A 57,671-nucleotide genomic window follows, 5' to 3' on the forward strand; every position below is an offset into this window, starting at 1 on the left:
ATGGTGTTTGTGTCCTGCCAGTTTTATCTGGCATTGTTTACTGTTAATTCGGGTAGCTTCTTCGTCTTTCGACTAAGTTGCTTGTTCTTGAATTTCTCTGAAAATCTTGGAATTTTCAGGGTTGCATTACTGTTTATTTGTCAAAGATCAAAACCTCTTGCTCCGCAAGAGCTGTGTTGCTTTGCTGTTGTTCTTAGCGGCAACTCTGATATCTTATCATAACCGCTTTCGTTTGTCAACAACTTTTTTCGATTTTTTCAAATCTTTTTCTCGACCGGAAAACTTTCATTTTCGCGGTGGAGTTTCATACTACCACATTGCTCCGTGCTTTGTCAACAACTTTTTACATTTATTTTTCAAAGCATTTACACAATGGTGGAAATGGCGCAAAAAAAGAAATCTCAATCTCTTAAGATTCTTCTTTTACTTCCTATTGGTAGTAAACGGAGAAAGAGGGATTTGAACCCTCGCGCCGGTTGCCCGACCTACACCCTTAGCAGGGGCGCCTCTTCAGCCTCTTGAGTATTTCTCCATGAACCGAACATCGTCTCTACCAATATGTTATTGGCGTCATTTCGTGACGCAAAATTTATTATACATAAGCTCTATGCTTTTGTCAATTGCTTTTTTTATTATTTTCCTAATTGTAGATATTGTTTATGAATATTGCCGAATAGCTTCTTCAATCTTCGTTTTTACAATGTCCGCAATCTCCGGTGTTTTCAACTGTTTATACTCTTCATAACAGATTGGCGGTAAATAGATCAGCTTTACCGTAACCGGAGCTATGGACTTCTCATCAAACGGTTTGTAAGAATCAATCAGAGCACATGGTACAATGGGGCACTTTGCTCTGACTGCGCTTTTGAATGTTCCTCCCTTAAATGGAAGCAGTTGATTTCCCATACGGCTTCTGGTTCCTTCCGGGAAGATCAGAAAGTTTCTGCCCTGCTTTACTTCTTCTGTCATCTGATTGATCACCTGAAGCGATTGCTTAATGTCTTCTCTGTCTATGGCAATCGCGTGCAATGCCCGAAATACTTGTTTTAACAGGATTACATTGCTTACTTCTTTCTTATAAACTACAGAGAAAGGAACCGGGCAGGACTCCAGAAACACAAGTGCATCAAACATTCCCTGATGATTTGGGAAAAAGATAAACCCGTTTTCTTTCGGAATATTTTCCACACCATAGCTCTCTATGGTTACTCTTCCGGCACGGTTTGCCGCTTTTGTTACCTTTTTGATAAATGCATAGTTCTTTTCCAGGTCAAAATTCTTTCTGGTTCCCAGCCACCATATCCGAATCAGATAATACGGCACCTTATAGAACAGTCTTACCACCATCAGTATGATTCTATACATAGTCCGCCCCAGTCTACTCTTCGTTATATTCTTTTACCGCCGTTTCATACAGGTTATTACCTTCTGCGTCAATTACTACAATCGCAGGAAAGTCCTTTACGGTCAGTTTACGGATAGCTTCTGTTCCAAGATCATCATATGCAATGACCTCAGAAGAAGTAATTGCGCGGGACAAAAGTGCTCCTGCACCACCTACGGCTGCAAAGTATACCGCTCCGTTTCTTACAATGGCATCCCGGACTTCCTGTGACCTTTTTCCTTTTCCGATCATCCCCTTCAGTCCCAGATCCAATAATCCCGGTGCATATTTATCCATTCTGCTGGCTGTTGTCGGGCCTGCAGACCCTATAGGACGGCCTTCTCTCGCCGGAGACGGTCCCATATAGTAGATTACGTTATTTTTCATTCCTATAGGAAGTGCTTCTCCCCTGTCCAGAGCTTCCTGCATTCTCTTGTGCGCCGCATCCCGGGCTGTATAGATGGTCCCTGTCAGATATACATAATCTCCTGATTTCAGAGAGCGGGCATCTTCATCGCTGAGAGGTACTTTTACATATTTATCCATGTCGCTTACACTCCAATTATTATAATATCCGGACATCTTTACTTCAGATCTCTCTAACTGCATGCCTATTGACATGGCAACAGATGTTTACAGCTACCGGCAATCCCGCTATATGTGTGGGATATGTATTAATATTGACCGCCAGTGCTGTGGTTGATCCGCCCAGTCCTCCCGGTCCGATGCCTGTTTTATTAATCTTCTCCAGCAGCTCTTCTTCCAGTTCCCTCACATAGGGTATCTCCGAATGTTCATCCACCGGACGTGTCAATGCTTTCTTCGCCATCAATGCACATTTTTCAAAAGTACCGCCAATGCCCACTCCGACCACCATAGGAGGGCACGCATTCGGTCCTGCATCCTTGACCGCCGTCAGGATTGCGTTCTTCACGCCTTCTATTCCGTCTGCTGGCTTGAGCATAAATACTCTGCTCATATTCTCACTGCCAAATCCCTTCGGTGCCACGGTTATCCTGACACGATCCCCCGGAACAATACTATAATGAATGATCGCGGGTGTATTATCCTTCGTATTCTCCCGGTAAATGGGATCCTTCACCACAGATTTTCGCAGATAACCGTCCACATATCCCTGTCTGACACCTTCGTTGACGGCATCTTCCACATTGCCCCCTGTCAGATGCACATCCTGACCCACTTCCAGAAATACAACCGCCATTCCGGTATCCTGACAGATGGGAATCATGTCCTTGCCTGCAATATCCATATTCTGCTGCAACTGTTGCAGGATCTGCTTCCCCAAAGGTGCTTTTTCCTGCTGTTCCGCTTTTGTAAATGCCGTCTTCATGTCCTCAGATAAGAAATGATTGGCCTCTATGCACATTTCTTTGATATTTTGCGTTAAAGTAGCTACATCTGCTGTTCTCATGGTTTCTCCCTGTTATTCGGTAATGGTTTTGCGAATCTCTTCCAGTTCTTCCGGTGTACTTTCCCCGGGATTCCATAAAATATGCTGTCCATCATTCTCATAACGGGGAATCAAATGCATATGAAAATGGCGAACGGTCTGTCCGGCAGCCTCTCCATTATTCTGTACGATATTGAGACCATCGCAATGTAATTTCTCTGTCATCTTTGTTGCCATCTTTTTTGCAAGAACAAATACTTTTGCCGCTGTATCCTCCGGCAGTTCATAGAGATTATCCGCATGCTCCCTGGGCAGGATCAGCGCATGTCCTCTGGTAGCCGGTCCCAGATCCAAGATTACTCTGAAATCCCCGTCTTCGTATAATGTCTTGGAAGGGATCTCTCCGTTTGCAATTTTACAGAAAATACAATCTTCCTTTTTCATCGTTTTGCTCCTATCTGTTATTTTCTTCAAAGGGAAACATCTGATCCAGTGTTCTGAGAATTCGGAAATCTCCCTTCATTCGCTTCATAATGCCTGACATAAACGCCCTCTGGAAGGTCATTCGTCCGTTCACAATATCTTCCATGGCAGCACGATTCATCTGCATCTCCACATCCGGCTTCTCCGTCTCACCGTATCCGCATTCCAGTGCGCCACTGCCAATAGCGATCCACAGAGGATTCTTCTTTTCTTCTATATTAATAACATATCTTGCTTCAAAACCAGGCTGCGGTACAAAAACTTTTCGGAACTCTTCCAGATATTCCTGTTCATTATCCGTTCCGCTGTTATCCAACATATCCCGGAACATGGAAGTCAATTCCTGAATATCTTCCTTCTGTCGCTGTACAAACGTATCATCCGATACATATTCCGACAACTGTTCTGTCTCCTGCGGTGTCAGGTTGATTGCCTTGGGGATCGTTACTTTCTGACGCATCACTTTATTGCTGGCCGGGAAACTGGCAATCTTCTGGTTGATAGTACGGTACATGTTCTCAGCCTTTTTCTCAATGATCTGGCCGTACTGTCCGTTCATCTCCAACGTTACTGTATTCTCTATATATCCGCATATGCCGCTGCAAGGCAATCCTCCCAGAATCTCCCAGGCCGCCGCAAGACTGAGCTTGCCTTCTCTCTCTCCGTAGGTGGTAGACATCACGACCGGACACATATAAATTCCCGCGATCGTCTCTTTATCCCCATACAGCCAGCAGGCATCCAGAAACTGCTGCATATAGCCACCGATACCGTACCACTCCACTGTCGTTGCCAGAATAATTCCGTCTGCCTCTTTCAGCGTCTGTGGCAATGTCGTAATATTGGTCTTTCCATCATAAAGATTGTATCTCTCCACATGCACCCGCAACTCTTCCAGCACTTCCTGCATCTTATTGATCACATAGATCGTAGGATCATCAATGATTCCTCGTCCGCCATAGTAAATGTTGATATTCAAGTCCACACCTCTTTCGTTTTCTTCTGTCTTCTGTGTTTCCTGAGCGCACAAAACAAAAGTCCCGCCAGGAATCCGGTCACCAGTCCGCCCACATGTGCCGCATTGTCAATATTTTGTGCAGTAAAACCACTGTACAGAGATAATGCTATCATCAGAATCACCCGTTTGGGTGTCACATCCGGCATAGATTGCCGATCCAGCAAAATCCAGGCAAGCAGTACTCCGTCCAGTCCAAAGATGGCTCCGCTGGCACCTACAGATGCCGAATAATCCATCTGCAGAAGCTTTACCAGCAGTGAGCATAAATTCCCTCCGATTCCGGACAGAAAATAAAGCACCAGAAACGTGACATGACCTGTCACCTTCTCAATCATGGCCCCCAGAAAAAACAGGAGGACCATATTATTAAAAATATGCTCTATGCCCGCGTGCAAAAACATTGCCCACAAAAGCCTGCCGTACTGTTTACCGGCCAATACACTGACTACATCCAGTTCGCCTTTATTATATAACACATTTCCCGAAAAAGTACACATCAGGAACACAATTACATTGATCACCACAAGCATTCCGCTTACCCAGGGTACATTACGAAGCCTTTTCACCTTCATTGCTCCTCTCAATGTTCTCTCCATCCGGTATTGTATTTCAAATGTACCACTGTTTATATCACTCCGTCAACAAAAAGGGGGCTGCACACTGCCTACCGGTAGATTACCGTGATCTTACCCAATGTAATCTCATCTCCTTCTTCCAACTTTCGCCTCTCATAAGGCTGCAGTTGTAATCCGTTCTTAAATGTACCGTTTGTGGAATTCATATCTTCAAGATAATACCCATCTGTTTCCTTTATGATCCTTGCATGCAGACGACTGATCGACTGATCATTCAATACCAGATCCGTTTCTCCCCGTTTTTTTCCGATCGTGTAGATTGGTTGTTCTAATGTTGCAAGCAGCTTCCCTTCTTCCGACAACAGGCGGTGTGTACTCTCTCTGGGGGCCGGTCTTTCCTCCATATACACAGTCCTTCCCATATCTTCTTCCTCATAAGCGGTCTCCTCCGCCACCGCATATCCCGTCATGGTCAGTTGCAGACTCCGGGTATAATTATCCCGTTCCTGCTTCTCTTTCTTTTTCCGGTTTTCCCACAGATTAAACAGGCCTTTCTTTTCCTTTATTACTGTAACTTCTCCCACCGGCATTTCCTTCTCTTCTTCCCTTATCGCATCCTTCTCCTGATCTTGTCCCACGACAACAGTTGTTTCCTCCTCTACGGCATCCATTTTTTCAGGGATTCTCAGGCACTCTGCATCCTCAAAAATTTTGGCCTGCAAATAGACCTCTCCTGCCGATTCATATTGCTCGTAGGCTTTATAGACATATTCCACCAGGCTTTCATCCTGATAATCCACATGTTCCACCAGGTATTCCATCAGCTCATCAAATCCTGTATTTTCCGTGCAATACGGGACATATATAAAATAAAATTCTTTCTTCTCCAGATCCTGATAGACATGTTGCGGAAACCACACGATGTTACTCTCTTCCAAAAGGAAACGGGACATTTCCTGCCGCACTCTGCGCATACTCCACAAAAAGTCCATGATCCATTGTCTTGTAATAGGCTTCTTCTCAAAAAGCTGTGCAATATTCTGTCTGGAAGTAATATCATAATAGAGATAGGCCTCTCCGTCTATGTATCTCAAACTGCAGGGCAGCAATCCTTTGATCCCTCCCCGGCTGATCATACAATACTGATATTTCTTTTCCTCCGGTTTCCGTTCTAATAATAGTCTCTCATAATTCGCATTTAAGCTTCTGATATATTCTGTATTTAGCAACTATTCTTCCATCCTTTCTCACTGTACCGCACCACTTGTATTTTCCTTGTTATCACTCTCTGTTGTTTCTTCCGTCTTCCCACGATACCTCTGACTGTTTCGCAGAATCTCCACCGGATTGTTCCTCTTCACCTGAAATGCGGCTTTTGCGCTCCAATACCTGGGTACTTCCGCTATTTCGGAAAACGGATAAGGCATTCTTCCCGTCTGTTCCACGGTTACCTGATTCTTTTCCAGTTTCCAGACCGGCAATTCACTCTCCCAGGCAATATATTTCTCCGTGTCAAAAAACATATCTTTCTCCTGCAGCTGTCGATTCAGTTCCTCTTTTTTCTGCATCCATCTACTGCCGCTTCTCACTGCCGCCCTTCCCATATCCTGTTCCAAAAGGCAGCGATCATATTGAAAAAACAGTAAATACGTCATCAACACTATCACTCCCAACACTATAGGATACAGAACTGCCGCCTCCACGGTAAAATACACTTTATAATTCTTTCGTTGCATACGATTGCTCCCTCCAATCATCCTGTCATCCATGCCGTTATATATGCTGCCAGTAAAAAGGGAAGATATGGGATCTGCAGGCTGCGATTCCGCTTTCTGCAAAACAGGAACATTGCATAAAGAAAGATATACAGAAGGCTTATGCCTAAGATAAGAAGAATATTTTTATCTCTGCTTATAAAACCGGTCAGCGCCAGTACGATACCATCCGCCTCACCGATTTCCTTTGTTGCCTTTGACAAAAGCAACAGCAGAATTCCGGGAAGTAGTGCGACAAGCCTGCTGCATTCAAAGCCTTTCCAGACAATAACCATAACAGCCAGTACTCCGCCCAGGAACAATACCCCCACCGGAACCGCTCTCTTCCGGATATCATACCAGCTGCCCCATAGCAGATAGCCGGTCAGTATCACATTTTCCCACAGCTCCATCTTCACCATTCTCCCGTTTTATATTCTTCCGCATCTACTGCATTCTCTGTACCCGTCCACATCTTTCCTGGCAATGCAATATACGGTTCTCTTAAGCCCGGGGCAGTCCCGCCTTCTGTGATAACATTCACCCTCCGAGCAAATATAGTAGCCATTCTCTTCCGGGGCAGCGGCATCTTTTTTCTGTACCATACACTTCTCACAGGGATGATAACCCTTAGGAATTTCCGCTGCTTCCACCCGTCGAACCGACAATCTCAGATGTGTACATTCTCTGCTTCTATGATATACTTCTGAATCTTCCGTTACATAGACATATTCTTCATCATTCTCAGTCCCCGGAATCGCATAGCCGTTCCACAAATGACCATAGTATCGGTTCGCCATACGGAATTTTCGAAATCCCAAAACCTCCGTGAGCGGACTGATCCCATAGGTGACTACAATCTCACAGATATCATTCTTTGTGCTGCTCTCCAGAAATTGCAGGCTGTCTGCCCCCTGTTCTAATGGCGACTGCTCCAGATATTCTTCTCCCAGCTGATTGCAGATCTGATTTTTAACATAGGTATAGGAAACAGCCACTGTTCCCAACCTGTCATCGTTATCCTCTTTCTCTCCGGCATCTCCTGCATTCAGTATTCCGCCATAGATTCCCACCTGTCTGCCGGCATCCCACAATGCTACTTCCAGGTTTCCATGCAAACGCATCATTTCTATAGCGCTTCCCATATGGATCATAAAAAAACAAAACAACGGCAAAACCAGTGCTGTTTCCACCGTCATACTTGCCTTCACCGGTGTTCGCGGGAGTATAAGCAGTGATATCCTCTTTATGAAGTTTGCTGTCTGTAGGAATTTTACGGGGAGTAAATCGTTACATGGGTTAAGAGTTTTTCTTAAAGTCGGAGTAGGACTTGAATCATTCTTGTTAATAGTTATAAAGCTGTACTTGCATAAAGAGGACATCGCTGCTCACCTCCCTTCCCGGCTCGTCTTCCTAATTACCAGTATTTTCTATTGCCTCTAAAGATCCTATATAAGATTTCTGTCTCTCGATCTCAAAAGAATAGCCATATTTGCTTTTTACTTTCACATTCATTGCAATTTCCACAATGCAGGTATCCAGTCGGAATGCTCTGTTTCCCGGAGTATTTCGAATATCCATTTCCACCACGTCCATAGCCCGGCAGGTAACAGACTTTTCCTCACAGAGCAGCAAAAATATTCTCAGATAATCTTCATATCCCATTCCCGGTGAATCGGAACCGGAGGCATCCTCTTCGGAAGTCCCGGGCAATTCTCCCTGTAATGCGGAAGAAAGTCCGTAATGCCAGGTAGCATCTGTTTTTAACAGGGGAATCTTTTCCCCGGCAAGAAGTTCCTTTACATCATAAACACTTTCTGCAAAAGCCCATCCCAGGATCAGTGTCGCCGCAAGCAACTCTCCAATCTCCGGAACCATCATTGCCGCTGCAAGTGCCTCTCCCAATAGCTCCGCTATTGCCCGTTTTTCCTCACTACCGGTCAGATACATGGTATTTGCAGCTTCTCTGATAACGAATATTCGGTTCACTATTCCCTTCAGATTGTCAGTATCATTATCCTTGCCCACAATGACATATTCTGTCTGATACCATAGGGGGCTGTCCTGTTTCTCCTGGCCATACCGCCCAAGATACCGCAACAGATACTCATGGAAAAAAACTTTTTGTTTTAACGCTTCCCATTCTTCATAATTTTCTGCGGTTCCCGGCACCATATTTCCGCGGTTTATTTCTCCTCGCTCCATCCGCGTCTCCAATAGGGACTCTGTTTCTATCCTGCGGGAGGAGATATTGTCTTCCTCTGTTACCAGCTTTAACAGACCTTTATTTCTTTTCTCTTCCAGGGCTGCGGTAGGATTCTCTATATGAACGGTTTTTCCTTCCGTGGTCTCCTTCCCGTCATATTCCTGAATCTGTGCATCGATCTGCTGTTTTTGTCCCGCAATATCCTGTTGCTCCAGTCCACGGGATTCTATGACCTGCAGCCAGTCCGTCAGTTGCTGTAAGAGTCCGATTCCCACCGTATCCTCTATGGCATCGACAGCAACCCGCCGAAAGACTTCTCCTTCGCCATCCGTCAGAAATGCCGCTTTCACAGCTTGTGCTTCTTCTGCCTGAACAGCAAAAAAATCCCGGTACAACAGTTTTTCGAGAAACACATCCTCCAGAGAAAAATTACGGTTCATATACTCCAGCAAATGACTCTCCGTCAGCTTTGTCGAAGCACTTTCTGTCCCGTAAGAGCAGTCTATGGCAAACAGATTGTACTGTTTCTGCAGTTCTCTATGATATTCAGCCAGGATACTATCCATTCCGATATCCATGACGCATTCTGTTTCCAGTGAGATTCCCCGATACCGACAGCCCTCGATCAAAGCAAGACACAGGGCCATGATCACTGTCACCGTCAGTGCCAGATATATCGTCATATAACCACCCGGGGTTACCTTTTTCACGGATGTCATAACGTATTTTCCTTATATCTTTTTGGTCTGATTTGTAATCTTTGTGAAAATGGAATTGACAACTTCCGTGATCTTCTCTTTAAAAATAATGACCAGCCCTACCAGTACCACAATGATTAGTATTACTTCCACTGTACCCATTCCGTCTTCTTCTGTCAGAAACTGTCGAAATGATTTTAATTTGTTGTTTCCCATAACCATACCTTCCTTTTCTTATATTCCCGCATTCGAAAATGCAGGCACCATGATCATTACCATTACTACCACCAGCAGCATCACCATAGGCAGGAGCAGTTTTGTCGTCGCTTCCTCACTGAGTTTTCTGGCATTCTGTATCCGCAGTTCTTCCGCCTGGACAGACTCTTCCTTTAATTGCTGTAAAAGCGTAGAACTGCCCTTTTTCAGATTTTGCGTCAGGAATGTGCTTAAACGGACATATTCCCTGACTCCTGTCCTTTTCCCAAAGTTCTCATATGCTGCCCCTTCCGGCACTCCCATATGTATCTCCCGGGTTGCTATCAGCATTTCCTCGTAAGCTTCCCGGCAACGTCCCCCTCGTTTTCTTTCCTTCTCGTAATCTTCTGCAACCCGGCAAAACGCAGACCGGACCGTCAATCCCGCTTCCAGATACAGTGTCAGCTTTTGCAGGATTTCCGGATAGCTTCTACGTTCCTCCCGCTTTTTCTTCTCCACCAGATCATGCAGGTCTTTGTCCTGGAAGAAAAAGACTGCCGCCGCCAACAACAGAGCCCCCGCCAGAATCTTCCATCCAGTCTCCGGAATATCTTCTTCCCAGGAAATTTTTCTGCCCTCAATTTCTGTGGGCAGCTGGATTTTTTCACTTTCCGGATCTTCCTCCTGCGCCCGCTGCAGTAATTCCGACAACTTGCTTTTCTCTCTTTCCTGTGGGGTCTCATTCCTTTTTACGACTGTTACCTTAACCGTTGTCTCTCTGACAAATTCCCCGTATTGTATCTCCGCTCTCAACAATACAGGCACATCCTCCTGCCCGGGATGTATCTGTCCATTCTCTTCAACAGCTTCCGTAGAATTGCTTTTCCAGTTCACCAGAAACGGGTATCCTTCATACGTTTCCGATAAATCCAGATTCTCTCTGATCTCATCGGGAGAATCATTTTTCTCCAGGATCAACTGAGGCAGTTCTCTCCCAAACTGCTCGTACAAATTCTCCAATTCGCTTTGGCTATACTTGCGAGGCATCACTTCCATCTGGAAAGAATATCTCTCGCCGTCCTCCACCTGTCCGGTGATGCTGTATTCCCGACTGCCCTCTTCCCCAGATCCCCGATACACCCATTGATTCTGCAGGACATGACTTTCCCGACTGCTGTAATGCATTGTAATGGCAAGCATTATCCCTGCGATCAATATGACTGCAGAAAGTGTCAGCTTTGTCACATAATAGTCTGTCACACACTCCTGCGGATTTTCTCCCGGGTGCATACGATTCAGATCCGCTTGCACCTTATCTCTTCCAGGTATCGGAATTCTCCACAAATGTAGCTTTTTATAGCAGACCATCGTCACCTTATAGAAAAAACGCAGGATGCCTTTCTTACCTATCATCTCTTTCTACAGTTCCTCCTCGATCCGATCCAGTATCTTCTCACCCAGCAGATATGCTCCTGCATAGACTGCAAGGCAGAGTGTCATCACTATGATACCCATTCCATTATGGTAGAGCGTTCCAAAATATCCCGGATAAGCGGCTGCGATATAGAGAGAAATTCCAAACGGCATGATCTCCATCACGTTCTGTTCCAGTCTTCTCCCCTGTAACATGGTCAGCATCTCCTGCATGGTTTCCACTTTATTACTGATCACCTCTGCTGTAGTCCGTATGATCTGCGTGACATTTCCACCGCCTCTCTTGGCAATGTTCAAAATAGCGGAAAATTGCTCAATTTCCTCAATGCCACTCCGGTCTGCCAGATCACTGATCAACTCTTCCAGCGTGATATTCAGTATCATTCCTCTGCGGATCAGTTCCAGTTCCCGGTACATGGCGGAATGTTCACCATACAACATTCGTATATCCTCCCGGCTTTCCAGAAAAGCATTTTCCAACGCATATCCGCTTCTCAGAGAATTTGCCACAGACAAGATGCATTCCTTGAATTGCATGGTCAGTTCCTGTCTGTTCTTCCGACACTGTCTGTTGACGCACCTGCGAAAATAGAGAATCCCCAGAGGGAACAATAGCGGAACCGCCCAGATAGAGCGATAGAAAAACCAGGCAAAAAATATAACTACCCCTGATGTCTGTGCCAGCAGCCGTATGCAATCTCCCCGCTTCTGAAAAACTTTATGATAATCCTGCTGCCTTAAGCTTTCCTTCATGAAGTAATTCTCCTTTTCTCCGCAGCCTGCCGACCACTTTTCCTTCACTGTTTTCCCCCAGCTCTTCAAACTGATACAAAGGATTCAGGCGTATTTCTCCATTCTCACAACCTACTACCTCCGTGATCTCCAGGACACGTCTACTCTTATCACGGATCCGCCCCAGATGTACAATAACATCCACTCCCGAGGCGATCTGGTTGCGAATAGCCGTCAGCGGAAGATCCATTCCCATCAGGACCATATTTTCCAGTCTTGCCAGCATATCCGTGGCACTGTTGGCATGCCCGGTGGACATACTCCCATCATGGCCGGTGTTCATGCATTGCAGCATATCGATAGCCTCCGGTCCCCGGACCTCTCCTACAATGATCCGGTCCGGCCGCATCCGCAGAGACGAACGGATCAGTTCCCGGATTCCGATTTCTCTGCATCCTTCGGTATTGCCGTTACGAGTCTCTAAACGAACCAGATTCGGAAGACCCTGCAGCTGTAGTTCCGCACTGTCTTCTATGGTGATCACCCGCTCTTCCGCCGAAATATAGCCGGACAGAACATTTAGGAATGTTGTCTTACCGCTTCCCGTTCCTCCACTGACAAAAATGTTGTAGCCCGCCTTCACCAGTGTCTCCAGGAACTGGGCTGCCTCCAGCGAAATGGTTTCCAGACCGATCAGCTTCTGCATGGTGACAGGCTTGTCCGGGAATCTCCGGATCGTGACGATCGGACCATTCAGAGCAATGGGATTCATGACAATATTTACTCTGGAACCATTATTCAACCGGGCATCTACGATGGGTGACGCTTCATTGACCACGCGATTACACCCCGCCACAATCTGCTGAATGACATCCTGTAATTTTTCCACGGAATCAAAGGCTCGATCCAGTTCCCGCAGTTGTCCGTCCTGTTCTACAAAAATGTGATCCATGCCGTTGATCATGATCTCTGTAACAGAGCTGTCCTCCACAAAAATCTGCAGAATATCCAGTCTTCTCAGGGAATCAAACAATTCCTTACGCAGACGTCTCCGCAATTCTACCGGGCATAACTCCAGACTTTCCTGCTCCATCAGTACTTCATCGATCGTATCCTCCACTTCTTCATCCGTATAATCTCTTCCATAATCCAGTCTTTCCTGTACCATCTGACGAAGTTTTCTTCTCTGCTCTAAATAATCCATTTGTCCTTCTCCTATTCTACTCTTCCAATGTCTCTATTTCTTTTCTCGCATAATCTGCCAGTTCCCCTCTGGTATACTGTTCCATTTCCACGGGAAGTCGCTGAAAGTATGGCAAACTCAGCTTTCTGGTCTTCCCCTTTACTTCCTCTTTCTCGCATAGTGACAATAGCTGTTCATATTGATCCAGTTTACACTGTGACATCTTGTCCTCTCTGGTCAGCGTAAATACTTTGATACACATCTGCAGAACATCCAACAGCCCCTGTATGCTTTCACTCAGATCCAGAATGACATATTCGTATTTTCCCAGCTCCTCGATCCTCTGGAACAGACTTCTCCATTCTTCCCAGGTGATCCCCAACAGGTTCTGTCCGTTCCGCATGGGTGGAATATAATCCAGATTGCCTTTTCTCTGAATGACCGTCTGCATGCGAAGAGGAAATTTTCCTTCATCTCCTGCTAAAAAATAGAGCAGATCTGCCAGATCCCGGTTCTGTCTCTCCGGAAGCAATTCTATGATCCCCACATAATGTTCGAAATTCAGATACAGCGTGGCATGTTTTTCTGCCATCAGCTGTGCGAAAGACAATGCGAACGTACTTTGAAGGCATCTGTGAACCGGAGAGTACATTCCGATAAAACGGGTCTTATATTCCGCACATAACAGCGGCATCCGTATCCCCGTCGTCTCTACATACAACGCCAACAGTTCCTTCCACACCTGTCCCGCTTCCTGATATTTGTTAATATTGGGAAACTGATGAAAGCGGAGAGTTCCGCTCTCATTTAAAATTGCCTGACATGTCGGCTGTAATGTGTTCAATGCCTCCTCACAGGAGGATTCCGCCACCACCAGCATTGTTACCTCCCCGCTTTTCTCTCCCGCCAACAGTTCTTCCGCCCTGGTATAAGTATGGATCTGCCAGGGTAATTCCTTTTGCCTCTTCAGGTATTCTGAAAAAAGCCGCGCGTATTCTTCCTCCCGGTCATACAGAACCAGAACCGGTTCCTTTTGTTCCATCAATACATTCCTCCCATATACATCAATGCACTGCAGAACACCGGTCCCGCCATGCAAATCCCTGCTCCGGCACCTTCCCGTTCTCCGGCAAAATAAAGTTTCCATCTTCCACACCGGAATACGTCCCATAAGTACTCTCCCAAATAGTACAAACGGTCTTTCATATTGCGTTCCAGATACATTTTGAAAAGTGCAATTACTGCTGCAATCATGAGCGCGAAAAACAGAAAATAAAGTACTTTATTCCAGGGAAAAAAACCGGCACAGACTCCCAACATCTTAACATCACCGGCTCCTATGGCTCCGATCCAAAAAACAAAATAAAGTAATATCGTTGTCAGTAATGCACTTGCCAGATATTCCAAAACGCCTTTGTACCCGCCGCTGATCAACCGATACCCCAGGCCTGCAAACATGCAGCATACGATCAGCCAATTGGGTATCCTGTGCGTTTTGTAATCAAAACAGCAAGCTATTGCCAAAAGTATACATAATACCCCAAATATCTCATCTCCTTCTCCTGATTTCACATTATTTTCCTGCGTATAGTCCTGTCGTCACCTTCCTCCCAACTATTCAAAATCAGTCTTCTGGTAATGCGGGATGAATCTATCCCAAAATAGAAATTCTAAAAGATCTTATAAGATGCTCTGAACAACCATCGCGATTGGTTGTAAGATGAATTATAAATGCTCACTTTCCGTCTGGCAATACCTTTTTCGTAAAAAGATAAACTTTAGTACATTTTAACAAACAGAATTGTTTTTCATATTTTCAGTCATCCTGAAATACGCTATTTTACACGCTTTCCGTATGTCAAAACACCTTTTTATAATATTTCATAAATACTTAGCCCGTACAGCATCACAATGCCCGGAATTCCAAGAATTCCCGTTGTCAAAATACTTACTGCATTGATTCCAACCACTGAAGTAAATCCAAGGAAAGTCACACCCATATTAATAAAATAAATGGCAATGGTTCCCATAATGCCCCGCAATGCAAAATTGAGGAGCCACTCTGCCTTTTTCCCCAAAAAGCTTATGAGCAGCAATAATGCCGCCACTGCTATCAGCCATAATAAATTTTCCGGATGTTCCACTGTTGTTCTCGCATTCCCGACAATTCTTTATCCTAATCTATTCCTCTTTCCGTGTAAAAATGTCTTCCGTTTTCCTCCATGTCAGGTATATTTTTCCTTTTTTGTTCCTATACTGTTAGCAGAAAGGACGGTTAATGTTATGAAAATCTTTTTTAGTCAGGCAGATGCCTCCCCGGAAATCATTGAAGAGGATTTCTCTCCCATAGATCTGAAAGAATCCATAAGAAAAACCCGCCAGGCGTTGGAAATCGCCTATGCGGGTTTCGATAATGCTTTGGAAAGTGATCTCATTGACAGTTATATTTATGAAATCAATGCGTTACAAAAAAGGTATCAGCATCTCACAGAGCTGGCCGCTCTGCAGCCGGCGGATCGGGAAAAAAATCTATATCAACATTCCCCGATTCGTGCCCTGGTCAGCCATGTTTTCGGTTAACTGGTTCCTGCCGTAAGTCAGTCCGGCATATACTGTCTGAGAATTGTTCATCACCGGGCCGGAAGTATCCTGATCCTGGATCTGCCTGTACGCATCGCAGAGAGGTGCGATCACTTTGCGAATCTCTTCCAATATTGTGCGGTCTCTGCGGACTTCACATACAGCAAGTCTGCGAAGGCAGAACAGGTACAGTCTGGAAAGCTCTCCTGCCGGGCTGTATTCTCTGTGCAGAGAGTTCAGGAGCTCTTTGATACATCCCCTGGCTCTGTGAACAGCTTCCACCAGTCCGGCATCATCTGCTGCCTGCTCTCCGTCTGCCAGATATTGTAAGGTCATTTCATACAGGATCACGATCAACTGCGTGGAATTCGCCTGTGTAATCCGAAGTGTAAATTGTTGTTTGCATTCTTTTGTCATTCTGCCATGTCCTCTTATTCAGAACTTTCCTACTGTAACAACTGCAGTACCTGAGACGGTCTCTCGTTGGCCTGTGCCAGCATGGAGGTTCCTGCCTGTGCCAGGATCTGATAAGTCGTATAAGAAGTCATTTCTTCCGCCATATCTACATCCATGATACGGGAATATGCGGAAGTCATATTTTCGCTGGTAATATCCAGACTGTTGATCGTAGATTCCAGACGGTTCTGGAATGCACCCAGTCTGCCTCGAACGGAAGATACATATTTGATGGCGCCGTCTACGCGATCAATGGCATCGTCCGCACCTTCTGCAGTACTGACATCAACATTCTCGATTCCCATATTCTGTAAAGAAACCGCAGGAATATTTACTTCCAGCACCTGATGTTCATTAGCTCCGATCTGTAAGCGCATAGCGCCGATACCTGTGGCATTGATCTTCAGATCCTGAACCGTTGTTCCTGTCTGTGCTCCATTCAAAGTTCCGCTCACATCAAGGCGCATCTCAAATCCGTTTTCTCCGGTGATGGTCAAAAGATCATCCTTCAGTTCAGTCTTCAGTGTCTTCGCATCCGGGAAACCATCTCCGAACGTCACATCTCCGTCCAGCACAATATTGCCGTCCGCATCCTTTGTCAGCGGTATAGACTTTATGGTATATTCTTTTACCGGCACGTCGGTAGAATAGTAGTTCACCTTAACTTCCTGCTTGTTGGTATATCCCTTCAGATCGTACTCCCCATTCAGCAGTTTCTGTCCGTTGAACTCTGTTACGTCAGAAATTCTGGTGATTTCCTCTTTCAGTTGCTTTACTTCATCCTGTACGGTAGCTCGGTCATCATCCGTCATTATACCGTTGGCAGCCTTGACGGAGAGCTCATTGATTCGCTGCAGCATCTCACTGATCTCGGTCATGGCGCCATCTGCAATCTCGATAATGGATACGCCGTCGCTAGCATTCTGGTTTGCCACGGACAGGCCCTCGATCTGGGCATTCATACGTTTGGACATTGCCAGTCCTGCCGGATTATCCTTTGCATGATTGATCTTTAATCCGGAAGAAAGTCTCTCTAATGATTTGGACAGCAGGTCATCATTGGTAGATAAGGCATTGTTGGATAACATTGCCGATACATTGTAATTAATTCTCATGTGTTGTTACTCCTTACTTTCCGCTGCTGTCTGCGACAGCCTGCAGGAATCCTTTTGCCAGGCGGTACAGTTGCGCCGCATCTGCCCGGCTCTCTATTGTTTCTGCATTTTGCGTCTCACCGGCAGCCATCCTTGTCATATCCCGGGAGCTGACAACAGAAAGCTTTTCAGCTTTCCAGTCTGCAGAGGTATCTGTCTGAATCCATTCAAGGAATATATCGGAGGTCTTTTCCAGTTTCGTAACCTCTTCCGGGGTATTTCCTACGAGATAACCTTCGATGTGTTCTCCGTTGACCTGTAAATGCGCTTCCAACTGTTCGTCTCCCGCATCTACCCGGATATCCACAGCCGAGGTCTCTCCGGCTCCCTGCTGTAGGGTAAGATGCACTCCTGCCAGCTGGTCTCCCAGATACATCGGCAGGAAATACTCCTGCCTGTTCTGAAGATTTCCTGCAAGGCGCAGCTGTTTGTGTACCAGTTGTAACTGTTTCACATCCAGATGGCTCTCTGCCTGTTCCAGACTGATCGTCTCTGTCTCCTGTAAAGCATCCTGAAGCATGGTCCGGTAATCATCTGCAAAATTCGGCTGATCCAGCTGTTCCCACAATCCGGAGGCTTCTGTTCCGGCAGGCTCCCCTCCGGTTGCCGCCACAGGTATTTCTTTCTCTTTGTTGTATTTCTTACGATAGCGTTGCAGGTCGCTGAACAGTTCCGCCGGATCCTCCAGCAGAGCCTGAGCTGCCAGCAGGTTAGAAGTACTGGTATTTACCTCTCCCCTTTCCAACATTTGTGCTGCTCCCGGTTCGGTCTCTACCGCTTCCCGCATCTGCTGCAGACATTCCTGATAATATGCGTCTCTGCTCTCAGCGTCTTCTGACACATCTGTCAATATTTCTTTTGCCATCCCTACAGAAATCTGCTCTGAAATATTGTTCTCCGATAAACGTACTTCCTGTGTCAGTCCGGTATCATCCGACACTTTCCAGTCCATATGGGAGGTTCTTCTGCTCCTGGAAGCTGCCAGGAGTGTGGAAAATTGCAATTCTGCGCCGATATTTACCACCGCGCCTACTGCGGCACCATCTTCTCTCTCAATCTGGTGTACCATACGATAGATACCGATATAAGCTTTCCGCTCATTCTCCGTGATATCTTTCTTTTGTTCCAGCTGATACAGGAAACGGCTGTAGTCCTCCGCCTCTTCCTCATAACTCTGAGGATTTTCGGCAAAATAGGACTCCAGTTCCCCAAAAGTCTTCTCCAACGGATTTACGCCGTCCCGGATCATCTGTAATACATTCTTCGGTGTCAGTTTCTCAATCACTGCAGTGACCTGTTTGTCTGCTTCTTTGACTCTCTCGATATTTTCTGCAGTAATCTCCATCCGGTTATACGCGAGGATGCGGACCGCCCGCTGGTTCTCCAGTGTTTTATCCAATGACATATCTGTCAGAATGTCATCTACATTGGAAAATGCCTTGCGGATGCTGTCCCCCAGATCTCTTCTGGGGGCTGTCATCAGTGTCTCATAACGTTCATTTGCTTCTGTATAGGCCGTCTGCAACGCCTTACCTTCGCTGTGAAATTCTGCCACGGTCTCCTGAGAAACTTTCTGTTCCAGGCTATAGGGTCCCAACACGCTGACCGGCAGTCCCGGAAGTTCGTTTGTCACCTGTACGGTCTGTGTATAGGTCTCATATTTTGCCACGGCATCCGCATCGTTGGGGAAATACTTATCCGCAACTTCTGCCTCCGCTCTACGCAGTGCTTCGATCAGCTGCTCCATAGGGGCCGTATCAATGGAAAAATCACTCTGTAAGAGTTTCACATTCACTTCCGCTGTCATGCGCAGCCGGATCTCTTCCAGTTGTTTTCTGGCCGCCAGATTCTCCGCCGTGACATCCCATTTTGCATCCGAGAACCAGTCCTGTACCATTTCTGTGGCTTTCTCGTATATATTTTCCTGCCGTGCCAGATTCGCATGAACAGGGGATTTCCCCTCCGCGAGTGCCGATGCCGCTGCCTGTGCAAAAGCATCCTCACTGACGGGATAGTCAATCGTATCCAGTTCTGCCAGCTGCTGCAGGGTATCCGTTGTCAGTGGCAAACCTGCTCCCACCAGCCACTGCGCTTTCTGGCGATTCTCATCATTGACCGGCAGGCCGGCATCCGTGATCACCTTATCCATCTGGTCCTGCAATTCCTGCGGTACGGTATTCTGCTGTACTTTCGCACCGCTGTTCTCTGCCACATACAAGTTCCAGATCTCCGGCTCCAATCCATTATCTACAAGATACCCGACCTCGCCTTCCTGGGGCTGCTGCAGAGAAGATGCCAGCTCCCAGGCGGTTTTTAATTCATCTACATTTTCAGGAGTCAGAGGTATATCCGTTGCCCGGAACTGTTCTTCAATACTTTGTGCCAGTGTATCGCTGCCCACAGCTGCCGCCAGGGTGTCCAGATCTATGTCGTCCGTGTATCCGGCAATGTTCTGTCCGGAACGCACCAGTTCTGCTTTGATCCTGTCCACGATGGTAACTGCGGTATCCTGATCCAGTTCTCTGGGGTCAAATCCGTCCTCACAAGCCTTCGCATAATCCTCCTGGGACATAGTATGTGACAGTAGTGTCATGTAATCCTGCTGTAATGCCACATTGGTGTTCCCGGCATCCTGCTGCAGTTCAATCAGGGATTTTCCCTTATTATTCTCTTCATTTCCCACAGGCATTGGGATCTGCCCACTCTCGTATACGGCTCCAAAAGTATTTGCATTCACACTTTTTTTATTGCGCTGTATTTTATCTCTGCCCCAGGTATTTTTCTCCGTCTGGATACTTTCTGTTCTATTTTCTGTATCAGTTACCGTCTGATTCTGAAATGTTATCTTCACGCTTGTCGTCCTTCCTGGTAATAACTCTTGAAATAACTATTCAGAGACTCATTCGCAAAATCGCTCTTTCAGAGCTTTCCTTTTGCCCATTGAGGCTATATCGCCCTATAAATATCACTAAATCCTCTTACGAATGCAAGCATTCAAAGAGGCCTTAGTGATATTTACATGTCTCTGAATAGTTAAGAAAAAAGATGAGTGCACCTTTGGGTCACACTCATCTTTTATTTCGGTCGTTTCTTATAATTTCTTAACCGGACTTAGAACAGAAATACAGCAGCTCCGTAAGGGGGCAGATCAAAGCTGATAGAATAATCCTTGTAATGGTAAGGCTTTTTCTCTGCCATGATCTCTGCGGGAATTTCATTGCCCCAGCCGCCGAAACGCTCCTCATCGCTGTTGAGCAGCAGCTTATATTTCTTCTTTTTCGGCACGGGTACGATATAATTCTCCCATTTCATCGGAGTCATATTCAATACAAACAGCAGATTGTTCTTGCTGCTGGAACATTTTCTCACAAAGCAATAGGTGCTGTGTTCTGCATCATCCGCATTCATCCACTCGAAACCGTCCCAGGTATTGTCGATCTCATACATTGCAGGATACTTGCGGTACAGTTCCAACAGTTCCTTTACATAGGTATGTACACCCTGATTCAGCTTCTCGCCTAACAGATACCAGTCCAGTTCGCGTTCTTCACTCCACTCACGCTCCTGTCCGAAATCCTGTCCCATGAACAACAGCTTTTTGCCGGAATGTCCGAACATGTAGGTATAGCCCACACGCAGATTTGCGTATTTATCCGCAGTATAACCTGGCATCTTATTTACCATGGAACACTTCAGATGTACCACTTCGTCATGAGACAGGGGCAGAATGTAGTTCTCACTGTCATTGTAGCTCATGGCAAAGGTCATAGCGTAATGATTGCCCTTACGATACAAAGGATCCAGCTTCATGTATTCACAGAAATCATGCATCCAGCCCATATTCCATTTAAAGGAGAAGCCTAATCCCTCGCCTCCGATATCGCTGGTCACATTCGGCCACGCCGTGGATTCCTCGGCAATTGTCACAAATCCGGGATACGTTCCACGGATGACAGAATTCAGATGGTGGAAGAACTCAATGGCCTCCAGATTCTTGTTGCCACCGAATTTATTCGGCAGCCACTCACCTTCTTTTTTACCATAATCCAGATATAGCATGGATGCCACCGCATCTACACGGATGCCGTCCACATGGAACTCTCTGAGCCAGAACAAGGCATTGGCTACCAGGAAGTTCTTTACTTCATTTTTGCCGTAATTGAAGATTTTGGTTCCCCATTCGGGATGCTCTCCCAGACGGGGATCGGGATGTTCAAAAATGCACTGACCGTCAAATTCAGCCAAGCCATGGGCATCAGTTGCAAAATGCGCAGGTACCCAGTCCAGAATCACGCCGACTCCGGCCTTGTGCAGTTCGTTGATCAGGTACATGAAATCTTTCGGCGTTCCGTAACGGGAAGTCGGTGCATAGTAGCCGGTCACCTGATATCCCCAGGAACCGTCAAACGGATGCTCTGCAATACCCATCAGTTCTACATGGGTATACTTCATCTCCTTCAGATATTCTATGATCCGGTCCGCAAACTCCCGGTAATTGTAGAATCCTTCGGCGGTACCGTTGTTAGGATGCTTCATAAAAGAACCGATATGGCATTCGTAGATCGCCATAGGCTCTTTATTCATATCCTTTTTGTCCCGGGCTTCCATCCACTTGGAATCTCTCCAGTCAAAGCCTGTAATATCGGTAACGATAGATGCAGTGCCCGGCCGGTACTCCGCATAATTGGCAAAAGGATCGGCTTTGTAGAGCTTTCTGCCATCCCTTGCATAGATCAGGAACTTATACATCGTTCCCTCTTCCACGCCGGGAATGAACAGCCCCCAGATACCGCCTTCTCCCAGCTTCTGCATGGGATGGGATTCCTCATTCCATTCATTGAATGTGCCAATGACATTCACCTGTGCTGCATTTGGTGCCCATACTCCGAAATAGACTCCTTGCACGCCGTCTTCCACCGACAGATGTGCACCCAGTTTTTTGTAAATATCATAATGGGTCCCCTGGGCAAAAAGATACTGATCTGCTTCGGAAATAAATACCTTCTCCTTCGTCATGACCGCGCCTCCCGCTATACAAAGTCTTTCTCGGTGAGGATGATCATATCCTCATCGTCATATCTCTTGGCAAACAGGACATCGAAGAAATGCTTCAATGTCTTTTTATTTGCATGAGCGATCGCTTCATCCACGATCTGCTTTACATCCACTACCGTAACCACATGATCTATCGTCTGCATATCTTCGATTCTGGTATGTAACGCCAGCTCTCCGAGTTCGTCAATAGAGTATTCCATCTCCCGTGCATACTGTTTGCCGAATGCCACCAGCGTGTTATTGCTGAGGGCTTCCACATCCATTCGTGCGGTAAAGCACTCTCTCAATTTTTCATGTTTCTCGAGGAATTTATCAATATCCCTCTTCGTATCTTCCAGAATAATTACGATTCCCTGACTCTCCTGCTGCAATGCCTTGTGAAGTACATTTGCCGTAGCATCGTTCATTTCGGATGCCTTGCAAATGATCAGCGCGCCGTTTTTCAGCTTGGATAAGGTATCTGCAGTATCCTTTTTATTCAATGCATGTCCAGAGATCTTTGCCACTTTTCCGGAGAAATTGCTGTCGGTTGCCTGAATTTCGCGAACCATGTTCTTCGCCAGAGATAAGGTATCCATACCCTCTTCTCCAGTGATGATCACGTTGCCGGTGTAGGCTGCCAGACTGATATTATCAATGGCCTTGACTAACTGCTCTCTGGCAGATCTGCTCTGGATAAAGGGTGCGTACAGTTCTCTCTCTTCTCTGGTAAGCGCACGAACCTTTGCTTTGTCTCGCTCTACTGCGGGGCGCTCCGGCTGTTCCGGTGCTTCCCCGGCCTCCGGCGTTTCCTCAGCCGTCAGTTCTATCTCTTCGCTGGCTGTTTCCTCATCTACCGATTCTACTGCTTCCGCCGTGGGCTCCTCTACAGGCTCGTCATCCATTGCTTCTTCCGGTTCTGCCTGTTCCTCGTCTATGATTTCTTCCTGCTCATAGATTTCTGCTTCCGGTTCCGCAGGTTCCTCAAATTCTTCTGCTTCCGGCTCATATGCAGGTTCTTCCGCGAGTTCTTCTACAGTATCCTCTTCCGGAAGCTCTTCTACAGGCTCTTGTTCCGCTTCCTCTGCAGGAGCAGCCTCCGTCAGTTCTTCCACGGGTTCCTCTGTGGCAGGCTCTTCCGTGATCTCTTCCAGCTCTTCTACCTCATCGGTATCTGTTGTATCTTCTGCCACGGTATCTGCCGTGTCCGCAGCTTTTTCTTTTTCCAGTTTTTCCAGCAATCCATCTCTTACCGCCTGCTCAAACTCCGTGAACATGGCTCCGGTCTGCTGTAATACATGTTGGCGAACCTCTTCTTCTCTCTTCTCCAGGTTCTCCTTCTTCTTGCGTTCCCACTCTGCCAGAATATCCTCGATATTCATCTGGCCGGTGATCTGTTTCTCAATGCTCTCTGCCTCCGGCATTACCAGGCTGATCTGACCGTCGGATTCCTGTGCCAGCACATCGGCCAGTTCCTTGGGTGGCTCTACGGGAGCTTCCGGTACTTTCTGTGTTTCCGGTTCCTTCACGATTTCCTGTACTTCCGGTGTCTTCTGTACTTCGGATAGCTCCGGTACTACATCGGTTCTTCTTGCAACAACAGGCTCTTCCGGCAGAATCTCTTCCGTCTCTACCTGGGGCACCTGTGACAGATCGCCGATTTCTCCGGTCTCCCCAAAGAATACTTCCGAGCTCTCCATCTGCTCCGTCTCCGGCTCCAGATCGTCTTCACTGACATCTGCGATCTCCGGATAGTCCAGAGACTCCGTATCGGAATCCCCTGGATCGATCATGGGTGCCACGATAGAACGGGTAATAGAATCCGAAGTCTCCTTCGCATGGTCCTCACTCAGTACCTCCCGCAGGCCTGCTGCCAGTTCTGCCTGTAGATTGATCGTATTATATTGTCCCACATCCATGGTCTTCACATGAATGTCGAAATCATCTTCCGCCGGCTGCGCGGGTGCCTGCTGGGGCTGTACCGGCTGCACCGGTTCATAGACTCTGGTGTCACCGGTCACCTGCTCGTAGGTTTCCTCCTGTACATAACCCTGATTCGGCTCATAGCCTCCGTCCTGTACATAACCCTGATTCGGGTCATAACTTCCATCCTGTGCATAGCCCTGGTTCGGGTCATAACTTCCGCCCTGTGCATAGCCCTGATTCGGGTCGTAACTTCCGTCTTGCACATAGCCCTGATTCGGATCATAAGTTTCGTTCTGTCCATAACCGGGATCCTGCGCATAATTCTGAGAATACTGCTGCGTACCGGGCGCGTCAAAACGATGATCGTATTTTTCCTGCTGTTCCGGTGTTAGCGGCTGATGGAGCATTTTCAGCTCCATTGCCTTGATAACGTATTTGCCCTCGCCAAACCAAAGGATCAGCTCATCACATTCCTCTACACATCTGGCAGCAAGTCCTACTCTGTGATATAGATAAGCCAACTCATATGCCCATTTTTCTCTGTAATCTCTCTTTTTCAGTTCTTCCAGAACAGCAATGCGCTCTTCCAGACTGACATCCTGCGCCTCATATAATTTGTACTGCAAAATATATCTGCCGGGATCCTTGGGCGCTACCTGCACAAACTCTTTGTAATACTCGATAGCCTGTACATACTCTTCCATTTTAATGGAAAGTTCGCACAGAGAATAGCAGATCGTCCTTCCTCCCGGACGGCGTTCATATGCCAGAAGCAGCATATCTCTGGCATCCTCGTATCTTCGATTGATCTTGTAAAGGTCACTAATGGTGCACAGCATCATAACACTTTTGACTCTGCGCCAGTCAATGGTATCCGCAATCTCCGCAGCCTGCGCATACTCCCCACGGCTGATCAGGTCTTTGATTTCTTCCGCTCTTAATTTATATTCACTCTTATCCAAGGTATTTCGCTCCCTTAACCTTTTCTTATCCTAAGCTTCTCATTCCCCCGGGTATACTACCCCACTTTTTTCTTATTCAGTGTACCATAGTACCCATTGATATGTCAAAATCAAACTGGGCAAAATGTATGGAAATCTCCCCTTCGGAATACTACCCACGAAAGTGGGATGACTTCTTGGGCTTTTGACGTTTTTTCGCCTGTCGGATTGCTTCTTTGCGTCGGTTACGAAGGTCCTGATCCACCGAACGATACCGGGATCTGGAACGATTTCTTCTGCGGTTAAATCTCCAGGTCAGGCGGGTACTGCGGTGGGCAAAATGATAATTCTTGAAAAACGTACGTAATAGCAGTGCAAGGAAGATCAATACCGCAATTCCCACGATACAGAAAAATACTTTTACCACATTAATGAAAATAACCGCAGGACCACCGGAAGTGCTGTTTTCCTCCTCCGGAGATGTCTCCTGTGCAACCGTTGGAATTCCACCATTGTTTCCGGTGTTATCTCCTGCTGTTTCGGTTGTCTCTGTATTGTCTGCCTCTGTGGTCGTTGTGCCTGACTGCGTTTCATCGGTTGCACCGCTTTCCTCTGCAGACTCCGTGGTCTCTGCCGTATTTTCCCGGAAGACACTACTGCCCTTTTCCGCTGCCGTAAAGTCCAGGGATGCCGTTCCCAGTACCACATCATTGTAAGTATAAGTGATCACAGCCACCTGTCCTGGTTCTGTATTATCATAGGAAATACTGGACACCGCATCCTGAAAGGTGATGGTGTTCGGCAAAGTGATGCTGTCCGTCTGGTTCAGTTCCAGAATCGGTTTGGAGTTGCCGAAAATATCATTCCCACTGTAAAAAGATCCTGCATTCTCGATATTATACTTGGTCTCTGTCTGAGAAATGTTCACTCTCTGAAAATTGCTGAAACCATAATCAAACAGAGTGATTGTATCTTCATAGTAATTCGGATTTTCGTCTTTCATGACCACACAGATCAGCTTCATGCCGTCTTTTTCCGCACAGGACACCAGTGTACTGCGGGCAACATCGGTGTAACCGGTCTTACAGCCTACCAGATACGGATATGCATATTTACCGCCGGGGATCAGTTCCATCTTGTTGACTTCCATAATATCATCTGGTTGGCGTTCCGACGGCAAAATGTGCAGCATATGTGTCATTGTCATTTTACACAGCGCTTCGTTGGCAAAAAAAGCTCTTCCGATCATCGCCAGGTCATAGGCACTGGTGTAATGATCCTCATTGGGAAGTCCGTTGGGATTGACGAAATTGGAATCAACACACCCCAGTTCCTTGGCTCTTTCATTCATGATCGGTGCAAAGTCCTGCCAGGTCGTTCCGGAAATATGCTCTGCTACCGCGAAAGAAACTTCATTGGCAGAGCGGATCAGAATGGCATTCAGACATTCCTCCATGGTCAGCTGCTCGCCGGGCTCAATAGCGATATGGTTGCTTCCGGGATCAATATCGTGTACCGCATCATAGGAGAAATCCACGATCTCATCCATGCTGCAGCGCTCGGATGCGATCAATGTTGTCAGAATTTTGGTGGTACTGGCAGGGTATTCCTGCTGATGGATATTTTTGGCATAAAGGATCGCTCCGGTATCCGCATCCATCAAAATGGCGGATTCTGCGCTGACTACCGGTCCCGTAGGCCAGTTTGCCACTTCATTGGACTGAATGGCCAGTGCCTGATTGCGGGCGATGTTCTCTTCTTTGATCGTTGCAGCAGAGACACTAAGCCCCTGAGATGCAAAAAGGCAGAGAGCGCTGATTCCCATCACTGCCCTGGTTAAAAACCTTCTATATGAAAAATGCCTGAAAAACTGCATGTATAAATCCTTCCTGATATCTTCAAAATAAAATGGTGTATGATAATGCGCATTCTTTATCATACACCATTTTACCTAAAAACCAAAGTCTTATCTCTATTTTTTAATTCTTTTTAAGACCTTCTGCGAACGCTGTCATTCTCTATACGGAATACCGTAAATGTTCCTGTCCGTCGAAGTCTTTCCACACAAAATTTTTGCCTTCCCAGATCATGTATCCGTGCCAGCTTTCTTCCTTGGGAATCGACACGGACCCCGGATTCATGCAGATATACTGCTCTGTCTCATGAACAACGCATTTCGGCACATGAGTATGACCGTGCAGTAAAATATCTCCGGAATGCAATGGCGGCAGTTTCTGCTCATTATAGATATGTCCATGGGTGGCATAGATTGCCTGCGTCCCTTCCGCAAGTACACAATAATCACTCAGCACCGGAAATTCCAGCACCATCTGATCCACCTCCGTATCGCAATTACCGCGTACACAGTAGATATCATTTTTCCGCTCGTTCAATAAAGCGATCACTTCCTTGGGCGCATAATCTCTGGGCAGATCATTTCTGGGGCCGTGGTATAAAATATCCCCCAGTAAAAGCAGCCTGTCGGCCCCTTCCTCCGTATATGCTTCCAACAGTTTTCGACAGTAATATGCCGATCCGTGAATATCCGATGCAATCATCCATTTCATAAATTTTCTCCTCCTACTGCCAGTATAATCCCGCGGCCTGTGACTTGACAAGCTTTCTCAGATAAAGTACATTGACAATACAGATTACTATAAGAAAGGCTGAGATTACCATGAGGTTACGAAATATTACCGGTTCCCGGGAAGTTATTGCGGAAAGTCCCTATGTCGTACCGGAAGATACCCTGGAAGCATGCCCCGGAACCTGGCATGAGATTTTCGGAAACGATCATCCGATCCATATTGAGATCGGTATGGGAAAAGGACGTTTCCTAAATACCCTTGCAAAGCAGAATCCGCAGATTAATTATGTGGGAATTGAAAAATATTCCAGCGTATTGCTCCGCGCGATCCAGAAAATGGAAGAGGACGAGCTTCCCAACCTGAAATTCATCCGTATGGATGCAGAAGACATCGATAAGGTATTCGGAAAAGGTGAAGTGGACCGCATTTATCTGAATTTCTCCGATCCCTGGCCCAAGGACCGTCATGCGAAGAGAAGACTTCCTTCGAGACAGTTTCTGGCCCGCTATGATGTGATCCTGAAAAAAGAGGGTACGCTGGAATTCAAGACAGACAACCGCCCGTTGTTTGATTTTGCAATAGAGGAACTGGAGCCCGCCGGATGGAAAGCGCAGGTGATCACCTACGATCTGCATAACGATGCCGCGCTGATGGAGGGGAACGTCATGACCGAATACGAGGAAAAGTTTTCCTCCGTTGGCAATCCCATCTGCAAATATATTATTTACAGATAAGGCCCCGAATATAGAATCTTATTTTTGAGATACTATCAACAACAGATAACAGAAAGGAAGGATACTTATGGAATATACGTTTACCGTTGCTAATTTTGAGGAAGAAGTTCTGAACTCCCCTCTGCCCGTTCTGGTAGATTTCTACGCAGACTGGTGCAATCCCTGCAAGATGATGGCTCCTACCGTGGCAAAACTGGCAGAAGCTTACGAGGGAAAAGTAAAGGTCGGCAAGATCAATGTGGATGAGAACATGACCATCGCCCAGAAGTACCGCGTGGCAAGCATTCCGAATTTTGTGATCTTCAGAGACGGACAACCCGTGGCCAACTTCGTCGGCGCCATGTCCGAAGCAGACTTTCGCGAGAAGCTGGAGCAGGTGATTCTGTAAAAATCAGTTTTTTAAATCCGGGTACGGTGAGCGGATGCCTCTGCCGTATCCGGGTTTTTGATTTTTTACAGATATTTTCCTGTAATGCTGTCGGCATCTGCCTTGATCTGCTCCAGAGTTCCTACAGCAACGACCCTGCCGCCGTCTTCTCCGCCGCCGGGTCCCATATCAATGATGTAATCGGCATTGCGGATCACATCCAGATCATGTTCAATGACAAGTACCGTTGCCCCATTGTCTACCAGCGTCTGAAATACCTGCAACAGGGTCTGTACATCTAACGGATGCAGTCCGATCGTCGGTTCGTCGAATACAAATACGGAATCTGATTGTCCCCTGCCCATTTCACTGGCCAGCTTCAGCCGCTGGGCCTCTCCACCGGAAAGGCTGGGTGTCTCTTCTCCCAGAGTCAGATATCCCAGTCCCAGATTTTTCAGGACTTCCAGCCGCTGATGAACCACTTTCCATTCTTGTGTTGCCTGCAGCGCCGTCGTGACATCCATCTCCATCATCTGGGGCAGGGAATAACGCATCCCCTGTTTGTTCTCATAACAAATCTCCCAGGCTTCTCTGGCATAACGGGAACCGCCACACTCCGGGCAGGGCACATCCACATCCGGCAGGAACTGCACGTCCAGACTGATCTGTCCGGTACCGTCGCAGACCGGGCATCTTAATTTTCCGGTATTGTAGGAAAAATCTCCCGCCTTATATTTCTTATTTTTCGCATCTGCGGTTTTTGCATAAATTTTCCGCAGTTCGTCATGCACATTGGCATAAGTGGCTACCGTGGACCGCACATTGATGCCGATGGGGGATGCATCGATCAGTTTTACATGGGCGATGCCCTCTGCGGTGATACTTTTTACATGGCCGGGCAAATGTTCGCCGTTTAACTTTGCTTCCAGTCCGGGAATCAGGCTTTCCAGCACCATGGTGGTCTTCCCGGAGCCGGAGACACCGGTAACGACCGTAAGTCTTCCTTTGGGAATATCTATTTCCAGAGGTTTTACCGTATGGATGGCATCTGTGGACAAATGAAGCTTTCCCGGTGCAAATATTTCCTCCCGGGTGATGGGCTTACGGATACGCATATCCGCAGTCTGCGCCAGAAAAGGACCGATCATGGACTCTTTTTTTGCGATTACCTGTGGAATCGTACCCTGTGTGATCACATAGCCGCCTCCGGCACCGGCTTCCGGTCCCATCTCGATCAGCCAGTCCGCTTCGGATAATATCTGGGTATCATGATCTACCAAAATGATGGAATTGCCATCAGCAATTAGATCATGCATCACGGCATTCAGTCCCACGATATTCGAAGGATGCAGACCGATGGAGGGCTCGTCCAGCACATAGAGTACCCCGGTGGTACGGTTTCGCACCGCCCGGGCCAGCTGCATCCGCTGTCTTTCCCCAGTGGACAGGGAGGCTGCCGCACGGTCCAGAGACAAATAAGAAAGTCCCAGATCCATCAGCCTTTTCGCCACAGTCTGGAAAGATTCACAGATGGATTCCGCCATGGGGTGCATCTCTTCCGGCAGAGAATCCGGCACTCCCGCTACCCAGTCCACCAATTCTTTCAGGGGCATCTGGCAGGCCTGTGCCAGCCCTATCCCCCTAAGTCTCGGTGCTCTGGCAGCTTCCGAAAGTCTGCTGCCGCCGCATTCCGGGCAGATATCCTCCTTTAAGAATTTTTCCACACGTTTCATGCCCTTTTCATCTTTTACCTTTGCCAGAGCATTCTCTACCGTGTATACCGCATTAAAATACGTAAAGTCCAGTTCTCCCGCCTGATTGGTCTTCTTCGCCTTATAGAAAATATGTTTCTTCTCCGCGGGTCCGTGATAAACGATCTCTTTTTCCCGGTCTGTCAGTTCTCGGAAGGGTACATCTGTCCGCACTCCCATTTCCCGGCAGACATCCGTCATCAATGACCACATGTGGCTGTTCCAGGGTGCTACCGCTCCCTCATCAATGCTTAGGGAATCATCCGGCACCAGAGAATCCAGATCCACGGTCCGCACACTTCCCGTACCACCGCACTTCGGACAGGCTCCCTGGGAATTGAATGCCAGTTCTTCTGCACTGGGAGCATGCACCTTTGCTCCGCATTCCGGGCACAGGATCTCCTGCTCCGCCGCTACTTTCAGGGTCGGCGGCACATAATGTCCGTTGGGGCAGCGGTGGGATGCCAGTCTGGAATACATCAGACGCAGACTGTTCAAAAGCTCCGTTCCGGTTCCAAAGGTACTGCGGATCCCGGGAATTCCGGGGCGCTGATGCAATGCCAGCGCCGCAGGAACATAGAGTACTTCATCTACCTGTGCTTTCGCCGCACCTGTCATGCGTCTTCTCGTATACGTGGACAGGGATTCCAGATAACGTCTGGAGCCCTCTGCATAGAGGACACCCAGCGCCAGCGAAGATTTCCCCGAACCGGATACCCCGGCGATCCCCACGATTTTGTGTAGGGGAACATCCACATCTATATTTTTCAGGTTATGAACCTTTGCACCTCTTACTTTGATATGCTTTGGTTCATTAGCTTCGTATTCCATGATAGTACTCCTCATTATAGTAAATCGTAATTATTCAAATCTCACCCATACATTCGCAAAACGTTCGCTGGCTCGTTCTTTCTCGCTGCTACGCAGCTAATTTTGCTCATTTATGAGGTGGTGACTCAAATAATTAAAACAGATCCAGCATATTGTCCAGATATATTTCTTCTCTGACCTGCAGCTGGTACTCCGGTTTCGTCATATAATACAGTAAAAATTCCAGAACCAGTGCACTGCCCAGTCCTCGGCCCTCGATCTTATAATTGGAAAATCCCATCGGCAGATAGATCTTCTGAATATCTCCCACGCTGATAAATCCCGGATTTTTCATGGCTTTGGAGAAACGATAGCCCTCCTCCGCCCCCGGCGAAGTACAGCTAAAATCCGGCTCCTCTCCCAGATTCCTGCGGCTGACGGCTTCGTAACATTCCTTCCTGTCCTTACAGCCAAAATAGCAGCACTCATTGCACAAAAATTCCACTTTTTCTTTCTGTGGTTCTGTCAGCATATTTAATTTTTCATAAGCCTTGTTCAGGCGGAAATCCGGTACAACATAGCGAAAATCGTCTCTGTCGGTCTCCTTTTTTAACGCTTCAAAATCCGTCAGTACTTTTGTGGTGGATGATATCAGATAAAGTTGCGGATAATGACTTTTCAAATACTGTAACAGCAGTTCCGAATGGACGATCACGCCGTTTTCCGGCTCTGTATTTTCCGCAAACAGGGCACAGAGTTCATTGCATTTTCTGTCGGAAAGATGTTCTTCGATAAGCTTTGAATTGCTAAAGGTCAGACGGGCTGAGATCCCGTATTCCTGTAACAGTGCCAGCACTTCTCCTGCGTCGTGATCCTCCAGTGAGACCCGGCCGCCTCCCCAGATGCAGTCCGGCGGGGCCCCGTAGATGGAACCGATGTCGCACCAGTCGTAAAAATATTCCCGGTGTTCCCGAAACAACGGCAGGAACATTCTGTATAATTCATAGAATTCAAACAGACCGGGAAGATGGTAATGGGCTGTTTGTTTATTCATGTTTCTGCTTCCTCCGTATTATTTTTCATATTCAAAATATTTCAAAAATCCCCATTTAGAAAATGTTAAACAGGGATAACCATAGGTATATTATAGCCTATCCAGAAAAATGAGACAATTGAATATAATTAAAATTCCGGCGACCACCTCTCTGGTAATCGCCGGAACTACGTTTATTTATTTTCCCCAGACTTCCTCCGCCACCTCTTTCACAAGTCGGAGTTTTGCCCACTGTTCTTCCTCGGTCAGCTTGTTGCCGATCTCGCAGGAAGCAAATCCGCACTGGGGGCTTAAGTATAATCTTTCCAGTGGAATGTATTTTGCCGCATCATGGATTCTGTCAATGACAAGCTGTTTGTCCTCCAGTACGGGAGACTTGGTAGTGATCAGTCCCAGAACGACCTTTTTCTCCCCGGATACCTTGGCCAAAGGTGCGAAACCGCCGGATCTCTCATCATCAAACTCCAGGAAATAGGCATTCACATCCTCTTCTCCGAACAGGATATCCGCTACGGAATCATAGGCACCCTCGCTTGCGTAGGTGGAATGGAAATTACCGCGGCATACATGGGTGTTGATGATCATATCCTTCGGTGCATTGGCGATCACCTTATTGTTAATATCCTTGTGGGCTTTCTGGAACTCCACAATTCCCTCTCTGGTGGTTCCGTACAGGGTATGACCGATCTTGTCTGCGAACATGCCCCAGGTGCAGTCATCCAGCTGTAAGTTCCGGCATCCTGCCGCATAGAGATCATCGATCACTTTTCCGTAGGCCGCCACGATGTCATTTACCAGTTCCTGCTCATTCGGATAATGCTTCTCTGTGCAGCCTCGGTTAAAGGGCATGGTAAACTGTGCCAGAAACTGGGCGGGAGAAGGTATGGTCTGCTTTGCTACGGTATTTTCATCCTCTAATGCTTTTACAAACCGGAAATGATCTACAAAAGGATGCTCCCCGGTCAGTCCGATCTTGCCTACAATATAGGTATCATCCACCATGGCCGCCTCGCCGTGGAACGGAAGTCCCGTCTTGGTAGGGGTATGGCCGATGCCGTCGAATCCCCACATGAAATCCAGATGCCAGGTGGCTCTGCGGAATTCACCGTCTGTGATCACATGATAGCCCAGCTCTTTGATCTTGCTCACAAGCTCTGTGATGGCTTCATCTTCCACTTTCTTCAGTGCCGCAGCATCGATCTTTCCTTCATTGAACTGTCTTCTTGCTTTCTTCAACTTCTCCGGTCTTAAAAAACTTCCTACGAAATCATAGCGAAAAGGTGTCTGTAAATTGCTCATTGTCATTCTCTCCATTTCTTTGTCGTTTTTTGAATTGTCCTCATTATAAGAGAAATGATGAAATCCGCAAAATACGTAAAAATAAGGGTTGTCCATAGTTTAAAGCTATGGACAACCCATTCATCCTAAATACTTCTGCAGTGCTTCCAGGTAGGTAGTACCCAGTCTGCTGAGCATTCCTTTTCTGTGTGTGATATAACCGATCCGCATGTCACTCTCATCTGCCAGTGGCACGGCGATAATATCTTTTCCGTTTAATTTTTTATCGATCACGCCGCTGCACACGGTGTAACCGTTCAGGCCGATCAGCAGATTGAACAGTGTCGCTCTGTCCCGCACACGGATATTTTTCCTGCGTTCAAAATCAGAGAAGATTTCCTCTGAAAAATAAAAGGAATTGTGCTCTCCCTGTTCAAAAGACAGGTACGGGTATTCTTCCAGTTCTTCGTTCGTAATTATGCTGTTACCCGCCAGCGGATGTTTTCTGCTGATAAATACATGGGGACTGGCAACAAACAACTGGTGGAATTCCAGATCATGGGATTTCAACAGCTTGCTGAGTACCGCTTCATTGAAATCATTCAAAAACAGGATTCCGATCTCGCTGCGCAGACGCGCCACATCTTCTATGATCTCATAGGTCTGTGTCTCCCGCAGGCTGAAATCGTATTCTTCCTGCCCGTACTGTTTGATCAGGTCCACGAATGCGTTGACGGCAAAGGAATAATGCTGGGTGGATACGCAGAACTGTTTTTTGCCCCCGGGATTTCCCTTGTATTTATCCTCAAGGATCGCCGCCTGCTCCAGCACCTGTCTCGCATATCCCAAAAAGTCATCTCCCTCTTTGGAAAGCGTGATCCCCTTGTTGGTCCGGTTGAAAATAACAATATTCATTTCCTTTTCCAACTCGTGGATCGCGTTGGTCAAACTGGGCTGTGAAACATACAGCCTGTTGGCTGCTTCCGTGATGGTGCCGGTCTCTGCCACCGTTATTACATACTTTAATTGCTGAAGTGTCATTCTTTTCCCTATTTTTTATCCTTTTTACTTTCACCGTAAATGGCGACAGCAACGCACAGGATCGCTGCTGCAATCGCCAGCCAGAATGCCAGATCCATATATTGTCACTCCCAAAGTTTTCAAAATCTCTTCCTAAGGTTAGCACTCGCTAACCTCCGTGTCAATCATTCTTCCTTTGGGAAACAGGATTTATTCTCAGACAATATCTTTCAGTTCTTCCTCTTCCTGGCGTTTCATTTTCTCGATTTCTTTTTTATTGATTTTCTCTGCTATAACAGAAATTACCGCCGTTCCGATGATAAGTATCGCAGCCTCTAATCCGGTATTTTCATAATCCACAAATAAGGATACTACAAACATGATAAGTGAGGTAACGATCAGACCAGCCTCTATGTATTTTAATTTTTCCCGCCAGCGCTGCATCATAAGATCAGTCCCTCCCTTGCATCCACACCAGTCTCCCTGCGGTTCAGGTAATCAAACGAAATCATCTTATGTTTCACATAGAGCCGCTCGAGTGTCATAATGGGAATCTTGTAAGAATCTCCCCGTTCTTCCCAATATCCCACGCCGTCTTCTCTCTCCTGCTCGATCAGCATGTGAATGTACGGATCTTTGTCGGTGTAGCAGATGTAGAACTTTTTCAGGCTTCCCATAGTAGGCGTGACTGCGATCTCCACATGGCCCGTCCGGTATTTCGCCAGCCACTTGATGGCATATTCGATCTGGGAAAAATCCGTGACGGTCTCCACCTTATCCCCGTAAGTTAAGGTGAATGTGTAGGTCAGAGATTTGTCGATCTTATACTTGGTGTATTTCGTTTTCTCCTTGTGGTATTTGACAGAAAAGTGAACACTAATCACGAAGATCACCAGACCCAGCAGAAACATGATAAGCGGCGGCAGGATCTGCTTCTCCTTTGTCGCACCGCAGAAATAAATAACCGGGAACACCATAAATACCAGTCCCACCATAACGAGACCGGAATAAAAGGATTCCCAACTCCTTTTTGTAAACATATTCTCCCCACTCCTTTGTATTATTTTCCCTCATAGTAACACAAGAGTGGGGCTATCGTCATCTTTTTTAGAAAAGAATGTCCTCTGGCCGGATCTTATCTTTCTCCGTAATGGGACGGATCACCCGGCAGGGAACGCCTGCTGCAATCACTCCCGCCGGAATATCATGGGTAACCACACTTCCGGCGCCGATCACAGAACCCGCGCCGATGGTTACACCACCGCAGACCGTGGCATTTGCTCCGATCCATACATTTTCTTCCAACGTGATGGGTGCAGAAGTACCGATTCCCTGACTGCGCTGTCCCGGGTCAACCGCATGTCCGGAGCAGGCCAGACAGACGCCGGGTGCGATAAATGCACCCGCACCGATATTGACGGGTGAGGTATCCAGAATGACACAGTTATAATTGATGACTGTAAGTCCGTGGGTATGAATATTAAATCCGTAATCGCAGTGAAAATCCGGTTCAATGCCTGTCATCGGATGACAGGTTCCCAAAAGCTCCTGTAAGATTTCCCGCCGCTTCTGCTGTTCCTTCGGAGCTGTCCGGTTATATTCCCAGCAAAGCTGTTTTGCCCGGTTCTGTTCCTCTCCCGGGATATTTTCATAGCCACTGGCATAGGCCGCAGGGCGCTTCATAATGTCTATAACGTTCATGTTTTACGCTTCCTCGCTTTTTCTTTTCCCGAAAACCTCACAATTTACAGTAATGTCACCATTCTCCTGAATGGTAATATTCTGCCAATGAAATGTATTTTCATTTCTTTCCACAAATCGCCATTTTCGATTGGGATTTTCCAGAACAGTTCCCGTCAATATTCCATTTTCCATGGTAAAACACAAATTTGTAAATTTACTCTTGCATGCATATACCATATCATAACAATGGGTCTTTGAATTATATATTCTGAGTCCAACACCATACTCACCATCTGGCTGTGGAGAAGTCTCCCTCGTTGCTCTGGAAGGACATATGAACATATCTTCAATGCCTATCCCGTTCAATACCCGCCTAAAGATCCACTCTCCCTTTAATTGACGCTGTGGCCTGTTATGATCACCATCTATAAACTTATCTTTATAATCAAACTCCCAATCACCCAACAGCGGAGCAAACCAATCATACTCCTCCGGAATAGTTCCTTCCGGTTGTCCATACAAAGCTTCTATAAAGTTGTCCATATCTTTATACCTTCCCTATATCTGCGTCATATTAATCCTGCAATAATCGCCCTCACATCTTTTATCCCCGGAAGCAATCCTCGACCTGTTTCACAATCGTTTCATCCAGCCAGCCCTTCTTCGCCATATCCCGCAGGATCTCACAGGCTTTTTCGTGAGGCATGCCCTGTTTATAGGGACGGCTTTCCGTCAGTGCCTGATAGATGTCTATACAGGCCATCATGCGCTCCTGCGTGTTCAGTTCTGCGGCGGTCTTCCCGAAAGGATATCCGGTTCCGTCCAGCCGCTCATGGTGGAATGCCGCCCAGTCGCGGATCTCGTCAAAATCATCTACGCCTGACAGAATATAATAGGTATATGCCGCATGATGTTTCATCACAGCAAATTCGTCCTCCGTAAGCCTTCCCGGCTTCTCCAGGATCTCATTACCTACCGCCACTTTTCCGATATCATGTAAAGCGCCCGCAAGGTACATTTTCTGCACGGTTTCTTCATCAAATCCCATATAGCGGCTCAACCGTTCCGCATCCTCTGCTACACCGATGGAATGGGTGCTGGTGAATGGAGATTTGTAATCGACAATCTGTGCAAAAAAGCTTGCCAGCTCCTTGATCTGCGCGAAGCTTAGCTCCTGTTTGATGCGGGGGATTTTCTCCCACAGATTTTTCTCAAAGCTATCCTCTCCCAGCGTCAGAAAATGCGGCAGGGGAAACGCCTGCAGGAAAGCATCCACACATTCTTTGTCCACAACGGTTCCTTCGTTTTTGTGAAGATATCCACAAGCTTTATTGAAAATATCCTCCGTAAAGCCCTTTGCACCGTATGCCCGGTCCAACAGATCGCTTAAATGAATGATGCGGGAAAAAAGCGGAATCTCTTCCCATGTTTTTCCAAACGGTCCACTCCCATTGGCATTTTCATGGTGATACAGAATTACATTCTTCACATCCGTATGGAAGGGAAGTCTCTGTATATTTTTTTCACCCAGGGTACAGTGAATTCCTACCTGAGAAGCTTGCACAACATTTGCAACATCCTTATGTAATTCTTCCTGAATATACTGTGTCAGTGCATTATCATGAAGCAGGGCACATGCTGCCAGATCCTGCAGGCTCTCACCGCTGATCCCCAGCTGCTCTGCCATGCAGACACTCATGTATGCCACACGCTTCGCATGTTTGTCAGACACATGTACCAGCTCTGCCTCCACACAGTCCAAAGCATACGAACAGGCTGACAATAATCCTAAAACATCCAGTAACATTTCTATATTTCTCCAATCTCTTTATAATAACACACCTATTATGACAATGATTTATGTGAAAAGCAAGCATATCCCATACAATAAATTATATCAAAAAGAAGCAGCTCCCGGTACTGCAGAGTTGCTCCTTCTTACTGTCCATCGATCGGATTATGTTAGCTATTGATCCTCTTAATTACTTCTTCCATTACAGGCATCGCAGGTATTGCTCCTTCTCTCTCAACACATAGGGAAGCCACCGCATTTCCAAAACGGACACATTCTATCATTTCCTGTAAAGAATATTCTTCTATATGCTTACCGGATTCACAAATCTTATATAAAAAGCCTCCCATAAAAGAATCTCCGGCACCGGTGGTATCCACAACTTTGCTGGAATAGCCTGAAACATATGCTTCCTGCTGATCCTGCAGATATACAAACGATCCCTTTTCGCCTAAAGTAATGAGTACTATTTTCGCACCATATTCTGTTATGCTCTCTGCTGCTTTCCGAACATCCGTATAACCTGTTAACAGCTCAATCTCTTCTTCTGATACTTTAACGATATCTGCATATTCTAAAATACTTCTCATCCATTTACAGGCTTCTTCCTGTGAATCCCATAAACTGGCTCTGTAATTCGGATCATAAGAAATAATTGTTCCATTATTTTTCGCAGCTTTTAATGCAATAAACTCTGCATTTCTGGATATTTCATCAGTTAACGACAAAGAGCCTACATGAAGAATACGGCTTTGGCAGATTATATCTTTCCGTATTTCCTCAGCCTTCAGTCCGATATCTGCTCCAGGTTTTCTGGCAAACGCAAAATTTCGTTCTCCGTTATCTGCCAGTTTAACAAAAGCAAGTGTTGTAAAATAGTCTGCATCACTTATTAACCCTTCAGTTGACACACCACTTTTATCCAGTGTTTCCTTTAAGAAATCACCCAGGAAGTCTTCTCCTACTTTTCCGATAAATGCTGTTTGGGCACCCAGCCGTTGTGCCGCAACCACAACATTAGCAGGTGCACCTCCCGGATTTTGTGTATAAGACAATGTCTGTCTTTCACTCTCTTTTTTCCCGGTAAAATCAATCAATATCTCTCCCAGAGAGGTAATATCATAATGCCGTTTTGTCCTATATTTTATATCTACGCCTATATTTCCTTGTGGGTATAATTTTCCTGTATAGCGATACAAACCATGCTCCCACAATAATGTAAATGTATTTCCGTCTATGAGGATATCAATATCTGTTTCTTTTTCCATCATTTCACAGGGCACAGTCCGTATACCATATCTGGAAACTCTGTCTGCCCGGTTATAATTCACGGTCATTTCTTTATTTGAAGAATCAAAGCATATTGTCACGGTATGTCTATCTGTATCATATAGATCAATACACAACAACTCTCCATCTCCCGGCAGCTTTCCCTTCAGTTCTACCATGACCGGCTCACTTTGCGGTGGTATGTTTTCACCGGCCCAATGTTTTTCCAATGTTCTGCTGAAGAGCCTCATCTCAGCTTTCACTTTATCAGCCACTTTTGCGCACAAACGCCTGTTATCATCTAAATACCACACTCGTGATACATCCAGTATTCCACGATACCCTTCCTCCGGACCGAAATCCCGGATCCAGGGCATCCACAGCCAGCCGCCCAGCCAGGCAGCAGACCGTATTTCCCCATTCAATACCGGATATGTCTGTGCCGCATAATAATGAGTTCCAAGATCCAAAGTTCCCCTTATCTCTTTATGGAATTCACATTTGTCAAAATCCACCTGCCCAGACAGATATAGCGTCGTTGCACTGTCTTTTTCATACATCGGCGAAGTTGTCAAAAACCAGACATCCTCAAGGCAGAAGGCATCCGGACATTCAAACATTCTGCCCTCGCCGGGCTCTGCTTCGTACAAAATTCCGCTATACGCCCAATGGTACAAATCGGTAGAAGAGAAAAGATAAATTCTTCCGCGGCTTTCCGGATGTTCAATTCTTCCGGTGGATCCTCCACAGATCATTCTCCATTTCCCTTGTGCAAAAAACACCTTGGGATCTCGAAAATCTCTTCCTCCTCTTTCCGGGACTTCTTTTATCAGCGGGTTTTCTTCTGACTTTACAAAATGTATCCCATCCTTCGACACTGCAAGATTTTGTGTCTCAAAAATACCGGTTTCATCTTCCGTTCTTCCTGTATAGAATAGAAATAACTGATCATCATGTACAACAACCGATCCGGAAAAGCATCCACCGTTTTTATCGTTATCATAGGGCATATCGGGGACCAGTGCCGGTTCCAATTCTTCCCAGTGTATCAGGTCCCGGCTTACCGCATGCCCCCAGTGCATACTGTCCCAGTTGTCATGGTACGGATTATACTGATAAAATAAATGATATTGTCCTTTAAAAAACACCAATCCATTAGGATCATTGATCCATCCTTTCTGGGGTGTAAAATGTAGGGATGGTCTTACGATTTCTCTCATTTTCTTATCCTTTCACTGCTCCGGCAGTCATACCACTTATAATATACTTCTGCAAAATGACATAAAATACTAATTCAGGAAGCATGATCATCAGACTCGCTGCAATGATTCCACTGTAATCCATGGAATATTGTCCTTTAAACATAGATGTCATTAATGACACGGTGTTTAAGGCATTATTCTGAATAAAGGTTGATGCAAACGGGAACTCATTGTAAATATAAACTGCATTAAAAATAATGATCGTCACGAACGTGGGTTTCATAACCGGAATCACCACTTTGGTACACAGCTTAAATAGATTGCAGCCGTCGATAATTGCTGCTTCTTCCAATTCTCCGGGGATATCTCTCAAAAATCCGGTAAACAGCAAGGTATTGAACGAGATGTTCACTGCAACATACGGCAGGATCAGTCCCAAACGGGTTCCAAGAATTCCCATCAATGAATCAATCCGATATACCGGAAACAGTAGTACATAAATAGGGATGCCAATCCCGATCAGCAGGAAAAGATACAATGTTTCCGATGCCTTATGGTTCCGAAAAACCATTCTGGCAATTGCGAACGAACTCATAAAAGTAAATAAAATACTGAAAAAAGTAGATATTACTACCAGTAAAATCGTGTTAAAATACATTTTGGAAAAATCAATAGTATCGATCGCACGCTGATAATTTTCAAAGCTTATTGTCTGCGGCAAAGAAAGCGGACTGTTGACAATCTCATTATTTGTCTTTAATGAAAGCAACATAGCCCACAGTATGGGCATGACCAAAAGAATAATCAATCCCAGCAGACATATGTAAAAAATGACTTTTTTTATCGATATTCTCTTGTTTCTCATGTTTAACTCCTTTGCTTCCTCGTTGTGATCTTAATATAGGAAAACGAGCCCAGAATTGAAAGTAACAGAATTGCAACCGCAATTGCCATTCCATATCCATACTTTCTGGATGTAAATACTGTAAAATACATATATGAAGTAAGCAGTTCCGACTGATGAGCAGGTCCTCCGCCTGTCATCTGATATACCAGTTCATATATTTTAAATACGCCTGTTACCACCAGAACAATATTAATAATAAAGGTCTCTTTCAGCATAGGAATTGTCACATAAAACAAGCGTTGTAACAAATTGGCTCCATCAATATCACAAGCTTCGTAAATATCTCCCGGTATTGCTTTGATTCCGGATAAAAAGATCGTTCCGTGAAATCCCAGTACCTGCCATGTGAATACCATCGCCAATGACAATGGAGACCATTTCGTTCCACCGATCCATTCAATAGCAAGCATATCCAGTCCTATTTTACGCAATACACTATTTACCAGCCCATAATTAGGATTCAGGATATATCCCCAGATAATTCCTATGATAATAGGCGCTATTACATAGGGAGCAAAAATCACCATTTTAAAAAATGCGTTTCCGTGAAAATTCTTGTTCATCAATAATGCTGCCATAAAAGATCCAACGATCAGGAATATCACACTGAATAACAATACTAAAAATGTATTTTTCAATGCGATCAGAAATAGCTTATCATGGAACATAGCAACATAGTTTTTTATTCCCACAAAGGATGCTTTTCCAAGACCACTGTAGTCCGTAAAGCTATAATAAAATGCGATAAACACAGGAATAATAATAAATACTGCATAAATCATAAGAGTCGGAAGCAGCATAATGATTTTTGCTTTCTTTGTACTCAACCAATACATAGCTTTCTCCCTTTCCATTCTATAGAAAAGAGCGGTATTACTTAATTTCATACCGCTCTTATGGTTTTATCTTTCGGCACTTTGTAGATTTTCTACATAATCAGCTGCTTGTTCCGGTGTGTAAACGCCGGTCATAACACCGAAGGTAGCATCAAAATATCCATATGCCACATTGGACGAAAGTGAATTAAACGGCTCAGTTACTGCTTTCCAATCATCATTTAATGCCGCGATCATCGTGGAAAGTACAGGATGTTGGCTCTCATCAATCTGTCCATTATATGTAGAGCACGGTAATGCCGCGGTATCCTCTGCAATGATCCTGGTTCCCTCTTCGCCGTAATAGAACTGCCAGAACTGCATAATTGCATCTAACAACGCAGGATCTTCTGCTGCCTTTGAAGATACTACATAAACACCGCCGGATGCCTTGATTCCGATCTGCTGCTCATACTGGCTGTCGGAAAAGGTAGGTCCCCAGAAAAATCCGATTTTAGAAGCAATATCACTTCCCTCAAAATCACCGATATCCCATGCTCCGGAATTGATCATTGCTGCATTTCCACCCAGAAACTGCTCTTTTGCTTCAAAATATCCAATATTGGAAATGTCCTTTGTGAAAGTTCCTTTTTCACGCATTTCTTCTACTTTTTCAAAATAATGAATAAAGTCTTCATTATTCCAGGAAATGCTTCCATCCTTCAGACCGTCAAGCTTTTCAAAAAATCCATATCTTGCCAGCATTGTCTCAAATGCCCAGATACTGTAATTATCCTGCGCCCCCACGGTCAGCGGTGTGATTCCGGCTGCATTCAGCTTATCTACCGCATCCAGGAACTCTTCATAGGTAACAGGCACTTCTTCGATTCCTGCCTGCTGGAAGAGATCTTTGTTATAATAAAATCCTACCATCATAACTTCACTGGGCATTCCCACATCTTTGCCGTCAACGGTACATGAATGCACCAGTCCGGGAAGAAGGCTGTCATTGATACCATACTGATCCAATACATCCGTCAGATCATATAAATACCCATTCTGTGCAAACTCCTTTGCAGTTGCCTGCTCCAGCCAGAAAACATCCGGAAGCTTATTTTCTCCTGCCAGTAAAGTCATCTGTGTATTATGCTCGGACACTTCTTTACCCGTAATATCAATTTTAATCCCCGGATGGCTTTCTTCAAAAGCAGTAATAATCTTCTGCAGATGCGGCTCCTGTGCCTGAATATCAGCAACATGCTCTGCAAACTTGATTGTGATCTCTCCAGACCCATCTGCAGTCGTAGAGCTCTGCGCAGTCTCTGCACCATCTGTAGTTCCTTCTGCATTTCCGCATCCAGCCATCGTAAACAGCATAGCGGCCGCACAAGTAAGTGCCATCACTTTTCTCCAATACTTTTTCATCATAATTGTACCCTCCTTATTCTTGCACATGAATATCATCTAACGTCCCATACAGGATGTCAATATGTTTGCACATTTTCCCATTCTCTTCCTTCTGACTGTAGATACCCCATGCTTTTCCACAGATGAAGAAACTGGACATTTCACCTTCTATTGCAGGGTGGAATGACAATGTTCCGCGATACATATCACTTTGCAGTCCCAATAATGCATTCAGCACTCCCCAGCTTGCCATTGCTCTGCAATAATGATGACCGGATTCGATCTCGCTGAACGGATTCCTCTTATATCCGTCATAACGGTCCCGAATTGACTTTACTACCGTCAGACCTTCCTCTACACAACCTGAATAAATCAGATTAACGGCTACTTCATACTCTACTCCTGTCCACACCTCTCCGGCATAGGATAACGGGAATTTAGGTCTGCCGCCTTTCGGCCAGGTAGCTACTACCATTCCATGCTCTTCATTGATCGCATATGCTCTGTGTACGCTGTCCGTATGATAAAAATCCGTTTTGTAATTATACTTGAATACGGATTCCATAGCAGATTTTACATGCTCTTTCGGTAAAATCTCTCCGATTCCGGCCATATATGCCAGGAACTGTCCAAGAAGCTGATCTGACAGGCAGCCTTTTCCGAATTGATATTTATATTTATCAATCTCCTTCTGTACCTGAATATAATATTCCCCGTCAAACATCATTTGATCGGCTCTTGCAGATCCTTTTTCGTAAGCATCTGCGTATAACTGGTGATGTTCTTCGTCTCCTACGATCTCAGCCATCTCTTCACAGCATTTCAGTGCTGCCAGGAAAATACTGTCCGTCATGGGATTCGGTCCGTAAAATTCAATATCATAGGTTGTATTCTGCTGACCGTCCAGTACATCATCTCCATCCAGATCCCATTGTTTCAAGGCATATTCCATTGCCAGCACTACTTTGGGCCAAATGGTCTTCAAAAATTCCACATCCCCAAGATTCTTGAAATCCCGGTAGACACGAACAACACTTCCAAGTTCTCCATCACAGGCCGGAACCATTGCATACCGTTCCTGATCAAACACGGAAAACATTCGTGTAGACATGCATCCTGTCTCATCTGTTTCTCTCAAAAATTCTACATTACGCATAGTTTTTTCAAGATCCGGGAACAGAAAAGCAACCGTCTGTGCATAGTTCCATACATGAGGCACACTACCATAACCGCAGCCTATGTAGTCACGTATTCCTTCAAATCCGGCAAAAGTTCCGTCTTCCAGCCGGAAACATAAATTACTTCGAAGATTCGTAATGTTTGCAGTCAGAGCATCAATCACATAATAAGGTAATGTAGTCTTATGGAACATAGCATCGGCAAATTTTCTGCTGTCGGATTCCAGTCGTTCCTTATTATGGTATACATATTTTGCTACATCCCATGCATCTGTGAATTTTGTTGCATAGTAATTTCTTACTGTTCCGTATTCACCGCGCTGGAATTTCTCGTAGTCCTCATCAAACTCGATCCATGCCTTTACTCTATTAGGAAAATACCATGTAATGACAAATTCAAAGGTTCTTTCTTCTCCCGGCTGAAGTTCTTCCCAGGCTCCGATAGAGCCGATCTTTTCTCTTCTTTTCAGGAAACTGAAATTATGAAATTGTGCAAATTCACATCCCACACTGTCAGATACCGTCTCTTTTTCCAAAAGTCCATCACTGGTAAAGTCATCCCAGAAATCCTGTATTCCATCCACCCATTCGCCGTCAAACCACTGTGTTTTATAGGTTACATTGGATCCACTGGTCAGAATCGCCATATTTCCATACCGTAAATGATCCTCTTTCAAATGTTCGGGTGAATAATACAAGCCCTTCACATCATCAAATTCCCGATATTCATTTTTTACGCTGTCGGCCAGCTTCAGGTTCTCAATAACATCATATCCCTCAAAACCGGATGCATTGGGAAGCGTGCCTACCAGACTTACTTTGGTCGGACAGTCTGCAATATTTTTCACCGTGTATCGGATAATTGCACAGGGAATACTGGAATCATCTGTATTTAAAGGAATAAACGGTGTATATGCTTCCATAGATACTTTTACGGGCAATTCGGAATCTTTGAAATTCACCCTTGCAAAAGGATATTCACAGATCAGTTCCGAATCTTCCATTCTTGGCAGATTTACCAATTCAGCCTGAAGGTATCCGTGCGAGCTGGTATATGGCGGAACCATTCTCGATTCCAGAATTTTCGATATAGGTTTTTCCAGTTCTTTGTTCTCCGTACGAATTGCAAAAAAGGAAAGGGGAAATTTCGTATTCTTGGAAGGCCAGTTAAAAATTTCCCAGTCCAGGAACTTTCCTCTTGAATTTACAGAAAAATTACCTGTTCCGATTCCACCCAACAGAAAACGGACTTCCGTCGCATCTCTCTGATAGACCCTCGGTGTTCTGTCAAATAATTTCTCTTTTGAAAATGTCTTTTTCATCTTCTCCTCCTTTTAGTTGTTCGGTTGTTCGAATAACTTATTTTATTTTTTAACTCTCTGCTTTTACAGAGAGTTTTTTTATTTAATCTTGTTTGTTCGAATAACTTATGCTATGATATTAGCATAACAAAAATATATTGTCAATCACTTTTCAAAATATGGGGGATTTTATGAACACCAGAACACCAAAATACATGCTTATAAAAAATGAATTTGTCCAGAAAATCGAAAGCGGATATTATCGTCCCGGCGATCTCATCCCTTCTGATAATGAATTAATGCGTACTTTAAATGTAAGTAAAAGCACTATTACACAAGCCCTGAAATGTCTGGAATCTGAAGGATATATTATACGGCAGCAAGGAAAAGGCACTTTTGTAGCAGACCGCTCCAAAGATAAAATAAACCTTTCTATTTATTTATGTCCTATGGAAGATAATGAGAAGCATTTTTGGATCTCTCTGATCGAACAATTTAATCTGACATCTTCCGGTTTTTTCGTAACACCGACTTTTCTCACCAACGATAAGGCTCCTCTGCGTGACTTGCTGTTGCAGAGCTTTACCAGTGGAAATGCACCGGATATTCTGTCCCTGGACGGTCCTGATGTCCCCTATTGGGCATATATGAATTCTCTGCTGCCGTTTGATGGATATATGGATTCGAATTTCCTATCCTCTTTTCTGTCTCCCATTGTGACGCAGGGAACCTATCAGGGAAAACTATATCATCTGGGTTATACGGAATCCACTTTATGTATTCTGTATAACAAGGAGTTGTTCCATTCCCTTGGTATTCGCATTCCGACTTCTGCGGAAGATGCTTGGAGTTGGGATGAGTTTCTGAATGTCTGCCATACAATACAGACCAAAACTTCTTTTCCCTATCCTTTGCTTATGGACTCCGGACGCGGTCTTTCTCCAAAATCCGGAGAATGGAACAGCTACGCAGGATTGCCATTTATCGTGCAGAACAACGGCAGCTTTTTTAACAATACGCTGACGGCAACCTCTGGATATCTTAACTCTCCGGCTTCCGTCGCTGCTATGAATTGGCTGGGCGAATTATTTCATAAATATCATTATACCCACGTGGAGGATCTCAGTGCCGATTTTCCTGAAAACTTTGCCATGAGTCTTTCCCTGCCCAGTGCTTATTTTCAATCGCAGAAAAGGAATAGTAATATCGGCATAATCCCTCTTCCCCATGGTATAAAAGCAGCTTCTCCCCATGGAAGCTGGGGATTATGCATGTCCAGACAAACACAATATCCCAAGGAATGTTGTGAATTTATCCGTTATGTTTTCAGTCTGCAGAACCAGTTGAAGATCAGTCAGTTAACGGGTATTCCCGTTTTAAAAGAGATTTATGACGTAATGGACAGCTTTCAGGCTGGTTCCGGCAACAGCAATATTTTATTTTCACAATTACGGAATACCTCTTTTACCAGACCACAGACCCCCGCATATCCTTTCTTCAGTAAGCAGTTTTCCTATGCGTTTTATAATATTGCCATGGGTGCTGATGCACAAGAAGAAATGAATCACCTGGCGCAGCAGGTAGACGATCATCTTTACCGGCATAATTATTATCAGCAAAGCTAATAATTTAGGCTAAGGATAAATAAATTCATTTACCCTTAGCCTATTTCCTTAAATATACAATTTTGACATTTCCTCTTCCAGTCCCCACCGCTTACAGTTCTCTGCCAACTGCGCCAGCGAATATCTGAGATAATCCATGGGCTGTTCCTTCGTGATCTCCACGGCAAAACGAAGATTTTTATAAGTGTTCTTCATTCCCCAGATCACATCCTCCCAGGGAGTTCCCTCCGGGATTCCTTTCACGCTTTCATCTGCATAGACCACATTTTTGGCTCCCGCCTGATACAGAAGATCGAAATAGGCTTTCATTTCCACTTCGTTCAGCTTCTCGTGAATAAAAATAAGCCCTTCTCCGTATCCCGTAAATGATGCCTTGCCAAGATACCGGCACAGCATCTGCTTTAGCATCTTTTCCGCACAGGTATAGTCGCTGACTCTTCCCAATACGATCGGAGAAAAACCAATAGAATTAGCCGGAAGAGCGTAAAGCATGCCTTCGCACTCTTTTCCGGCTGTTATCATTTTCCCTGTTTTCTCAAAAATCACCAGGGATTTCTCATCATATTTTACTTTCTGCTTATAATCATAGATCTTAATGTCTGCACAAAGCTCTGAAGGGGTAAACTTTTCCATCCCGGTACCTCCGTTCGTTTCCGGAAATAAGTATACCTCTTTTGCCCTGTCAGTTCAATCCGATTCTTTTACCGAGAAATCCGAATCTCTTCTACAAAGAAATTCGTGCGATAGAGATAGCACAGTTCCTTCTCTGTGATGTAAAAGCCGTAATCGGCATTAAAATTTTCTTCGTTTTCTTCTTCAATAGAGCCTGCTGCCAGGATCTCGTCCCAGGTCTTCCCCAAAACTTCTTCCGGGGTGACTTCTTCGCCGGTGGCAACGGAGATCGTCACGGGTATGTAATAGGATAATGGATGCGCTGCTCCTGCATAATAAACCGTGTCATTAAAATGCAGGCTGACATACTCGTCATCCGCTAAAGTAATGCCATTGAATACCAGATAATTGTCATCATACCGCTGTCCCTCGGAAAGAGTTTCATCCACTAACTCATACGCTCCGGTGTGATTCTCTCCTTCCTCCTCATACTGGGTTCTGTAATTCTCATACATCTGCTGCAGATAATCATTTACCTTTGCATACTTTTCATCAGCAAAATAGAACTCATCTATTTCGAAATAATAGGTCTTTTCTTCATTATCATTGTAGAATTCTTTTACCGTGTTGGAACATTCTCCATAATCTTCCCAGGGAAGCCATGCGTCCTCATCTTCGTAAGAAGGACCTGTCGTGGATGCCGTAGTGTCGGAAACAGTCTCCGTGGATACTGTCGCTTCCATGGATTCACCAGTCTCTGAAGTGCTCTCTTCCGTTACCGCAGCCTCTGCGGATCCGATAACCTCTGAACTACTACTCCCTCCCACCGGATCACTCCCCTGTGCTCCGCAGGCAGACAACCCCAGTGCCATAACTCCTGTGATAACTATTAATTTGCCCCTCATTTTGTATCTCTCCTTATGTATTTATTGTAACCGAACGCTTCCCCCGTCCATTACAGTAAAGAATTTAACATACCATTGCATCATAGTTGCATCGTACGCCACTATTTTTACAAATACAACTCTTCCACCTGCGCTGCCGTTTTCCCGATATACTGCACGGCAATACGGTTCTCGGGGTGTGCATCTGTCAGATACAGCACGCACAGGAAGATCCATTCTAAAGGTTTCATGATAAAATACACCAGATCCGCCGTGTATTTACTGTGGATCAGTCTCGCCACAGGGAACCCGTAAGTGTCATAAAAATGACGCAGCGCCTGGTGGAAGCCGGGAGTCCGTTCTTCCAACACCTGTTCAAAAGCATTGGCGATGCACAACTGACGGTTCACAATGACTTCATGCCCATGCCGCCTCCCCAGGCGGATAGGCTTTACGACCTTTTCATGACCGCCGGCAGCTACCGTGCAGAGATAATGTTCATCATACATGACATTCTGCGGTGCCTGCCTGAGAGACAGGTTCCAGTCGCTGGTCTCCGTGAATGCTTTAATCACAGAATCCGGTGCCTGCCCGAACAGCATGAGGATTGCGATCAGGATCCCCAACAGTGGGAACATCAATACCAGTCCCAGCACCGGCCACCATGCAGCCTTCCGCAATATGCTGTCACACCAACGCAGCATGGGATTCTGATAAATCTTCCCCGTCCCAAAGTGTTCCGCCTCCGCATTCTGCATCAGTGCATTCCACTCCCGTATTTTCTTCAGAAGCAGTCGCACCACTAGCAGCACACAGCACAGTGGAAATAATAGCAAATATCCATCAAGCAAAATCGTAGGCTTGAATATCTGTACTGTGAACAGGATCAGTTCTAACAATCCCAGGTACATTGAGGAAATCGACAGGACTGTCACAAGGGGCGGCAGCTTCCGAAGCGGAATGCTCTGCAGAATCTCATACCCTATAAATGCCAGCAGCAGGAGTACTATAAAAGTAACCATGGAACCACTGTAAATCGGTGTATGTTTATTGGAATTGCTTAACTGCGTCTGCCAGTCAGCAGATGTCACATCCATAATCAACCCTAAATAACAAATTTCATAAAATCCACCCAGCCAAAATGCGTGCTGGTCAAACAGCCAGTCTCCCTTCACCGGGTGCCCTCGTTCCTCACAGATCAGGCAGATTACTTCACTGATCGTCAGCACCACAGGAAATACCAGTACCGCTCCCATTAAAATTGCCCAGGTAAACATTTCTGTAAAAGCCTTAATGATCTCCCATACATAATCTCTTTGCTCATAATGAATAACAGAGGCTATGATCGTAAAAAGCGCATAGCCCAGTCCGATAAATATAGAAATCAGCCATGCAAGCAACACCGGATGCTTTTTATAAAACTTTATTTTTTCCGTATTCATTTCTTTATTTTCCATCGATTCTCGCCTCTATCTGTTTCCGCATCATATATCTGGAAATATTAAATGTCCGCAGAGATGTCTGCTCCAGGCGCTTCTTATTATGGTTCAGATAATAATAGCCGAATCCTTTCGGCTGATAACTCCCCCACCACTGAGCCTGCGTATCTTCGCTCATAATATCCGTAGGGTTCTCCAGTTCATAGGCACCAAAATCATACCCCAGGCTCTCCATATAAGGAATAATAGCCGGTGCCGCATCCGCACTGAGATCACTCAGATAAGAGTAGTCAATATATTCCGCTCCCCGGAAAAACGGTCCGGCGAAAAAATCGTCTCCGTAATCCTGTGCCACAGATTCTTCCCAGCCCGTACCGTCCGCGCCGGGTGCATTGGCAATATTCACTCTGGCTATAATATAGTCAGGATGGCTGAAGGACAATGCCAGATACAGCACGGTCACTATCACGACACCATAGCGGAACAGAGGGAAGCTTTCCCTGTAAATGTTGATCAGTACTCCGATAAACATGACGAATAATACCGCCAGCATCCACAATACGAAGATCCGCAGGAAAGTCAGATAATAATACCGGATGTAAATGATCATACGCATTACGCTGGATGCGATCATGATAAAAGTACATAATGACATAATCGTCATAATTACTTTCAGTACCTTACTTTCCCTAAAAAAGCTGAGGCACACCAGTACCAGGATCAGATTCAGAATGCTGACAGCCAGCAGCTGGAAGAAGCCCTCTCTTGCGTACTGTGCATAGGTATAGCCCTCCGGCAGCTGCATTTTCCCCAAGAACAATCCGAAGATCTGAATACCGGAAAACAACAGATACAAAAGTGACAGCAATGACATAATCGTAATTGCCAGTACCGGCTCACCCTTTCTGCGATCCTTCACTTCTTCTGGGATGCTTCGCTTGCACAGGTAGGAAGTCAGTGCATAGGAAGTAAAGAACAGAAATGTTACCCGGATGACTACGTTGAATATATTGCCCGGGCGGATCCAGTTCATGAAATCCGTTGTCATCTTACGGAATACCGCATCGGCAGAGCTTAACAGTCCGGCAGCGATCAGCACAATCGGCAATGCGATCACTACTCCCAACAGCCCGTACCATACCTTCTTATTTACTTTTCCCTTTTCACGAAAATAGGCTTTGCCATCGGAAAAAGGCTTCCCCAGTTCCCCAAAGCTCATAACCACCAATTGGCAGATACTCCCCACATATTTCCCAAGCTTCCACTTTGTGGTATCAAAATATTGATTCAGCAGCAGACACATTACCAGCAAAAAGACCGCCAGCTTATTCAGGCTGATGATCGCCCATCCGTCCGTGCAGAAGGTGGATATCCCCAGCAGCAGAATGCTGATCATGTAAAAGGTGCTTCCTTTTTTCAAGGTAATCTCCAGTTTTGACAGCGAGAAGACAAAATACAGTAAAGTGCCTGCGAGAAAAAAAGGGAAGGTGATTCCCGATCCGTTATGAAACATGCAAAACGCATAGAACACGGCATAGAGAAACGTCACCGGTCCAAAGAAATTAAAATGTTCCTTCATGCGCTTTGTCTCCGCAGTCTCTGTCTTTTCTACCACCCGGACTACATTCTGCCCGGATATCTGTCCCTGATTTGCTGAAGTTGTTTCCTGTACTACTGTATTTTCCTGCATTGTGATCTCCCCCTTTCAGGATTTAATTGTTTTTCTCTTCTTTTGAATCTTCCACATATTCCAGAATGTCTCCGGGCTGACAATGCAGCACCTCGCAGATGGATTCCAGCGTAGAGAAACGTATGGCTTTTGCTTTATTATTTTTCAGGATGGACAGATTGGCCTGGGTCAGATCCACCTGATTCGCCAGTTCCGTCAGGCTGATCTTCCGCTTTGCCATCATTACATCCAGATTTACAATGATTCCCATAATAGATGCCTTTCTACTTTTGAATTTCCGTTCAGCCGGCGTCATTTACATAGTCGCGTATCACACGCTCTATCACTTCGTGACTGAATTTTTAGATTGTTAAGTCGTTTTCTTTCTTGTAGCGCACGGCTTCTTCAAATACCATCGCCAGCACTTTGCTGAACATGCCTGCAATAATAAATACCAAAATGATCACCAGCATGGCAATGGTCAGGTACACCACACATCTCACAGCGCTCATGGCCGCGATGAAAAAGCTTAAGTCTCCCATTCTCCTAAGGCTCGCCACATTTTCCGGTACAAAGCAGTTCTCCGCAAGCACCGTGCCAAACATCTTGCGCAGTTCATTGATCAACAATAACGCCAGCACGCCCAGAATGGCGAATATGATCACTGCCGGAAGGTAATTCTCCTCCACTGCCTCCAGATACTTTCCTATGTATTTGAGACTGAGCGGCAGACTTACCGTCACCAGTATCCCCGCATAGAACATGAAATCCAGCAGGTACTTTGTCCCCTTCGCCAAAGATAACTTTTTCTCCCGCAGCTCCTTTTCCGACAACTCTCTCTTCTCCATAATGAATACCTCTTTCCTTCTTGGTAGCCTTAACATATCACTCTATGATACGAATGTCAATATAATTTTATTGATATTCGATAAATTTATATTGAATCTCATATATCACAGAGCAGATATAGAGTAAATAGGGAATTATTAACATAAATGAAAATAATTGATATAGACATTCTCAGTGCTTTTTTTTACAATGAAAGCAGTAAAAAAGAAAAGGAGGATTTTTATGGAATCCGTTTTACTATCCGCACGCTGTACTGCCAACACCGCAACTGTGTTCTGGAATAAGCCGGAAAATGCCAATGCCGACACAGTATATGAAGTTTCTCTCGATGGTGGACATTCTGTTCACACAAATCGGACACATTATACATTCACAGAATTGATACCCAATACTGAATATTGTGTTACTGTCTACAATATCGGCAGTATCCACATCTGTACTCTACCTGCACGGCGCCGAATCTATGTAACGGAAGAACCCTACAATGCCGTGGGTGATGGAAAAACGCTGAATACTGCTGCGCTCCAACAGGCTTTTACAGACTGTGGGCCAAATGACGAAGTATACTTTCCTGCCGGAATCTATCTGACCGGAGCTCTTGATCTGCATAGTTGTATGTCCGTGTGTCTGGAGAAAGACGCTGTTTTACAGGGAAGTTCTGACCCCACAGATTATCTGCCTCGTATCTGGAGCCGTTTTGAAGGCACGGAGCAGGAATGTTACCGCAGTCTTTTAAACGCCGGACATCTTGATCATACCGCAGGTGCAAATTGCGAAAACATCCTACTCTATGGGAAGGGAACCATTAGTGGCGGTGGGCATGTTCTGGCTGAGCGCATGATCGATATCGAACGGGAGAATCTCAGGGAATATCTTGCCCAAAATGCTGCACTGGTTGCCACCTGTGAGAATGACCGTACCATTCCGGGACGTGTCCGCGGACGACTTATTAATTTAAGCAACTGCTCCCGTATTCGTATTACAGGGCTGACTTTACAAAACGGCGCAGCATGGAATGTCCATATGATCTACTGTGATGACATTGTGACTGACCACTGCACGCTACGCTCTGGCGGTATTTGGAACGGCGATGGCTGGGACCCGGATTCTTCCACAAACTGCACGTTATTTGCAACGGAATTTGAAACCGAAGATGACTCCGTTGCCATCAAATCCGGTAAGAATCCCGAAGGTAATGCCATTAATCGTCCTACAAAGCATATCTGCGTATTTGACTGCCACAGCAACGGCGGTCATGGTATCTGTATTGGCAGTGAAATGTCCGGCGGTGTTGCAGATGTGCAAATTTGGGATTGCGATATAGCTGCCTCTTCCAATGGCATTGAAATCAAAGGAACCCCTAAGCGTGGCGGATATGTGCGCAATGTCACTGTACGCGACTGCACCTTCCCCCGCCTGCTCATTCATTCTGTTCCATACAATGATGACGGCATTCCTGCTTCAGAGCAGCCTTATTTTGAAGATTTTCGCTTTGAACGGCTACATCTGACCGGACAAAAACAGGAGCACGGCACAGTGGAATCCGTTGCCCCCATTGAAATTGATGGTTTTACTGCACCTGGGCATAAAATCAAAAATGTACTTTTGTCAGACTGTGTACTGCCGCCGAATGCGAAGCTTCTGCTTTCGAGATATGATGCACTGACAATTTCCAATTTGCACACGGAAGAGGATCAAGCTACATCCCGATACTCCGCAACATTATGATTATGATGTCGGGGTCAAAAGCCCCCGACTTTGATGCCTACGGATTGTTCCGTGCTACGCACTCCCACGTCTCCGCTCCGCTTCGGTCCGTGCTAGACATGTGCCACTGGCACATAGCACCCTACCCAATATTCGCATATCGTGGGATTATCATCCCACTTTTATGCTCATATCGGGGCGGGTCCTAAGGTCTTTCACCCACCTATGAGCAAGCTCATGTGGGCTTAGACCTTTTGACCCTGGCATCATGATTATATTACAATGGAGAATATAACCGGCAGCATCGAAAGCTTTCTCAACATAAAACCCTGGACACAGTTTTGGCATAGACTCTGAACCAAGCCAGTATAAGCTGATGAATTTTTACATTCTACAATTTAAATATTTACCATTTTTACAAAGCGGGTGATTGTCAATGAATATGAGTAAAATCGATATGACACAAGGTTCTATTTTAGGCCGCGCAGCACAGTTTGCATTGCCGATCTGCATCGGAAATATCTTACAACAGTTATACGGAACCGTTGATACTTTGGTCATCGGTAATTTCTGTGATGCATCCGCTTTGGCCGCTGTAGCCACAAGTTCCCAGCCACTGGAGATTCTTTTGTGTATCTTTCTTGGCATTGGTTCTGGAATATCCATCCTGATTTCACAAGCGGCAGGTGCCTCCGATGCCGATCAACTGCGTAAGCTTGCACAAACCGCAGTGTTTTTTCTGTACGCTGCCAGTCTGCCGCTTACGTTGTTAGGCGTAGCTGCCGGACCGTTCCTTCTCAGGCTGATGCAGGTGCCTGCCGATGCCATGCCCTACGCCATTGTGTATTTGCGTATCACAACGTTAGGCATTCTCGGCAATATGGGATATAACTTTAACGCAGGTATTTTACGAGGTCTGGGAAACAGTACTTCCTCGCTGTTATTTCTTGGCATTTCCTGCGTTACCAATATTGTTCTGGACCTTGTACTGACTGCCGTTTTGGGAATGGGCGTCACCGGTGTTGCCATCGCAACTGCTGCCTCACTGTTTCTGTCCTGGATGTTCAGCATTTTCTACATCCGTCATACTTATCCTGCCATGAATTTTCCGGTTTTTGCGCATGGTTTTGACCTTCCTATTCTTCATAAAATGTTAAAGATCGGCTTGCCTCTCGGACTGAATACCGCACTTTATTCTGTCGGTCATGTGCTGCTTCAGGCTCTTTATAACACACTGGGCTCCACCTTCGTAGCCGGATGCTCCGTTGCCGGTAAAGTCAGCGGCATTGCCAATATTGCCATTACTTCCTATTCTTCTGCGGCTACTGTGTTTGCCGGGCAGAACCTTGGTGCCCGGAACTACCGTCGTTTATGCTGCGGTGCATGGCAGATACCGCTCTGTTCCGGCATCGTCACCCTTGCAGGGGGATTACTTGTGACTGCTTTTTGCCATCCTCTGCTGATGTTGTTCAGCCGTGATCCGGCCGTGTTGGCTTTTGCACAGCGATATACTTATCTTGTTCTGCCATTCACCTGGGCCTACGCCGTGTTCAATGGCATTATGTGCTTTATCAATGGTATCGGAGAGATTCGCTATCCCACTATCGTAAATATTCTGCTATTATGGGTTGTCCGAATCCCTGCCGCTTATCTCATCATGTATGCCGGCTATGGCGAATATGCCATGGTCAGTGTTTCCGCCAGCTTTATTACCGGCATGATTGCCATGCTCTTCTACTTTAAATCCAGGCGCTGGGGCGCTATTTGCGCCCTTGCAAAAAACAGGAATACCCACCATTAATTACTGACTTGCCAGATTCATAAAAATTTACATACTTCCTAAAAATAATCACATGGATTTTCCTTTTGTCCTGCCCTATAATAAGCGCAATTACAGTCCACAAGGCAAAAGGAGGACTACCATGTTATATCCAATTATGAACCGTTCCCGCAGCTTGATCGATCTGGGAGGGATATGGCACTTCCAATTAGGAGATGAGACGGAACCGGAAGATACCTGGTCAGCTCCACAGGAGATGGAATTGATCGCTGTGCCGGCTTCTTATAATGACCAGAAGGATGATCCGTCTTATCGGAATCATTACGGTTGGGCTTATTACGAACGAACCATGGAACTTCCGGCACTTTTGTGCGGAAGCAACGGACAGCGTCAGGTACTGCGTTTTGATGCTGTAACTCATGTTGCAAAAGTTTATATCAATGGGAAACTGATTATGACACATAAGGGTGGTTTTCTCCCCTTTGAAGTAGAGATCACGGATCTGATTCCGGAGGATGGGCACCTTACCATCGGTGTCGCTGTGGACAACCGGATCAGCCACAGCACTCTGCCCATCGGCAATGAGGGCAATATCGCCTTCTTCGGCTCGGACAATCCAGGCATTCCCAGTGTAGAAGCCGCAAAGCTACGGAGAAAAAAGCAAAATCTTCCGAATTTTGATTTCTTTAATTTTGCAGGCATCAACCGTCCGGTGCGCATCTACAGCACTCCGGCGTCCTACATCAGAGACATTACTCTGGTCCCGTCTATCGAAGGTGACACCGG

At 45.7% G+C, this 57,671-nt stretch carries 53 protein-coding genes, 1 tRNA gene and 1 pseudogene (1 of these 55 cut by a window edge); 9 read left to right on the forward strand and 46 right to left on the reverse strand.

The window, feature by feature from the left end:
* A partial coding sequence (locus tag OCV96_RS07270) for a hypothetical protein (protein ID WP_262594056.1) occupies positions 1 to 222 on the forward strand: 222 nt, incomplete at its 5' end.
* Between the two features lie 222 nt (positions 223 to 444).
* Here OCV96_RS07270 and OCV96_RS07275 read toward each other — a convergent pair.
* From OCV96_RS07275 to OCV96_RS07365, 19 genes are all read right to left on the reverse strand, one after another.
* Positions 445 to 532: transfer RNA gene (locus tag OCV96_RS07275), tRNA-Ser, on the reverse strand.
* A 125-nt stretch (positions 533 to 657) separates the two neighbouring features.
* Entirely contained in the window at positions 658 to 1,365 is a 708-nt protein-coding gene (locus OCV96_RS07280) for a lysophospholipid acyltransferase family protein (RefSeq protein WP_022312674.1), read from the reverse strand.
* A 13-nt stretch (positions 1,366 to 1,378) separates the two neighbouring features.
* A complete protein-coding gene (locus OCV96_RS07285) occupies positions 1,379 to 1,966 on the reverse strand; it encodes a Fe-S-containing hydro-lyase (protein WP_227064202.1) in 588 nt (195 codons plus the stop codon).
* Positions 1,967 to 1,973: 7 nt separating this feature from the next.
* The gene (locus OCV96_RS07290) at positions 1,974 to 2,816 is read right to left on the reverse strand and encodes a fumarate hydratase (RefSeq protein ID WP_262594058.1); all 843 of its coding nucleotides are present in this window, start codon (positions 2,814 to 2,816) and stop codon (positions 1,974 to 1,976) included.
* A 12-nt stretch (positions 2,817 to 2,828) separates the two neighbouring features.
* Positions 2,829 to 3,239, reverse strand: coding sequence for an HIT family protein (locus tag OCV96_RS07295; RefSeq protein WP_022312671.1), 411 nt, complete (start codon positions 3,237 to 3,239; stop codon positions 2,829 to 2,831).
* 10 nt (positions 3,240 to 3,249) lie between these two features.
* Complete coding sequence (locus tag OCV96_RS07300; protein ID WP_022312670.1) at positions 3,250 to 4,257, reverse strand: SCP2 sterol-binding domain-containing protein; 1,008 nt, start codon at positions 4,255 to 4,257, stop codon at positions 3,250 to 3,252.
* Positions 4,254 to 4,868 carry a rhomboid family intramembrane serine protease gene (locus OCV96_RS07305; RefSeq protein ID WP_172594670.1) on the reverse strand — a complete coding sequence of 205 codons (615 nt, stop codon included), beginning with the start codon at positions 4,866 to 4,868 and terminating at the stop codon, positions 4,254 to 4,256. Before OCV96_RS07305 ends, OCV96_RS07300 begins: the two co-directional genes overlap by 4 nt.
* 92 nt (positions 4,869 to 4,960) lie before the next feature.
* Positions 4,961 to 6,100, reverse strand: a complete 1,140-nt coding sequence (locus OCV96_RS07310) for a DUF6382 domain-containing protein (RefSeq protein ID WP_022312668.1) — start codon at positions 6,098 to 6,100, stop codon at positions 4,961 to 4,963.
* A gap of 18 nt (positions 6,101 to 6,118) precedes the next feature.
* A complete protein-coding gene (locus OCV96_RS07315; RefSeq protein ID WP_262594060.1) occupies positions 6,119 to 6,607 on the reverse strand; it encodes a hypothetical protein in 489 nt (162 codons plus the stop codon).
* 17 nt (positions 6,608 to 6,624) lie between these two features.
* Entirely contained in the window at positions 6,625 to 7,038 is a 414-nt protein-coding gene (locus tag OCV96_RS07320) for a hypothetical protein (protein WP_118538972.1), read from the reverse strand.
* 18 nt (positions 7,039 to 7,056) lie between these two features.
* Entirely contained in the window at positions 7,057 to 7,824 is a 768-nt protein-coding gene (locus tag OCV96_RS07325; protein ID WP_227064200.1) for a hypothetical protein, read from the reverse strand.
* Between the two features lie 214 nt (positions 7,825 to 8,038).
* The gene (locus OCV96_RS07330; RefSeq protein WP_022312664.1) at positions 8,039 to 9,550 is read right to left on the reverse strand and encodes a DUF5702 domain-containing protein; all 1,512 of its coding nucleotides are present in this window, start codon (positions 9,548 to 9,550) and stop codon (positions 8,039 to 8,041) included.
* A gap of 12 nt (positions 9,551 to 9,562) precedes the next feature.
* The gene (locus tag OCV96_RS07335; RefSeq protein ID WP_022312663.1) at positions 9,563 to 9,745 is read right to left on the reverse strand and encodes a Flp1 family type IVb pilin; all 183 of its coding nucleotides are present in this window, start codon (positions 9,743 to 9,745) and stop codon (positions 9,563 to 9,565) included.
* Between the two features lie 18 nt (positions 9,746 to 9,763).
* Positions 9,764 to 11,137 (reverse strand): immunoglobulin-like domain-containing protein, encoded by a 1,374-nt coding sequence (locus OCV96_RS07340; protein ID WP_022312662.1) that lies wholly within the window; start codon positions 11,135 to 11,137, stop codon positions 9,764 to 9,766.
* A 6-nt stretch (positions 11,138 to 11,143) separates the two neighbouring features.
* Positions 11,144 to 11,911, reverse strand: a complete 768-nt coding sequence (locus tag OCV96_RS07345) for a type II secretion system F family protein (RefSeq protein ID WP_022312661.1) — start codon at positions 11,909 to 11,911, stop codon at positions 11,144 to 11,146.
* Positions 11,877 to 13,094, reverse strand: coding sequence for a TadA family conjugal transfer-associated ATPase (locus OCV96_RS07350; protein ID WP_117465299.1), 1,218 nt, complete (start codon positions 13,092 to 13,094; stop codon positions 11,877 to 11,879). Before OCV96_RS07350 ends, OCV96_RS07345 begins: the two co-directional genes overlap by 35 nt.
* Before the next feature lie 16 nt (positions 13,095 to 13,110).
* Positions 13,111 to 14,115: a P-loop NTPase family protein gene (locus OCV96_RS07355; protein WP_262594061.1), complete on the reverse strand. Its 1,005-nt coding sequence runs from the start codon at positions 14,113 to 14,115 to the stop codon at positions 13,111 to 13,113.
* Positions 14,115 to 14,645 carry an A24 family peptidase gene (locus OCV96_RS07360; RefSeq protein ID WP_118501697.1) on the reverse strand — a complete coding sequence of 177 codons (531 nt, stop codon included), beginning with the start codon at positions 14,643 to 14,645 and terminating at the stop codon, positions 14,115 to 14,117. The genes OCV96_RS07355 and OCV96_RS07360 overlap by 1 nt, the downstream gene beginning before the upstream one ends.
* Before the next feature lie 299 nt (positions 14,646 to 14,944).
* Entirely contained in the window at positions 14,945 to 15,217 is a 273-nt protein-coding gene (locus OCV96_RS07365; RefSeq protein WP_262594062.1) for a pro-sigmaK processing inhibitor BofA family protein, read from the reverse strand.
* Between the two features lie 139 nt (positions 15,218 to 15,356).
* Between OCV96_RS07365 and OCV96_RS07370 the strand changes: the two genes are divergently transcribed.
* The gene (locus tag OCV96_RS07370) at positions 15,357 to 15,653 is read left to right on the forward strand and encodes a DUF2508 family protein (protein WP_022312655.1); all 297 of its coding nucleotides are present in this window, start codon (positions 15,357 to 15,359) and stop codon (positions 15,651 to 15,653) included.
* On the opposite strand, the gene OCV96_RS07375 is transcribed toward OCV96_RS07370, so the two are convergent.
* From OCV96_RS07375 to yfcE, 7 genes are all read right to left on the reverse strand, one after another.
* Positions 15,603 to 16,070 carry a flagellar export chaperone FliS gene (locus OCV96_RS07375; protein ID WP_262594064.1) on the reverse strand — a complete coding sequence of 156 codons (468 nt, stop codon included), beginning with the start codon at positions 16,068 to 16,070 and terminating at the stop codon, positions 15,603 to 15,605. The two genes, OCV96_RS07370 and OCV96_RS07375, sit on opposite strands and share 51 nt — an antisense overlap.
* A 29-nt stretch (positions 16,071 to 16,099) precedes the next feature.
* Positions 16,100 to 17,224, reverse strand: coding sequence for a flagellin N-terminal helical domain-containing protein (locus tag OCV96_RS07380; protein ID WP_117465293.1), 1,125 nt, complete (start codon positions 17,222 to 17,224; stop codon positions 16,100 to 16,102).
* 13 nt (positions 17,225 to 17,237) lie between these two features.
* Entirely contained in the window at positions 17,238 to 20,114 is a 2,877-nt protein-coding gene (locus tag OCV96_RS07385) for a DUF6240 domain-containing protein (RefSeq protein WP_022312652.1), read from the reverse strand.
* A gap of 260 nt (positions 20,115 to 20,374) precedes the next feature.
* The gene (glgB, locus tag OCV96_RS07390; protein WP_262594065.1) at positions 20,375 to 22,279 is read right to left on the reverse strand and encodes a 1,4-alpha-glucan branching protein GlgB; all 1,905 of its coding nucleotides are present in this window, start codon (positions 22,277 to 22,279) and stop codon (positions 20,375 to 20,377) included.
* A 14-nt stretch (positions 22,280 to 22,293) separates the two neighbouring features.
* Positions 22,294 to 25,185, reverse strand: coding sequence for a tetratricopeptide repeat protein (locus OCV96_RS07395; protein ID WP_262594066.1), 2,892 nt, complete (start codon positions 25,183 to 25,185; stop codon positions 22,294 to 22,296).
* A 151-nt stretch (positions 25,186 to 25,336) separates the two neighbouring features.
* Complete coding sequence (locus tag OCV96_RS07400) at positions 25,337 to 26,989, reverse strand: D-alanyl-D-alanine carboxypeptidase family protein (protein WP_262594067.1); 1,653 nt, start codon at positions 26,987 to 26,989, stop codon at positions 25,337 to 25,339.
* Positions 26,990 to 27,182: 193 nt separating this feature from the next.
* Positions 27,183 to 27,731 carry a phosphodiesterase gene (gene yfcE, locus OCV96_RS07405; RefSeq protein ID WP_022312648.1) on the reverse strand — a complete coding sequence of 183 codons (549 nt, stop codon included), beginning with the start codon at positions 27,729 to 27,731 and terminating at the stop codon, positions 27,183 to 27,185.
* A 110-nt stretch (positions 27,732 to 27,841) separates the two neighbouring features.
* Between yfcE and trmB the strand changes: the two genes are divergently transcribed.
* Together trmB and trxA are read left to right on the forward strand one after the other, a co-directional pair.
* Positions 27,842 to 28,486, forward strand: coding sequence for a tRNA (guanosine(46)-N7)-methyltransferase TrmB (gene trmB / locus OCV96_RS07410; RefSeq protein ID WP_227733522.1), 645 nt, complete (start codon positions 27,842 to 27,844; stop codon positions 28,484 to 28,486).
* Between the two features lie 67 nt (positions 28,487 to 28,553).
* A complete protein-coding gene (trxA, locus tag OCV96_RS07415) occupies positions 28,554 to 28,874 on the forward strand; it encodes a thioredoxin (RefSeq protein ID WP_022312646.1) in 321 nt (106 codons plus the stop codon).
* Positions 28,875 to 28,939: 65 nt separating this feature from the next.
* On the opposite strand, the gene OCV96_RS07420 is transcribed toward trxA, so the two are convergent.
* The 14 genes from OCV96_RS07420 to OCV96_RS07485 all read right to left on the reverse strand — a co-directional run bounded on the left by OCV96_RS07420 (position 28,940) and on the right by OCV96_RS07485 (position 46,341).
* The gene (locus OCV96_RS07420; protein ID WP_262594069.1) at positions 28,940 to 31,435 is read right to left on the reverse strand and encodes an excinuclease ABC subunit UvrA; all 2,496 of its coding nucleotides are present in this window, start codon (positions 31,433 to 31,435) and stop codon (positions 28,940 to 28,942) included.
* A 133-nt stretch (positions 31,436 to 31,568) separates the two neighbouring features.
* Positions 31,569 to 32,468: a hypothetical protein gene (locus tag OCV96_RS07425; RefSeq protein ID WP_262594071.1), complete on the reverse strand. Its 900-nt coding sequence runs from the start codon at positions 32,466 to 32,468 to the stop codon at positions 31,569 to 31,571.
* A gap of 177 nt (positions 32,469 to 32,645) precedes the next feature.
* A complete protein-coding gene (locus OCV96_RS07430) occupies positions 32,646 to 33,767 on the reverse strand; it encodes a 5-methyltetrahydropteroyltriglutamate--homocysteine S-methyltransferase (RefSeq protein ID WP_118539042.1) in 1,122 nt (373 codons plus the stop codon).
* A 120-nt stretch (positions 33,768 to 33,887) separates the two neighbouring features.
* On the reverse strand, positions 33,888 to 34,787 hold the full coding sequence (locus OCV96_RS07435) for a LysR family transcriptional regulator (RefSeq protein WP_022313155.1): 900 nt from the start codon (positions 34,785 to 34,787) through the stop codon (positions 33,888 to 33,890).
* A 195-nt stretch (positions 34,788 to 34,982) separates the two neighbouring features.
* Entirely contained in the window at positions 34,983 to 35,213 is a 231-nt protein-coding gene (locus tag OCV96_RS07440) for a hypothetical protein (RefSeq protein ID WP_227733526.1), read from the reverse strand.
* Positions 35,210 to 35,806: a hypothetical protein gene (locus OCV96_RS07445; protein ID WP_262594072.1), complete on the reverse strand. Its 597-nt coding sequence runs from the start codon at positions 35,804 to 35,806 to the stop codon at positions 35,210 to 35,212. The genes OCV96_RS07440 and OCV96_RS07445 overlap by 4 nt, the downstream gene beginning before the upstream one ends.
* Positions 35,807 to 35,873: 67 nt before the next feature.
* Positions 35,874 to 36,467, reverse strand: a complete 594-nt coding sequence (locus tag OCV96_RS07450) for a sugar O-acetyltransferase (RefSeq protein ID WP_118538996.1) — start codon at positions 36,465 to 36,467, stop codon at positions 35,874 to 35,876.
* Between the two features lie 3 nt (positions 36,468 to 36,470).
* Positions 36,471 to 36,992 carry a hypothetical protein gene (locus OCV96_RS07455; RefSeq protein WP_117465281.1) on the reverse strand — a complete coding sequence of 174 codons (522 nt, stop codon included), beginning with the start codon at positions 36,990 to 36,992 and terminating at the stop codon, positions 36,471 to 36,473.
* A 61-nt stretch (positions 36,993 to 37,053) separates the two neighbouring features.
* Entirely contained in the window at positions 37,054 to 38,256 is a 1,203-nt protein-coding gene (locus OCV96_RS07460; RefSeq protein WP_262594073.1) for an HD-GYP domain-containing protein, read from the reverse strand.
* Between the two features lie 155 nt (positions 38,257 to 38,411).
* A complete protein-coding gene (locus tag OCV96_RS07465; RefSeq protein WP_262594074.1) occupies positions 38,412 to 40,730 on the reverse strand; it encodes a PfkB family carbohydrate kinase in 2,319 nt (772 codons plus the stop codon).
* A gap of 4 nt (positions 40,731 to 40,734) precedes the next feature.
* Positions 40,735 to 41,577: a carbohydrate ABC transporter permease gene (locus tag OCV96_RS07470; RefSeq protein WP_262594075.1), complete on the reverse strand. Its 843-nt coding sequence runs from the start codon at positions 41,575 to 41,577 to the stop codon at positions 40,735 to 40,737.
* 2 nt (positions 41,578 to 41,579) lie between these two features.
* Positions 41,580 to 42,455, reverse strand: a complete 876-nt coding sequence (locus OCV96_RS07475) for a carbohydrate ABC transporter permease (protein WP_227064182.1) — start codon at positions 42,453 to 42,455, stop codon at positions 41,580 to 41,582.
* 66 nt (positions 42,456 to 42,521) lie between these two features.
* Positions 42,522 to 43,862, reverse strand: coding sequence for an ABC transporter substrate-binding protein (locus OCV96_RS07480; protein ID WP_227064181.1), 1,341 nt, complete (start codon positions 43,860 to 43,862; stop codon positions 42,522 to 42,524).
* A gap of 13 nt (positions 43,863 to 43,875) precedes the next feature.
* Positions 43,876 to 46,341, reverse strand: a complete 2,466-nt coding sequence (locus OCV96_RS07485) for a GH116 family glycosyl-hydrolase (protein ID WP_227064180.1) — start codon at positions 46,339 to 46,341, stop codon at positions 43,876 to 43,878.
* Between the two features lie 170 nt (positions 46,342 to 46,511).
* On the opposite strand from OCV96_RS07485, the gene OCV96_RS07490 reads away from it, so the two are divergent.
* Entirely contained in the window at positions 46,512 to 47,945 is a 1,434-nt protein-coding gene (locus OCV96_RS07490; protein ID WP_227064179.1) for an extracellular solute-binding protein, read from the forward strand.
* Between the two features lie 48 nt (positions 47,946 to 47,993).
* Here OCV96_RS07490 and OCV96_RS07495 read toward each other — a convergent pair whose 3' ends face one another.
* From OCV96_RS07495 to OCV96_RS07520, 6 genes are all read right to left on the reverse strand, one after another.
* Positions 47,994 to 48,578: a rod shape-determining protein gene (locus tag OCV96_RS07495; protein ID WP_118539002.1), complete on the reverse strand. Its 585-nt coding sequence runs from the start codon at positions 48,576 to 48,578 to the stop codon at positions 47,994 to 47,996.
* A gap of 68 nt (positions 48,579 to 48,646) precedes the next feature.
* The gene (locus OCV96_RS07500; RefSeq protein WP_262594076.1) at positions 48,647 to 49,462 is read right to left on the reverse strand and encodes a hypothetical protein; all 816 of its coding nucleotides are present in this window, start codon (positions 49,460 to 49,462) and stop codon (positions 48,647 to 48,649) included.
* Between the two features lie 107 nt (positions 49,463 to 49,569).
* The gene (locus OCV96_RS07505) at positions 49,570 to 50,898 is read right to left on the reverse strand and encodes a DUF6688 domain-containing protein (protein ID WP_262594077.1); all 1,329 of its coding nucleotides are present in this window, start codon (positions 50,896 to 50,898) and stop codon (positions 49,570 to 49,572) included.
* The gene (locus OCV96_RS07510) at positions 50,888 to 52,570 is read right to left on the reverse strand and encodes a DUF4153 domain-containing protein (RefSeq protein WP_262594079.1); all 1,683 of its coding nucleotides are present in this window, start codon (positions 52,568 to 52,570) and stop codon (positions 50,888 to 50,890) included. Before OCV96_RS07510 ends, OCV96_RS07505 begins: the two co-directional genes overlap by 11 nt.
* 22 nt (positions 52,571 to 52,592) lie before the next feature.
* Complete coding sequence (locus OCV96_RS07515; RefSeq protein WP_022313169.1) at positions 52,593 to 52,820, reverse strand: helix-turn-helix domain-containing protein; 228 nt, start codon at positions 52,818 to 52,820, stop codon at positions 52,593 to 52,595.
* A gap of 91 nt (positions 52,821 to 52,911) precedes the next feature.
* Positions 52,912 to 53,397 carry a DUF2975 domain-containing protein gene (locus tag OCV96_RS07520; RefSeq protein ID WP_117465267.1) on the reverse strand — a complete coding sequence of 162 codons (486 nt, stop codon included), beginning with the start codon at positions 53,395 to 53,397 and terminating at the stop codon, positions 52,912 to 52,914.
* Between the two features lie 223 nt (positions 53,398 to 53,620).
* Here OCV96_RS07520 and OCV96_RS07525 point away from each other — a divergent pair, with 223 nt between their 5' ends.
* The 4 genes and pseudogenes from OCV96_RS07525 to uidA form a co-directional block, all read left to right on the forward strand.
* Positions 53,621 to 55,126 (forward strand): glycosyl hydrolase family 28 protein, encoded by a 1,506-nt coding sequence (locus OCV96_RS07525; RefSeq protein ID WP_262594080.1) that lies wholly within the window; start codon positions 53,621 to 53,623, stop codon positions 55,124 to 55,126.
* Between the two features lie 2 nt (positions 55,127 to 55,128).
* Positions 55,129 to 55,354: pseudogene (locus OCV96_RS19605) on the forward strand (hypothetical protein).
* 187 nt (positions 55,355 to 55,541) lie between these two features.
* On the forward strand, positions 55,542 to 56,906 hold the full coding sequence (locus OCV96_RS07535) for an MATE family efflux transporter (RefSeq protein WP_262594081.1): 1,365 nt from the start codon (positions 55,542 to 55,544) through the stop codon (positions 56,904 to 56,906).
* A 121-nt stretch (positions 56,907 to 57,027) separates the two neighbouring features.
* Positions 57,028 to 57,671 carry the 5' end (the start) of a beta-glucuronidase gene (gene uidA / locus OCV96_RS07540; RefSeq protein WP_262594082.1) on the forward strand. The gene runs 1,183 nt beyond the window's last position, so 644 of the gene's 1,827 nt are visible here — the first part of the coding sequence; its start codon is at positions 57,028 to 57,030; the stop codon falls past the right edge of the window.

Source organism: Waltera acetigignens (genome assembly GCF_025567015.1).
Lineage (GTDB): Bacteria > Bacillota > Clostridia > Lachnospirales > Lachnospiraceae > Acetatifactor > Acetatifactor acetigignens.

What these genes read in the sequence shown, in the direction of transcription:
- OCV96_RS07305 (WP_172594670.1), bottom strand. Translation starts at nt 4,868, where the DNA reads ATGAAGGTGAAAAGGCTTCGTAATGTACCCTGGGTAAGCGGAATGCTT.
- OCV96_RS07325 (WP_227064200.1), bottom strand. Translation starts at nt 7,824, where the DNA reads ATGACGGTGGAAACAGCACTGGTTTTGCCGTTGTTTTGTTTTTTTATG.
- OCV96_RS07475 (WP_227064182.1), bottom strand. Translation starts at nt 42,455, where the DNA reads ATGTATTGGTTGAGTACAAAGAAAGCAAAAATCATTATGCTGCTTCCG.
- OCV96_RS07455 (WP_117465281.1), bottom strand. Translation starts at nt 36,992, where the DNA reads ATGGACAACTTTATAGAAGCTTTGTATGGACAACCGGAAGGAACTATT.
- OCV96_RS07400 (WP_262594067.1), bottom strand. Translation starts at nt 26,989, where the DNA reads ATGGGAATCAGCGCTCTCTGCCTTTTTGCATCTCAGGGGCTTAGTGTC.
- OCV96_RS07525 (WP_262594080.1), top strand. Translation starts at nt 53,621, where the DNA reads ATGGAATCCGTTTTACTATCCGCACGCTGTACTGCCAACACCGCAACT.
- OCV96_RS07330 (WP_022312664.1), bottom strand. Translation starts at nt 9,550, where the DNA reads ATGACATCCGTGAAAAAGGTAACCCCGGGTGGTTATATGACGATATAT.
- OCV96_RS07510 (WP_262594079.1), bottom strand. Translation starts at nt 52,570, where the DNA reads ATGCAGGAAAATACAGTAGTACAGGAAACAACTTCAGCAAATCAGGGA.
- OCV96_RS07460 (WP_262594073.1), bottom strand. Translation starts at nt 38,256, where the DNA reads ATGTTACTGGATGTTTTAGGATTATTGTCAGCCTGTTCGTATGCTTTG.
- OCV96_RS07425 (WP_262594071.1), bottom strand. Translation starts at nt 32,468, where the DNA reads ATGAATAAACAAACAGCCCATTACCATCTTCCCGGTCTGTTTGAATTC.
- OCV96_RS07505 (WP_262594077.1), bottom strand. Translation starts at nt 50,898, where the DNA reads ATGGAAAATAAAGAAATGAATACGGAAAAAATAAAGTTTTATAAAAAG.
- OCV96_RS07295 (WP_022312671.1), bottom strand. Translation starts at nt 3,239, where the DNA reads ATGAAAAAGGAAGATTGTATTTTCTGTAAAATTGCAAACGGAGAGATC.
- OCV96_RS07435 (WP_022313155.1), bottom strand. Translation starts at nt 34,787, where the DNA reads ATGACACTTCAGCAATTAAAGTATGTAATAACGGTGGCAGAGACCGGC.
- OCV96_RS07375 (WP_262594064.1), bottom strand. Translation starts at nt 16,070, where the DNA reads ATGACAAAAGAATGCAAACAACAATTTACACTTCGGATTACACAGGCG.
- OCV96_RS07370 (WP_022312655.1), top strand. Translation starts at nt 15,357, where the DNA reads ATGAAAATCTTTTTTAGTCAGGCAGATGCCTCCCCGGAAATCATTGAA.
- OCV96_RS07430 (WP_118539042.1), bottom strand. Translation starts at nt 33,767, where the DNA reads ATGAGCAATTTACAGACACCTTTTCGCTATGATTTCGTAGGAAGTTTT.
- OCV96_RS07465 (WP_262594074.1), bottom strand. Translation starts at nt 40,730, where the DNA reads ATGAGAGAAATCGTAAGACCATCCCTACATTTTACACCCCAGAAAGGA.
- OCV96_RS07490 (WP_227064179.1), top strand. Translation starts at nt 46,512, where the DNA reads ATGAACACCAGAACACCAAAATACATGCTTATAAAAAATGAATTTGTC.
- OCV96_RS07480 (WP_227064181.1), bottom strand. Translation starts at nt 43,862, where the DNA reads ATGATGAAAAAGTATTGGAGAAAAGTGATGGCACTTACTTGTGCGGCC.
- OCV96_RS07345 (WP_022312661.1), bottom strand. Translation starts at nt 11,911, where the DNA reads ATGAAGGAAAGCTTAAGGCAGCAGGATTATCATAAAGTTTTTCAGAAG.
- OCV96_RS07495 (WP_118539002.1), bottom strand. Translation starts at nt 48,578, where the DNA reads ATGGAAAAGTTTACCCCTTCAGAGCTTTGTGCAGACATTAAGATCTAT.
- trmB (WP_227733522.1), top strand. Translation starts at nt 27,842, where the DNA reads ATGAGGTTACGAAATATTACCGGTTCCCGGGAAGTTATTGCGGAAAGT.
- OCV96_RS07515 (WP_022313169.1), bottom strand. Translation starts at nt 52,820, where the DNA reads ATGGGAATCATTGTAAATCTGGATGTAATGATGGCAAAGCGGAAGATC.
- OCV96_RS07285 (WP_227064202.1), bottom strand. Translation starts at nt 1,966, where the DNA reads ATGTCCGGATATTATAATAATTGGAGTGTAAGCGACATGGATAAATAT.
- OCV96_RS07470 (WP_262594075.1), bottom strand. Translation starts at nt 41,577, where the DNA reads ATGAGAAACAAGAGAATATCGATAAAAAAAGTCATTTTTTACATATGT.
- OCV96_RS07500 (WP_262594076.1), bottom strand. Translation starts at nt 49,462, where the DNA reads ATGAGGGGCAAATTAATAGTTATCACAGGAGTTATGGCACTGGGGTTG.
- OCV96_RS07320 (WP_118538972.1), bottom strand. Translation starts at nt 7,038, where the DNA reads ATGGAGCTGTGGGAAAATGTGATACTGACCGGCTATCTGCTATGGGGC.
- OCV96_RS07335 (WP_022312663.1), bottom strand. Translation starts at nt 9,745, where the DNA reads ATGGGAAACAACAAATTAAAATCATTTCGACAGTTTCTGACAGAAGAA.
- OCV96_RS07535 (WP_262594081.1), top strand. Translation starts at nt 55,542, where the DNA reads ATGAATATGAGTAAAATCGATATGACACAAGGTTCTATTTTAGGCCGC.
- glgB (WP_262594065.1), bottom strand. Translation starts at nt 22,279, where the DNA reads ATGACGAAGGAGAAGGTATTTATTTCCGAAGCAGATCAGTATCTTTTT.
- OCV96_RS07520 (WP_117465267.1), bottom strand. Translation starts at nt 53,397, where the DNA reads ATGGAGAAGAGAGAGTTGTCGGAAAAGGAGCTGCGGGAGAAAAAGTTA.
- OCV96_RS07355 (WP_262594061.1), bottom strand. Translation starts at nt 14,115, where the DNA reads ATGGAACAAAAGGAACCGGTTCTGGTTCTGTATGACCGGGAGGAAGAA.
- OCV96_RS07445 (WP_262594072.1), bottom strand. Translation starts at nt 35,806, where the DNA reads ATGTTTACAAAAAGGAGTTGGGAATCCTTTTATTCCGGTCTCGTTATG.
- trxA (WP_022312646.1), top strand. Translation starts at nt 28,554, where the DNA reads ATGGAATATACGTTTACCGTTGCTAATTTTGAGGAAGAAGTTCTGAAC.
- OCV96_RS07380 (WP_117465293.1), bottom strand. Translation starts at nt 17,224, where the DNA reads ATGAGAATTAATTACAATGTATCGGCAATGTTATCCAACAATGCCTTA.
- OCV96_RS07350 (WP_117465299.1), bottom strand. Translation starts at nt 13,094, where the DNA reads ATGGATTATTTAGAGCAGAGAAGAAAACTTCGTCAGATGGTACAGGAA.
- OCV96_RS07340 (WP_022312662.1), bottom strand. Translation starts at nt 11,137, where the DNA reads ATGATAGGTAAGAAAGGCATCCTGCGTTTTTTCTATAAGGTGACGATG.
- OCV96_RS07290 (WP_262594058.1), bottom strand. Translation starts at nt 2,816, where the DNA reads ATGAGAACAGCAGATGTAGCTACTTTAACGCAAAATATCAAAGAAATG.
- OCV96_RS07420 (WP_262594069.1), bottom strand. Translation starts at nt 31,435, where the DNA reads ATGGAATACGAAGCTAATGAACCAAAGCATATCAAAGTAAGAGGTGCA.
- OCV96_RS07440 (WP_227733526.1), bottom strand. Translation starts at nt 35,213, where the DNA reads ATGATGCAGCGCTGGCGGGAAAAATTAAAATACATAGAGGCTGGTCTG.
- yfcE (WP_022312648.1), bottom strand. Translation starts at nt 27,731, where the DNA reads ATGAAATGGATGATTGCATCGGATATTCACGGATCGGCATATTACTGT.
- OCV96_RS07315 (WP_262594060.1), bottom strand. Translation starts at nt 6,607, where the DNA reads ATGCAACGAAAGAATTATAAAGTGTATTTTACCGTGGAGGCGGCAGTT.
- OCV96_RS07450 (WP_118538996.1), bottom strand. Translation starts at nt 36,467, where the DNA reads ATGAACGTTATAGACATTATGAAGCGCCCTGCGGCCTATGCCAGTGGC.
- OCV96_RS07485 (WP_227064180.1), bottom strand. Translation starts at nt 46,341, where the DNA reads ATGAAAAAGACATTTTCAAAAGAGAAATTATTTGACAGAACACCGAGG.
- OCV96_RS07280 (WP_022312674.1), bottom strand. Translation starts at nt 1,365, where the DNA reads ATGTATAGAATCATACTGATGGTGGTAAGACTGTTCTATAAGGTGCCG.